The organism is Gordonia sp. NPDC003424 (assembly GCF_053588655.1).
In genome coordinates this window covers 288,358-346,028 of record NZ_JBSFQJ010000002.1, presented here as the reverse complement: position 1 = coordinate 346,028, position 57,671 = coordinate 288,358, and the positions used below count along the sequence as shown (strand labels likewise).

Genomic DNA, 57,671 nt, shown 5'->3' with positions numbered 1-57,671 from the left:
GGCGTCGGCGAGCTTGTCGAGATCCTCGCGTTCGACGTCGAGGTGCGGACTGATCCGCAGGACCGACTGCTCGGTGGCCAGCGGTGCCCGCCAGGAATCGGCGCAGGTCACCAGGATGCCCAGGGACAGCAACTTGGCGCGCGCGGCGGCGACGTCGGCCGGTTGCCAGCCCGGGGGAGGCGCGAGCGTGGTGATCGCCGACGGCTCATCGACCGGTTCGAGCACCTCCCAGCTGCCGATGCCGTCGAGGCGTTCGCGGGTGTGACGGCCGATCGCCGCCAACTCGCGGAACACCCGCTGCTGACCGATCGCCAGCACTTCGGACACGGCCATCCCGAGGCCAAGGCGTCCGGCGACGAATGCCTCCGAGCTCTCGATCTGCACTGGGCGCAGGGCGTCCTTGCGGACCGCGACGAAGCCGACGCCGCGGGGTCCGGTCAGCCACTTGCGGCTGGTGCCGTAGACGACGTCGGCGCCGGTGACGGTGGGTACGTGACCGGCGGACTGCGCCATGTCGACGACGACGGGCACGCCGGCGGCGTGCGCGATCTCGACGATGCGGGTCACCGGCTGCACCGCTCCCGACGCGGAACCCACCTGACAGATGTGGATGAAGTCCGGCTGCTCGAACTGCAGCATGTTCTCCAGCGCGTCGGTGTCGACGTGGCCGATGAGGTCGACGTCGGGCAGCGCGCGCACCGCGTAACCGCGCCGTTCGAACTCGACGAGGTTGGGGCCGAACTCGTTCTTGGCCACCCACACCGTCGACGAGATCGGCAGATTCCAGTAGGTGAGAAGTGCCCGGAGCGCGGCCCGAGCGCTCTCGCGGAACGCCAACTCGTCCGGGGTGTGACCAATCAGTGAGGCTAGATCGCGGGTGTCGCGGGCGATCTCGTCGGCCCGGTCGTCTGCGGCGATGTAGGAGCCGCGTTCGGTCTCGCGCCAGAGATGGGCGGAGATGGTGCCGATCACGGCGTTCGAAGACCGTCCCGCGGACGCGGAATCAAGGTGGACGAGCTCCGGACTGAGGCGAGCGCGATGCCATTGTTCACCCAGATCGCTCACATACACAGCCCTGAACCTACCGTCTGCCGAAGGGAACCGGACGGTCGGGTCGTGCGTCGAATCAAGTGTGGATTCCTCCATCGAGTACCTGTTCGGCACGGGTGACGGGCACACCACATCGTGGGTGTCGGCTGCCGACGCCGATCTCGACGGGGATGGGCACCACGACGCGGTCAGGCTCGATTTCGACGGGGACGGGCGGCGCGATGACGCCATGTGGGACAGCGATTCCGACGGCGTCGCGGACGTCGCGGCCCTCGACACCGACGACGACGCACGGCCCGATGCGTTCTTTTCCGACACGGGGACCGGCGTCTGGGGCGAGGTCACCACCGGCCCCGAATCGCGCCGGTCGGCTACCGGGCCTGCACCTCCGCCCGCCGAGACGCCACCGCCCGCGGGTCGGGTCGGGGCCGTCGTACGGTCGGAGGATCTCGACGGCGACGGCACACCCGACGTCGAGCTGCAGGGCACCCGACGGGCCGGTGTCCCGGTGGCCCAACGCCTGTACATCGACGAGGACGGTGACGGTCGCTACGACCGGGTTCTCGTCGACGAGGACGGTGACGGCCGCGCCGACGTCAGTTATGACGATCGTTCGCCGAAATTCGGTCCTCGTCGGCCGTGAAATGAAAGGGGTGGTGGGGTGTGTGGACGAGCCGGACGACGATCGCTCCGATGACGTAGAGCACCGTGCCGACGATCGGCAGACCGATGGACCGGCCGTCGGCCGGGATGACGTACGCGGCCACGGTGACCGCTCCGACGTAGGCGATGTTGAACACGGCATCCTGCACGGAGAACACCTGCCCGCGGACCGCATCGCCGATGTCGACCTGCATCGCGACGTCGCCGCACAGCTTCGCGATCTGCCCGATGAGGCCGAGCACGAACGCCGCCAGACAGACCACGACGGGTTCGAACGTCAGCAGCGTGAGTTCGGCGAGCGCGCCGACGATCAGGGCGATGACGAGAACGGCCCGACGACCGAAACGTCCCACCGAATACGGCGTCACCACCGCCGCCAGCAGGGCGCCGCCGGCGGTGAACCCGGCGACCACGCCGATCCCGGCGAGGCCGTCGCCGACCCCGGCCTGCTTGCTGATCACCAGCAGCATCAGCGTGTTCATACCGAAGACCAGTCGGTGGGCGCCGATCGCCGACAGCGCCGCCGACACCGTGCGGGACCCGGCCACCGCGCGCACCCCGTGCAGCAGGCCGACAGCGACCGCGTGCACCGCCGACCGACCCGGATCGTCGGGTTCGTCGGGGCCGAGTTCCAGCCGGGCAAACCCGTGTGCGATACCGGCGGCGACGAGGGCGATCACCACGCCGCCGACGGTGGTGAGCGCACTGCCGACGTTGTCGGGTCCGAACAGCGCTCGCAGCAGGGCGGCGATGCCCGCACCGACCGCGAGCATGCCCGCGCCGAGGGTGGTGAACAGCGCGTTGGTGGCGACTATGACGTCGCGGTGCGCGACGTGCGGCAGACCGGCCGACAGACCCGACGCCACGAATCGGCTGGCCCCGGTCACGGCGAGGGCACCGATCAGTACGACGGTGTCGACAGCACCGGTCGCGATGGACACCGCGACCAACCCGATCATCACCGCCCGCAGGATGTTGGCGTACATCAGCACCGCGCGCCGATCCCAGTGATCGAGCAACGCACCGGCGAACGGACCGATGACGGAGTACGGCAGGAGCAGCACCGCGAGACCGCCGGCGATGGCCAGCGGATCGGAGTGCCGCTCGGGGTTGAACAGGATCGCGCCGAACAGCGATGCCTGGAACACGCCGTCGGTGATCTGACTCGTGAGCCGCACCGCGAGCAGCCGACCGAGTCCGGGGGAGTGATTGAGGGACCGGGCGAATTCGCGGAGTCCGGAACGGTGATGCGCGGACTCGGATGTCACCGACCCAGACTACCGACCGAGCGGGCCCCGCCATGCGATGATGGGGAGGTGGCCGGCGGCGACGAACCAGACGAACCCACACCCGAGGCGTACTCGCGGGAGGCGTCCCCCGTCGGTCGCGTGCGGCCGGGGACTCTGCTCCTCGCGTCGACCAACCTGCTCGAGCCGACGTTCGCCCGGACGGTCATCTACATCATGGAGCACAACGACGGCGGCAGCCTCGGCGTGGTCATCAACCGCATGAGCCAGACCGCTGTGCACAATCTCTTGCCGCAGTGGACCGACATCGCCGCGTCGCCGCGGGCGTTGTTCATCGGTGGCCCGGTCAAGCAGGACTCCGCCCTGTGCCTCGGTGTGGTCAAGCCGGGTACCGACATCGACGCCTTCGCCGCGCTGCGGCCGGTCGACGGGCGCGTCGTGATGGTCGATCTCGACGGCGACGCCGAGGAGCTGGCGGAGGTGCTCGAGGGGGTACGGATCTTCGCCGGCTATGCCGGGTGGGGGATCGGTCAGCTCGAGGGCGAGCTCGAAGAGGACAGCTGGATGCTCGCGTCGGCGATGCCGCGGGATCTGCTCGCACCGCCCACCGCCGATCTCTGGTCGGCGGTCCTGCGCCGCCAACCGTGGCCGATGCCGCTGCTGTCGACGCATCCGATCGACGTGAGCCGGAACTGAGGATCGCCACGTCGATCGTGTGATCTGCGCCACGTGATCTGTTACCGTATGGACGCTCGGTCCACTGCGGACCGGGCACACGAACGGGGGTTCGGGCGTGCGGGTGGGGACCATTTCCGGGATCTTCGGTGTCCTGGTGTCGCTGATCGTGTCGGTGTCGCTGGCGATCGGGGCGGCGTCGGCCGGCGCCACAACCCTCGGCGTCACCGGAGGTGCCCCGGCGAAAATCTGGGCGGCCACGCACGACGGCCCGCACCCGTACCCGGGCGTCGCCGTCACCTGGGACGTGCCGATCCGGATGAGCGACGGAACGGTCTTGCGCGCCAACGTGTATCGGCCCGCCGACCGCAGCGGTCGCGCGGTGAGCACCAAGACGCCGACCGTGGTGAACATGATGCCGTACACCAAGCTGATCACCGCGGTGGCGGCCGAGGTCACCCAGCATCCGGTGCTCGGACCGTTCTTGATGCAACTGGTCACCGCGATCGGTCAGGTCGCGACGCCCATCCGCAGCCTCGCCGACATCACCACGCTGACCGAGTCCCTCCGCGCCGGCGGCGTCCGCAACTTCGCCGTGGACTATGACCTCGTGCGCAGCGGCTACACCCAGGTCGTGGCGGATGTCCGCGGCACGGGCTTCTCGGAGGGCACCTGGAACGTCTTCCAGAGTCGTGAACAGGCCGACAGCGTCGAGGTCATCAATTGGGCTGCGCGCCAACGATGGTCCACCGGCAAGGTCGGCATGTCCGGGGTGTCGTATTCGGCGATCAACCAGATCCAGGCGGCCAACAAGAACCCTGCGGCGCTGAAGGCGATCTTCCCGGTCGAGGCCGGCGGTGACCTGATCCGCGACATCGTCGCGCCCGGCGGCGCGCTGGGCATCGGATTCCTGCCGATGTGGCTGACGCTCGTCAACACCACCAAGATGGTGCCGAACGTGGCGTCGATGCTCAACGGCACCTTCGACTGGAAATGGCTGGCCGACCGTATCGCCGACCCGTTCACCTTTTATCCGCAACTGTTCGCAGCTCTGCTCACCCCGGACGTCGCATCGGTTCCACCGAATCTGAAAGCGTTGCTGGAGAACAACTCCGAGCCGAGGCGATCGTGGCAGGACAACGCCGAGAAGATCACCACCCCGACCTTCCTCTACGGGGGCTGGTTCGATCTCTTCACCAACAGCGAAGTGCGGATGTACAACAAGATCCCACTGCCGCCCGGTCGCAAACAGCTCATCATGGGCGACGGCTATCACCTCACCATGGGCGGCGGCCAGCAGGGACGGGGTGGCACCCCGCCGCGCCTGGACGTGCTGCAGAAGGCGTGGTTCGACAAGTGGCTCAAGGGAATCGACAACGGCATCGACCGCTACGGGCCCGCCACCCTCAAGCAGGTCGGCGACGACTGGATCTCCGCGCAGCAGTTCCCGCGGGCCGGGATGGTTCGGCAACGCCTCTATCTCGGTGATCGCCGCAGCGGTACCGCACCGCACGCGGTCGCCGACGGCGGCCTGACCTCGCGGATGCCGGCATCGCGCGGCCGGATGACGATCTCGCCCGGTGTGCTCACACTCTGCTCACGCGATTCCGCACAGCAGATGGCGGGGATCACCGCGCTGTTCCCGTGGTGCGCGCAGGACGCGCGGATCTCCGAACGCAACGCGCTCACGTTCACGTCCGCACCGATCACAACCACCCGCAGCCTGTCCGGATACAGCAATGTCCGGCTCAACACGGTGCTCGACGCCACCGACGGATACTGGACCGCGACGCTGAACGACGTTGCGCCGGACGGCACCTCGAAGGTCCTCACGTCCGGCCAGGTGATGGTGTCGCTGCGCAACTACGACAAGACCCGGTCGCAGTTCGCGGCCAACGGCGACGTCGTCGACCCGTTCTACACACTGACCCTGTCCACCCGGCAGCCCGCGATGCCGGGACGCCCCGTCGGCGTCGACGTCGGTCTGCTGCCCACCGAAGCCCTGATCGCACCGGGCCATCGGTTCCGGGTCGACGTGTTCGCGATGAACGTGCCGCGCGGCCTTCCGTTGCGTCCGTTGCTCAACGAGTCCGGGCTGAAGCCGCAGCACATCCAGCTGGATCCGTCGGCACCGAGCTTCGTGAACCTGCCGGTGTCGTCGCCTGTCAGGTAGCCGAGCGCAGACCGGAAGTGGAGACGGCGGGCGTGACGTCGACGTGAGTCGCGACGAACCCGGGACCCCACTCGTCGATCCCGGGCATGTGCAGCGTCAGGGCGAATGGGGGTCTGATCTCTTCGCCGCGCCGGATCGCGTCGAGGCGTCGCTGCCAACGGGTGTGCGGGCCAGCACTCACGGCGCGAGTCTACCCAGCGGTCTGGTCGGCGTGGGCGCTGTAGCGCGTGGCCAGCCAGGAGCAGAGGATGAGCTGGATCTGGTGGAAGATCATCAGCGGCAGCACGATGAGCCCCACCGTCGACCCGGCGAACAGCACCGTCGCCATCGGCAGCCCGGTCGCGAGGCTTTTCTTGGTGCCGCAGAACTGGATCGCGATGACGTCGGCACGGTCGAAACCGAGCCGACGGGGCACCCAGCGGGTGATCACCAGCATCAGCACGACGATGACCAGCGCGATCACCGCGACCGCGATGATCTGACCGACACTGACCAGCGACCAGATGCCCTCCCGGACACCTTCGCTGAATGCGGAGTAGACGACCAGGACGATGGACCCGCGGTCGGCCAGCTTCGTCGGTTTGGCGTGCCGGGTGAAGAACCCGCCGACCCACGGGCGCGCGAGCTGCCCGACGATGAAGGGCACGAGGATCTGCGCCACGATCTTGAGCACCGACGAGGCGTCTATCGCGACCCCGCTTGTCGTGGTCATCAGCGCGACCACGAGCAGCGGCGTCACGAACACGCCCAGGATATTCGATGCCGACGCGCTCACGATGGCGCCGGGCACGTTGCCGCGCGCGATCGAGGTGAAGGCGATCGATGACTGCACCGTCGACGGCACCAGACACAGGAACAGCAGTCCGTTGTACAGGTCGTCGCCGACGATCGGTTCCGTGAGCGGCTTGATCGCCAGGCCGACGATCGGGAACACGACGAAGGTGAACGCCAGGATGAGCAGGTGCAGCCGCCAGTGCTTGAGCCCTTCGAGGGCCTCCCGGGGATGCAGCCGGGTGCCGTACAGGAAGAACAGCAGGGCGATCGCGACGATGACGACCCAGCTGAGGATGTCCGCGGCGACACCGCGGGCCGGGAAGATCGACGCGAGGACGACAGCACCCAGGATCGCGACGATGAACCCGTCGATCGGAGAACGGTTCAGGAGGTCGCGCGCGGTCGACAGCGGTCCGGCCACCGGCGGTCAGGCCTGCGCGGACTCGTTCGAGCAGACTCCGCGCAGCGTGCACGAGCCGCAGCTGCTGGTACCGCAGTCGGCGGCGTGCGCGGCCGAATCGGCGTCAGCATGTGCGGGGGCCCCGTCCGCTTCGCCCGAGCAGCAATCACAGCCCGCGTCGTCGGCGGGGACGGTCGCCGCGGCGCGCACACCATAAGCACTGACCACGCCGACGAGGAACAACGCCGCGACCAGCCCGACAACCGGGAACAGGATCGACCAGAACCCGCCGATGCCGAGCGCCACCAGGCCGCTCAACACCAAGATGCCCGCGGCGGCCAGCATGCCCGGAGCGGCCACCCGATTGGCCGCCCGGAACGCCTCGTCGGACCGCATCGACTCGTCGGCGCGCACCCCGACCCAGCGGTTGCGCGGCAGGCGGCGGGCAAGGCTCAGTCCGCCGACCACCGTCCACACGGCAGCCAGTGCGAACACGATCACCGCGGCGACGACTGGCACAACACTCACGCGACCACCATACGACCGTCCGTCGTAGGAGACCGAATTGGATCGGCACTTCGCCGACGATTTACGCTGGTCGGGTGACTTCAGCTGATTCCGACCGCAGTGCCACCGCCACGGACCCCGGTGTGCCCGGGCATCGGTACACCGCGGAGCTCGCCGGCGAGATCGAGGCGCGATGGCAGCGGAACTGGGACATCCAGCACGCCTACGAGGCACCCAACCCGGTGGGTCCGCTTGCCGGTGATCTGAGCGCGATGGGTGGCGCCGGCCCGGACGCCGCGGACAAGCTGTTCATCCAGGACATGTTCCCGTATCCATCCGGCGCCGGCCTGCACGTCGGGCACCCGTTGGGGTTCATCGCCAGCGATGTCTTCGCCCGCTATCAGCGCATGACGGGCCGCAACGTGCTGCACACGATGGGCTTCGATTCCTTCGGGCTGCCGGCCGAGCAGTATGCGGTGCAGACCGGGACACATCCCCGCACCACCACCGAGGCCAACATCGAGCGCTATCTGGGTCAGATCCGCCGGCTGGGTCTGGGCCACGACGAGCGCCGACGGGTGGCGACCACCGACGTCGACTTCTACCGCTGGACGCAGTGGATCTTCCTGCAGATCTACAACGCCTGGTACGACGCCGATGCGTCCAAGGCTCGGCCGATCGACGAACTCGTCGCGGAATTCGATTCCGGCACCAGGGATCTCGGCGACGGACGGGACTGGCGCGCGCTCTCGGCGACCGATCGGGCTGCCGTCGTCGACTCGTATCGCCTTGTCTACCAGAGTGATTCACTCGTCAACTGGTGCCCCGGTCTGGGGACCGTGCTGGCCAACGAAGAGGTCACCGCAGACGGCCGCAGCGACCGCGGCAACTTCCCGGTGTTCCGCAAGCATCTGCGTCAGTGGATGATGCGGATCACCGCCTACTCCGACCGGCTGCTCGACGACCTGGACCTGCTGGACTGGCCGGACAAGGTCAAGACCATGCAGCGCAACTGGATCGGCCGATCCCGGGGTGCGCAGGTTGCTTTCGGGGTGCACGACGCGGACGTCACCATCGAGGTGTTCACCACCCGACCGGACACGCTGTTCGGTGCCACCTACATGGTGCTGGCCCCCGAGCACGAACTCGTCGACGTGCTCACCGCCGACGTCTGGCCGGACGGCACCGACGAGCGCTGGACCGGCGGTGCGGCCACCCCGGCCGATGCGATCACGGACTACCGGGCGTCGATCGCCGCGAAATCGGATCTGGAGCGACAGGAGAACAAGGACAAGACCGGTGTGTTCACCGGGTCGTTCGCCACGAATCCGGTGAACGGAGAACAGATCCCGGTCTTCATCGCCGACTACGTGCTGATGGGCTACGGCACCGGAGCGATCATGGCGGTGCCCGCCCATGACACCCGTGACTACGAGTTCGCGACCGTGTTCGGTCTGCCGATCCGCGAGGTCATCGGCTCCGAGCAGGGGATCGAGACCGAGGCCTACCTCGGCGACGGTCCCGCGGTGAACTCCGACTTCCTCGACGGACTGCCGGTCGACGATGCCAAGGCGGCCATCGTCGAGTGGCTCGAAGAACAGGGCAAGGGCACGGGCACCATCCAATACAAGTTGCGCGACTGGCTGTTCGCGCGCCAGCGCTACTGGGGCGAACCGTTCCCGATTGTCTACGACGCCGACGGCGTCGCGCATGCGCTGCCGGAATCGATGCTGCCGGTGGAGCTTCCGGAGGTGGAGGATTACGCGCCGGTCTCCTTCGACCCCGAGGACGCGGACAGTGAGCCGTCACCGCCGTTGGCCAAGGCCACCGACTGGATGACCGTCGAACTCGACCTCGGTGACGGCCCGCAGACCTACACCCGCGACGCGAACGTGATGCCGCAGTGGGCGGGTAGCTCGTGGTACCAGCTGCGCTACATCGATCCCACCAACGAGGACACCTTCTGCGCCAAGGAGAACGAGGCCTACTGGATGGGGCCGCGGCCGGCGCTGCACGGTCCCGACGACCCGGGTGGGCTCGACCTCTACATCGGCGGTGTCGAACATGCGGTGCTGCATCTGCTGTACTCGCGATTCTGGCACAAGGTGCTCTTCGACCTGGGCTACGTCTCGAGTCGGGAGCCGTATCGAAAGCTGTTCAACCAGGGCATGATCCAGGCCTACGCGTACACCGACGCCCGTGGCGTCTACGTGCCCGCCGAAGAGGTCACCGAGCGCGGTGGCGAGTTCTTCTACAACGGCGAGAAGGTCAATCAGGAGTACGGAAAGATGGGCAAGTCGCTCAAGAATTCCGTTGCGCCCGACGACATCTGCCGCGACTACGGGGCCGACACACTCCGGGTCTACGAGATGTTCATGGGTCCGCTCGACCAGTCGCGGCCATGGGCGACCAAGGATGTGGTTGGCGCACAACGCTTCCTGCAGCGTGTGTGGCGACTCGTCGTCGACGAGGAGTCCGGTGCGGTCCGCGTCACCGACGAAACCCCGTCCGATGACACGCTCAAGCTGTTGAACAAGACCATTGCCGGTGTGCGCGAGGACTTCTCGGCGCTGCGTGACAACACTTCGGTGGCCAAGCTGACCGAGCTGACCAACCACCTGACCAAGAGCTACCCCGGTGGCGCCCCACGGTCGGTGGTCGAGCCGCTGGTCACCATGCTCGCGCCGCTGGCGCCGCACATCGCCGAGGAACTATGGCATCGCCTCGGCAAGCAGGCGCTGTTGGCGCGCGGACCGTTCCCCGTCGCCGACGAACGGTGGCTGGTGGAGGACACCGTCGAGATCCCGATCCAGGTCAAGGGGAAGGTGCGCAGCCGCATCACCGTCGCCGCCGACGCCGACGAGGCGACCGTGCGCGCGGCCGCCCTGGCCGACGAGAAGATCGCCCCGCTGCTCGACGGCGAGCCCCGCAAGGTCATCGTCGTGCCGGGTCGCATGGTCAACGTGGTGCCGTAGGGCCGGGGCTGGCAGGCAGACCCTTCGAGACGCTCGCTCGCTGCGCTTCGCGGGCTCCTCAGGGACCGGGTGAGGTCGCCGCTGGGCGAGTGGTCAGAGCTTCCCGCTGATCGAGTAGGCGCCGAGCCGCTAGGCGAGGCGCCGTATCGAGATCACTTCGGCGGCAGTTTGCGCGCGTAATCCGAGCCCAGCGTCACCCAGCGCTGCAATTGACGATCGGTGCGGACACCGTCGTCGGAGACGCGCAGCCAGCCACGGGTTTCGCGTCCGGACATCAGCATCGGCGTGGTGTGCGCGAATTCGAGGAGAACGTCGGTTTCCTCGGGCGGGACGCGCACCATGAGCCCGCCCTGCCCGCTGGCGGCGATCGCCATGTTGCCGTTGATCAGGAACGCCAGACCACCGAACATCGACCGCTCGTCCACACCGCTCTCAGCGGCCAGCATGCCGCGAATCCGGTAGGCGAGGTCGTCGTCGTAAGTCACGCGTTCGAGGGTAAGCCCACGGCGCGTTTGTTTTCCAGACCCCTCCCAGTGGTTACTCGGGCGTGAGCAGGTGTGTTCGAGTCACCTTGTCAGATGACAAAAAACCCTTTCCGATTTCGGCAGAGAGACCCCTCTGCCGGACCCTTCGGGAGCCCCTTGCGCCGACCTTACCGCTGAGTAAGATAAGTTCATGGCGATCAACCTGGAGCTCCCGAAGAAGTTCGATTCGACGGTCGAGCGCACCCACCTCGCGGCCGAGCACATCTTCCGGCCGATCTCGCGGAAGTACGACAAGGCCGAACACGAGTACCCGACCGAACTCGACGAGCTGGGCAGGCTCGCCACGCAGTCGCGCAAGCAGGAGAGGAACACCGACGCGAGTACGCCGACGCAGGACGGCCCGTCGACCAACGGCGCGAACATGCGGTCCCTGATCTCGGCACGCGAGATGAGCTGGGGTGACGTCGGTCTGCTGCTGTCCATCCCGGGGCAGGGGCTGGGTAACGCCGCGATCGCGGCGGTCGCCACTGACGAGCAGCTCGAGCGGTTCGCCGGGGTGTGGGCGGCCATGGCCATCACCGAGCCCGGCTTCGGGTCGGACTCGGCGGCGGTGTCCACGACGGCCACCCGCGACGGCGAGGACTACCTGATCAACGGCGAGAAGATCTTCGTGACCTCGGGCTCCCGCGCCGATCACGTCGTCGTCTGGGCGACCATCGACAAGAGCGCCGGGCGCGCCGCGATCAAGAGCTTTGTCGTGCCGATGAGCACCGACGGCGTCAGTGTCGCGCGGCTCGAGCACAAGCTCGGCATCAAGGCTTCCGATACCGCAGTCGTCCGGTTCGAGAACGCACGCGTCCCTGCGGAGAATCTGCTCGGTTCGCCGGAGATCGACACCAAGAAGGCTTTCGGCGGCGTCATGCAGACCTTCGACAACACCCGCCCGGTCGTCGCGGCGATGGCGATCGGTCTCGGCCGTGCGGCACTCGAGGAGTTGCGTCGGATGCTCGAAGAGGCTGGGCATCCCATCGACTACGACACACCGGCCGCGGCTCAGCACGCGTCGGTGTGCGAGTTCATTCGGCTCGAATCCGATTGGGAGGCATCGTGGTTGCACACGGTGCGCGCGGCGTGGATGGCCGACAACAAGGAGCCGAACTCTGCCGAGGCGTCGATGTCGAAGGCGAAGGCCGGTCGCACGGTCACCGACATCACCAACAAGGCCGTGGAAGTCGGCGCCACCGCCGGCTTCTCGGAGAGAATGCTGCTCGAGAAGTGGGCGCGCGACGCCAAGATCCTCGACATCTTCGAGGGCACTCAGCAGATCCAGCAGCTGATCATCGCGCGGCGGGTGCTGGGGAAGTCCAGCACCGATCTCACCTGACGCTGCGGCGGACCTGCTAACGTCCGAAGTAGAACACGTTCTACTTCGACGAAAGGCAGAGGCATGACGGTGGATCAGGGAACCCTGAGCGAGAAGATCAACTCGACGGTGGAGGCGTACGTCGAGTTGCTTACCTCGGGAACGGCCGAGCAGATCGCCGATCTGTACGCACCCGATGCCACGGTCGAGGATCCGATCGGCGCCGACCTGCGCACCACCCGCGAGCAGCTCATCGAGTTCTATTCGGTGATCACCGGGATGGACGAGCGGCAGGCGACGCTGAAATGGCGCAAGGTTGCCGGCGACACAGCGGTGTTCGAGTTCACGCTGGTCACCGGCACCGCTGGCATGAAATTCGAGATCACGCCGATCGACATCATGGTCTTCGACGCCGACGGCAAGGTCGCCTCGATGCGGGCTGTGTGGGAGCAGTCGGACCTGAAGCAGCTGTAGCCCTTCGCAGGATCAGGCTGAGATCCCGGGATCAGGCCGGACAGATCACCGTCGCCCCGTCGGCCGCAGCACGATCTCCTCGGGATGCGCCTCGGCGGGCGTGGTGACCGCATGCACCACGGCCCGGGCGACCGACTCGACCGTGAGGAATCTGGTGGGGTCGTACTCGCCGCCCTCGAGCGCCACGATGTCGCGCTGCATGTCGGTGTCGATCCGCCCCGGATACACCGACGTCACCCGCAGGCCGGGTTCCTCGGCGCGCAGGCCGTCGGCGAGCGCCCGTAGCGCGAATTTGCTTGCCGCATAGGGTGTCCAGCGAGCGTTGACCCGACGCCCGGCGCCGGAGTTGATGAACACCACGTGGCCGCCGGCGGCGCGCAGGGCGGGCAGCAGCTGCCGCGTCAGCTCCGCGGGCGCGACGACGTTGACCTCGAGCAGCGCGCGCCACTCGTCGGCCGGGGTGTCCTCGACCGATTCCAGACTGCTCGCGATGCCGGCGTTGTGGACGAGGACGTCGAGTTCGGCGATCGCCTCGGTCGCGGCGGCCATCTCGTCGTGGTCGGTGAGGTCGACGGCAAAGGTGGTCGCGCCGTCGAGGGCCATCGCCAGCTCGTCGAGTTCGGCCGACGGGCGACCGCCGAGCAGCAGATCGTGGGTGGGGGCGAGTTGCCGGGCGATCTCGGCGCCGAGGCCGCGGCTCGCTCCGGTGATCAAGGCGGTGGGCACGTGGTCGACGTTACTGGGCCGGGTCCCCTGCTCAGTGCGCGAGGCGGCGCTTCGCAAGGCAGAATCGACGGGTGGCACGGTATGGATTCACCTCGACTCAGCTGTCCGCGCGAGCGGCCTACCTGCTTCGCGGCAACGATCTCGGCACCATGACCAGCGCCGCACCCAAGCTGTACCCGCACATGTGGAGTTGGGACGCCGCCTTCGTCACGGTCGGCCTGGCACCGCTGTCGGTCGAGCGGGCGGTCATCGAGATGGACACGCTGCTCTCGGCGCAGTGGCGCAACGGGATGATCCCGCACATCGTGTTCGCCAACGGTCGCGACGGCTACTTCCCGGGACCGGCCCGGTGGGAGTGCGCCCGGCTCGCGGACTGCTCGCCGGATTACCCCGACACCTCCGGCATCACCCAGCCGCCGGTGCACGCGATCGCCGTGCAGCGCATCCTCGACCATTCCCGGCGACACGGCCGTACCACGCGTGCGGCCGCGAACGAGTTCATCGACCGGCGGTGGGGTGCGCTCATGCGCTGGCATCGGTGGCTCGCCCATGCGCGTGATCCACACGGAACCGGGCGCGTCACGCTCTTCCACGGGTGGGAGTCCGGCATGGACAACTCGCCCCGGTGGGACAAGCCGTACTCGAATGTGGTCCCGGGGCATGATCTTCCGCCGTTCAAGCGCGCCGACCTGGACCACGTCGAGGATCTGTCGATGCGCCCGACCAACCTCGAATACGATCGCTACATCTGGCTCGTCGAGCAGATGAAACGCGCGAACTACGACGACGAACTCCTGCCCAAGGTGATGGATTTCGCCGTCGAGGACGTCTTCGTCAGTGCCATCTTCTCCGTCGCGTGCGACGTACTCGCGACCATCGGGGAGGACTACTCGAAGCCCCGGTCCGACGTCCGCGACCTGCGGGCGTGGTCCGACCGGTTCCGCAACGGCGTGGTCGCGGCCACCAACGACCGCAACGGCGCCGCCCGGGACTTCGATCTGCGGGCCAACGCATGGATCACCACCGAGACCATCGCGCAGTTCGCCCCATTGATCTGCGGCGGCCTCTCCCGCGAGCGGGAACGCGCCCTGCTGAGACTGTTCGACGGTCCACGATTCTGCGGCCACCCCGACCTGCGGTACGCGGTGCCGCCGTCGACGTCGCCGATCTCGGCGGACTTCAAACCACGGGAGTACTGGCGCGGGCCGGTGTGGCCGGTGATGACCTGGCTGTTCAGCTGGGCGTTCGCACGTCGTGGCTGGCCGGAACGTTCGGCCCGGCTGCGGGAAGAGGGATTGCGGCAGGCCACCGACGGCGCGTTTGCCGAGTACTACGAACCGTTCACCGGGGAGCCGCTGGGCAGCATGCAGCAGAGCTGGACGGCGGCGGCGGTGCTGGACTGGCTGGACTGAGGGGAAGCACCCTCACCTCGCCTCGGCCCGCCGCCATTCACTCGGACTCTGGTCGAACCGTTGTCGGAACCACCGCGAGAAGTTCCCGGGCGAGCCGAAGCCGAGCAACTCGGCGACCTCGATCAGTGGGTAGCGCGGGTTGGCCACCAGGTGCCGGGCCAGATCCATCCGGGTGGCGTCGAGCACGTCGGAGAAGGTCAGCCCTTCGGCGCTGAGTCGCCGGTGCACGGTGCGCCGGTCCACGCCCAGGCTGCGCGCCACCTGATCCACCGAGCAGCGACCGGTCGGCAACAGGAGCTCGATCAACTGTCGGACCCGAAACTCCGCGGTGGGGTCGGGGGAGTCGTCGATGTCGTCGAGCAACTGCTTGGCGTAGCGCCGCAGCTCCGGGTCCGACATCGCATTGGGTGTGTCGAGTTCCTTGGCGTACAACGAGATTCCGTTGTACTCCTGGTCGAACCGGACCACGTCGCCGAACATCGCCACATGCGTCGCCGCATTCTGGGGTGGCGCGTGTGTGAACGACACGGCGAGTGGATGCCAGTCGGGCGCGATGAACCCCCGCAGGAGCTGGCAGACAACCGCCATGGCGAGTTCGACCGATTGGCGGAACTCCCCGGGCCGGCCGACGTCGACGGTGACGCGTAAGGTCGCCACGCCACTGAGTTCCGAAAGTCGAAGGCGCAGAGCCTCGTTGTACATGTGCTGGTGGCGGATCAGCACACCCAGCGCGCTGCGCACGTCGGGTTCCTCGCGGATGACCAGACTCAACGGCCCGAGGTTGGCCAGGCGCCGATACCCCGCGAGCCGGAGCCCGAAGTCCTCGCGGCCGCTCGCCGCGGCTGATCGCTCGAGCAGCTCCGCGACCGCCTCTGCGGGAATCCACCTGTCCTGCAGGCTGAATCCCGCCGGGTCCAGCCCGACCTCGCGGGCCAGGCCGGCCGGATCCAGTCCGAGCGAGTGCCCGAGCTCCACATAGTTGTTGAGCGCTGCGTAGCGGGCGAGGGGTTTCACGCCCCCAGCATATGTCCCGAAATGCACACTTGCATGTCCCTTCAAGAAAAGAAAACCCGCCGCGACCCTCGTACCGTTAGGTACATCACAAATCCGGCCCGATGAAGTGGCCATCACCGAGGAGAAGAGTGACTGTGGCGAAAGCGATTCGCTTCCATCAGACCGGCGGACCCGAAGTCCTGCAATGGGAATCAGTGCCCGTCGGCGCACCGGGACCCGGCGAGGTGCGCATCACCCACCACGCCGTCGGTCTGAACTTCGCCGACACCTACTTCCGCACCGGCCTGTACCCGGCCCCGCTGCCCAACGGCATGGGCGTCGAGGCGGCCGGCGTGGTCGAGGAGGTCGGGGCCGGCGTGACCGAGGTGTCCGTCGGCGACCGTGTCACCTACACCGGCAGCCCCCTCGGGGCCTACAGCACCGAACGGGTGATGCCGGCCGAACATCTGATCGCCCTGCCCGACAACGTCGACTTCGACACCGCCGCGGCCATGACGATGCGCGGCCTGACCACCGGCTACCTCCTCCGACGGATCTGGCCGTTGGCCCCGGGCGACACCGTGCTGCTCCACGCGGCCGCCGGCGGCGTCGGCATGATCTTCTGCCAGTGGGCAAAACTGTTGGGGCTGAGGGTGATCGGCACCGTCTCGACGGACGAGAAGGCGCAGATCGCGCGGAGCCACGGCTGCGACGAGGTCATCATCTACACCCGCGAGGACGTGCCCACCCGCGTCCGCGAACTCACCGACGGCGCCGGGGTGCCGGTGGTCTACGACAGCATCGGCGCGACGACCTTCGAGTCCTCGCTGAAATCGGTGGCGCGTCGCGGATTGCTGGTCTGCTTCGGCACCGCGTCCGGGCCGATCCCGCCGATCGACGCGATGCAACTGGCCATTCACGGTTCGGTGTACGTCACCCGGCCGGCCCTGGCCGACTACATCGCCGACCGCGACGAGCGGGACGCGCTGGCCGCCGAGCTGTTCGATCATGTTGCCGCCGGACGCATCTCGATCGACATCAACCAACGATACGACCTGGCCGACGCCGTGCGAGCCCACCGCGATCTGGAATCCGGAGCCAGCACCGGCGCATCGGTCTTCACCCTGTAAGCCACCACACGACCGACCAAAGGACAGACAGTTCATGACCATCACCACCCACCGGCCGGCCGCGACCGCATTCCGCGTCGAGCCGCTCACCTGCTCCATCGGCGCCGAGGTGTTCGACGTCGACCTCGGCGAGGTATCCCGCGACGACGCCCAATTCGACCGTCTGCGTTCACTTCTGCTCGACCACAAGGTGCTCTTCTTCCGCGACCAGGACATCACCCGCGCCGAGCACGTCGCACTCGCCGAGCGCTTCGGCGATCTGGAGGACCATCCGGTCGCCGGCAGCGATCCCGACCATCCGGGACTCGTCCGGATCTACAAGGAACTCGACAGCCCCCCAGAGCATTTCGAGAACGCGTACCACTGCGACGCGACCTGGCGGGAGATCCCGCCGATGGGCTGCGTGCTGCGGTGCGTCGAGACCCCGGCGGTCGGCGGCGACACCATCTGGATCAACATGGCCGAGGCGTATCGTCGTCTGCCCGAGCACATCAAGTCGCAGATCGCCGACCTGCGTGCCCGCCACAGCATCGAGGCCAGCTTCGGTGCACGGATGCCGATCGAGCTGCGCCACGCACTGCATGAGCGGTTCCCCGACGCCGAGCATCCGGTGGTCCGCACCCACCCGGAGACCGGCGAGAAGATCCTGTTCGTCAACTCGTTCACCACCCACCTGGTCAACTATCACACTGCCGAAAACGTCCGTTTCGGAGCGGATTACGCCCCCGGCGCCGGAGAACTCCTGCGGTACCTGACCAGCCAGGCCGCCATCCCGGAGTACCAGGTGCGGTGGCGGTGGACGCGCAACAGCATCGCCATCTGGGACAACCGATCCACGCAACACTATGCGGTACAGGACTATTGGCCCGCAGTCCGCAAGATGGAACGCGCCGGCATCATCGGCGACCGACCCTTCTGACCTCGTCACGACCCACAAACAATCTCGACCACAACACAATTCACAAGGAGAACACCCATGCATTTCCACGACGACGCCCTCTTCCCGGAGACCCAGGAGAAGCTGGTCATCACTGTCGCACCGTACGGCCCCGAGTGGGAGCTCGACGACTTCCGCGAGGACCTGCCACTGACCATGGAGGAGCACATCCAGAAGGCGGTCGACTGCTACGAGGCCGGCGCCACCGTCCTGCACATCCACGTCCGCGAACTCGACGGCAAGGGCAGCAAGCGACTCTCGAAGTTCAACGAACTGCTCGCCGGACTGCGCGAGGCGGTGCCGGACATGATCCTGCAGGTCGGCGGTTCGATCTCGTTCGCGCCGGAAGGTGAAGGCGCCGACGCGAAGTGGCTCTCCGACGACACCCGTCACATGCTCGCCGAGCTCGACCCGGCACCCGACCAGGTCACCATCGCGATCAACACCAGCCAGATGAACATCATGGAACTCATGACCGCCGACGACATCGCCGGCACCTCGATGATGCGCCCGGAACTGGCCGCCACCTACCGCGAGATGACCGTCCCGGCCGGCCCCGAATGGGTCGAGGAGCACCTGCGCCGCCTGCAGGCCAAGGGAATCCAGCCGCACTTCCAGCTCTCCAGCATCCCGCAGCTCGAAACCGTCGAGCGACTGATCCGCCGCGGCGTCTACACCGGCCCGCTGAACCTGACCTGGGTCGGCATCGGCGGCGGCTTCGACGGCCCCAACCCGTACAACATCATGAACTTCATCCAGCGCGTGCCCGACGGCGCCTGCCTCACCCTGGAAACGCTGATGCGTTCGGTGCTGCCGGTCAACACCATGGCGATCGCCATGGGTCTGCATGCGCGCTGCGGCAACGAGGACACCATCTGGGGACGCCCCGGCGAGAAGATGACCTCGGTGCAGCAGATCCAGCAGCTTGTGCGTATCGCCGACGAACTCGGCCGCGAGGTCGCCAGCGGCAAGGAGGCCCGCGAGATCTATCGGATCGGTGACACCTTCGCCGACGCCGACGAGACCCTCGCCAAGCTGGGCTACGCCCCCAACCGTCGTCCCGGCCAGGTCGGCTTCACCCACCACGCGTGACCAGCGCCCACATCACGATCAGGAATCCCATGACCACAGAGATGATCGCCGCCGTCGACCAGACCGGTGTCGCCCCGTCCCCCGTCAAACCCCGATCCCGGTATTACCCGTGGATCGTGTTCGCCCTCGCCTTCGGGCTGTTGCTGTCGGACTACATGTCCCGGCAGGTGCTGAGTGCGGTGTTCCCCCTCCTGAAACAGGATTGGGCGCTTGCCGATTCGCAACTCGCGTCACTGACGAGCATCGTCGCCCTGATGGTCGGCCTGCTGACCTTCCCGCTTTCGCTGGTCGCCGACCGCTGGGGTCGTGTCCGCAGCCTCGTCGTCATGGCGGTGCTGTGGTCGGTGGCCACCCTGGTCTGCGCTGTGGCCCAGAACTACGAGCAGATGCTCGGCGCCCGGTTCCTCGTCGGAGTGGGTGAGGCCGCCTATGGCAGCGTCGGAATCGCTCTGGTGCTCAGCGTTTTCGCGCCACGCCGACATGCCACGCTCAGTGGCGCGTTCATGGCCGGCGGTTCCTTCGGATCGGTGTTCGGCGTCATGCTCGGCGGGATCATCGCGGTGCACCTGGGCTGGCGCTGGTCGTTCGCGGCGATGGCCGTGCTCGGCCTGCTGCTGGTGGCGGCGTTCCGGGCGCTGGTCACCGAGGATCGGATCGCTCGCCACACCGTCGACGACGTGGCAGCGGCCACCCGCCCGGCGGGCAAGGGGATGCGTGCCCCGGTGTCGAGCCTGTTCACGAATCCTGCGGTGGTGTGCGCCTACATCGGCGGCGGGCTCCAGATGTTCACGGCAGCAATCCTTCTCGCGTGGACACCCAGCTTCTTCTACCGCTACTACGGACTGGCCACCGACAAGGCGGCCATCGCCGCTGCGGCAATCGTCCTCCTCGTGGGTGCGGGCATGGTGGTGTGCGGGATCGTGACCGACCGCGTCGGCCGCAACGATGTCACCCGTAAGTGGCTGGCGGGCATCGGATTCTGCTCGATCTCGTTGATCAGCCTGACCATCGGATTCAGCATGGGCACCGGCACCGCGCAGCTCGTCGCCATCGGCATCGGCGCGTTCTTCGCCGCCGGCTCGTCCGGCCCGACCGCGGCGATGGTCGCCAACCTGACGCACTCGTCGATCCGCGCATCGGCGATGGGCACCCTCACCGTCGCGAACAACCTGCTGGGACTGGCGCTGGGCCCGTTCGTCGTCGGACTGCTGGCCGACCACATCGGACTGAAAGCGGCACTGCAGCTGTCGCCGCTGGTCTACGTCGCCGCCATCGCCGCGATGCTGGCCGGTCGTCGTCTCCACCCCCTCGGCATGCGCAAGCTGGCCCAGCTCAACGGCGCGACCGCATGACCGCGGACCCGACCGTCGTGATCGTGCCCGGGCTGCGCGGCTACGTCGCGGATCACTGGCAGACGCACCTCGCGGCCGAACTGCTCGCCGACGGCATCCAGGTACGCACGGTCCGGCCACTCGAGCACGACAAGCTGAGCCGGCAGGCGCGGGTCGCCGCACTCGACACGGTCGTCGGATCGATCGACGGCCCGGTGGTCCTCGTCGCCCACAGCGCCGGAGTGCTGACCACCGTCCACTGGGCCCAGCGCACCACCCACGATGTCCAGGGAGCGCTGCTGGTCACCCCGGCCGACGTCGAACTGCCACTGCCCGACGGCTATCCGAGCGCCGAGGAACTCGAGTACCGGGGGTGGATGCCCATCCCGCGCCGGCGGTTGCCGTTCCCGAGCATCGTCGCGGCCAGCCGGACCGATCTGCTCGGCGGGTACCGGCGGATCAGCGGGATGGCCGAGGTGTGGGGTTCTCGCCTGGTTGATCTCGGGGATGTCGGCCACCTGAATGCGGCGTCCGGCTTCGGTCGCTGGGCCGGCGCCCGCGAGTTGGTGGAGGACCTGATCGCGCACACCGCCGAAGTGGTCGCGGTGTCGTGAGGCGCCGGTACGGTGGGAGCATGGCCGAACGCAAGCGTTTCAACCAGCTCCCACCGCGCTCCCGCGCCCTCATCATCGTCGGCGCGATCATCCAGTTCGCGCTCCAGGCGGTGGCCCTGCGAGACCTCAAGAAGCGTCCGGCCGATCAGGTGAAGGGCCCGAAGAAGCTCTGGGTGGCAGCCAGTTTCATCAACTACTTCGGGCCGATCGCTTACCTCGTCGTCGGACGTAAGAAGAGCTGACGCGGGCACGGTCAGACGCGGGCGGAGCTGACCAGAGCTAGAACCGTCCGCCCGTCCCGATCCGGCCGGAACTGCCCGAGCCGCCGAAGGATCCGGGACTGCGGCCGCCGCTGGAGTAGCCGCCGCCCCAGCCACCGCCACGACCACCACCCCAGCCGCCCCCGCGCATCGAGCCGCGCAGGAAGCTGTCGACCAGAATCCCCGTGAGCACCGCACCGCCGACACCCGACGTCTGGCGGTGCGGTTGCTGCGTCTGCTGCCATTGCACGACGTCGCCCTGCGCGGCCATCAGCGCCTCGTCGGCCAGGACTCCGGCCCGTCGTGCGACATCGGCGGCGCGTGCCGGATCATCGGCCGCCGTCGCTTGCGCCTCCTGCAGCAGGCGCTGAGACTCGGCCAGCCGGGTCCGGGCGGTCGAGGCTATCGCTCCGCGGCGGGTCGCGATGAAGTCGGCGGCGGCGGTGACCTTCGCCTGCGCCGACGTCATGGCCGACGTCAACAACTCGGAACGTCGCCGGCGTTCGGCGGACGCGGACCGCGCCGCATCGAGAGCCTTGTCGAGCTCAGCGTCCGCGTCGACGAGTGCGGTGAAGGTGCCGAGCGGGTCGCCGACGAATCCGGTGCGGGCGTTGCCCACCGCGGTGGTCGCCGTCGCCACCGCGGTCGCCAGCGCCGGGCCGCCGTCGGTGGCCAGTTCGGCCGCTTCGCGTAGTTCGCCGTCGACCTCGTCGATGAGCGCCGGCATCCGGGTGTGTGCGGCGGCGATGTTCTCGTCGGCGTGGTCGATCCCGTCGAGCAGCGTCGTCGCCTGTCGGATGGCGCCTTCCGCAGAACGGATGGCCGCGACCGCGGGCCCCTGTTTACCGGCCGGTGCGGCCGCGGCCTCGCGGCCCTGGTCGGCGCTGCGCTCGGCGAAATCGATCTGTTCGCGGGCCAACTCGACGTTGTCGGCCACGGACGCGAGCACGCCCGCCCCATGCCTGGCGATCAATGCGTCGAGCCGCGCCCGGGAGCCGTCGAGTCGCGCGCGCAGGGCCACCAGCGCCTGGGTCAGTTCGGCGAACCGACTGTCGGCGTTGATGAGCAGATTGCGCATCTGGTCGAAGTTGTCGACCTGGGCGTCGAGCGCGCGATCCGCGTCGGTGCACGTGGCGATGATCTGCACCAGCATGGTGCGCCGCTGGTCGGGTGTCTCCGGGATGTTGTCGTCGAGTCGCTGGCGCAGGGTGAACGAGTCGGCGAGCGCCCGTTTGGCGCCGCCGAGTGCCGCCGAGAACGGTGCCGTCTCGGCCTCGCCGAACTCGCCGATCGCCAGCGACAGTTCCTCCTCGCTGGTGCGGATCGCATTGTCGGTGTCCGTCAACACCTCTCGCGACCACGGGTCGAGCACGTCGAGCGGCTGGGCGGCGAGCTGATCGCCGGTCAGTTCCTGCTCGCGCATCGACTCGACCCCGGCCTCGACCTGGCGCCGCTTGCGCCGCCGCGAATACAGGAACGCGCCCGCACCACCGACGACGGCGATGCCGCCCACGCCCGCCGCGATGTAGGCGCCGGTATGCGAGGGCGTCATCGCATCCGAGATGCCGTCGACGGCAGCCTGTCCCGCACCTGCCCAATTGCCCGCCTTCAATTGGGGCACGATGTCGCCGCGCGCGATGTCGTCGATGTCGCTCTGGCTGAGCCCGTCGATGCTGTCCGGGGCGCTGAAGTAGTAGCCGCGGTCATCGGTGGCGACGGCCAGCAGGATGTCCCGGTCGCCGAGGTCGCTGGCGGTGACTGTCTCCGATGCCCACTGCTCGGCCGGCATCCCGTCGAACGTCTTGACGTAGACCACCCACAGTTGGACCTCGTGGTCGCTGTAGAGCTGATCGATCGACGACTGGAGCTGACCGCGCTGCGCGGCCGTGAGCACGTTCGCCGAATCGACCACCTGCGTCGGCAGACGGGTCGGCGGCTCGGCGTTCGCCGCACCGGTCGAGAGCAATCCGGGGACGGCCAGGACAGCGAACACCGCCACGATGACGAGGCGGGTGAGTCGGAGGACGGTGGCTGCGGCACGCGGGGCGCTGGAAACCATGCGCTCCAATCTAGCTGGGCGGCCTACCCGTTCTGCTTGTCGCGCCAGCGGCACAGCGCCTCGAGCTTCGCGAGATCGTAATCGGGACCCGACGCGCCGACGGTGATCAGCGAGATCCCCGCCTCGACCAGACCTTCGGCCTTCCGGACCGCGTCCTCGGGGGTCTTGGCGTCCAGGCCCGCGGAGTGCTCGATCGTCGCGGGGTCACGTCCGACCGTCGCGCAGTGCTGGTCGAGGATGGCCGCCTTGCGCTGGTAGGTCTCGACGTTGACGAAGTAGTGCCAGATGTCGGCGTGCTCGGCGACGTGCCGCAGCGTCTTCTTCTCACCGCCACCACCGATCAGCACCGGGATGTCGCGGGTGGGCGGCGGGTTGAGCTTGCCGAGACGGTCGGCGATGCGCGGCAGCGCGGCACCCAGGTCGTCGAGGCGGCTGCCGGCGGTGCCGAACTCGTAGCCGTATTCGTCGTAGTCCTTCTCGAACCAGCCGGACCCGATGCCCAGGATGAGCCGGCCACCGGACATGTGGTCGACGGTGCGGGCCATGTCGGCGAGCAGTTCCGGATTGCGATACGAGTTGCATGTCACCAGCGCGCCGATCTCGACGCGGGTGGTCTGCTCGGCCCACGCGCCGAGCATCGTCCAGCACTCGAAATGCTCGCCGTCGGGATTGCCGTACAGCGGATAGAAGTGATCCCAGTTGAAGGCGACGTCGACGCCCATGTCCTCGGCGCGGCGCACCGCGTCGCGGATCATCGAGTACTCGGGCGCGTGCTGCGGCTGGAGCTGGACGCCGATGCGGACGGGAAAGTCGCGTGCGGTGAAGGTCATGGAATTTAGTCTGCCGAAGGATCGCGGCTGCGTCACTGTCCGATTCGGGCGAGGCGAGCGCGTTCGCTGCCAACTTCCGCGCCGTGGCGAGGCTCCGAGGGGATATGCCCCTCGGAATGCGCGGAGCGGGCCGATCTTGGTCACGCCGACTGGTAACCCTGGAACCGTGACGAGCTCACCCATCCCCGGCCTCGCCGAACTGCGCCGACGCACCAGCGCGAAATGGACCACCTACCCCGACGACGTGCTGCCGCTGTTCGTCGCGGAGATGGACTACCCTCTGGCCCCGGTGGTCGCGGACGCGATGATCGCGCAGGTCAACGCGTCGGACCTCGGCTATTGTGGCGGGCCCGGCCGGGTCGGCACCGCCTTCGGCGGCTTCGCCGAGCGCCGCTGGGGTTGGCAGGTGGACCCCGACGATGTCCGGTTGACCACCGACGTCAGCGTCGTGATCGTGGAGACGCTGCGGGTGGCGATCTCACCGGGCGACCCGGTGATCATCACCCCGCCGGTGTATCCGCCGTTCTTCGAGCTCATCCCGGAGGCCGGCGGGCGGGTGTGCGAGGTGCCGCTGTTGTGCGATGCCGACACCGGGTGGTCGCTGGACCTGCCGGGCATCGAGCGGGAGTTGCGGGCGGGCGCCCGCGCGATGCTGTTGTGCCACCCGCACAATCCGCTCGGCCTGGTGCATCCGCCGGCGGACCTCGCCCGTCTGGCCGATCTTGCGGCGGAGCACGGCGCGACGGTGGTCAGCGACGAGATCCACGCGCCGCTCGTCCACCCGGGTGTGGGATTCACGCCATTCCTGTCGGTGAGCGACACTGCGCGCGAGGTCGGGGTCGCGGCGCATTCGGCGAGCAAGGGCTTCAACCTGGCCGGCGCGAAATGCGCACTGATGGTGGCGGCGTCCGAGCGGGCCCGCGGCCTTCTCGACCGTCAGCCCGAGGAGGTGGGCTTCCGGACCAGCATCCTCGGTCGCGCCGCGGCCGAAGCCGCGTTCGAGCACGGCGAGGCGTGGCTCGACGACACGATCGCCACCATCGTCGGCAATCTCGACCTGCTCGAGCGTCGGCTGCCCGAGCTCGGCGGCGTCCGAATGTACCGGCCGGCCGCGTCGTACCTGGCCTGGCTCGACTTCCGCGAGACCGGCCTCGGCGACGACCCGGCGGCCGTCATCCTCGACCGCGGCCGGGTGGCCCTGCACTCGGGTCCGGCGTTCGGCGTCCCGGGCAACGGCTTCGCGCGGCTCAACGTCGGATGCTCACCAGAGTTGCTCAACGTTGCACTCGACCGGATCGCCGGCTTGACCGACTGCGCCGGCAACTAGCTGACCTGCGATTTCGCGACGTTGCAACGTTGGGTACCCGGCTGCAACGTGTGTGCAACGCCACACCTCATACGGTGTGCAGCAGATCACAAGCCGTGCCCCTCCGTGGCACATGTGACAACTGGAAATCCCTCACTCGAATCAACCTGAGGAGCACAAATGGCCGTCTATGCGAAGCCGGGAACCGACGGATCGGTGATGAGCTTTGAGTCCCGCTACGACAACTTCATCGGCGGTCAGTGGACCGCGCCGGTGAAGGGACAGTACTTCGAGAACCCGTCGCCGGTGGACGGCAAGACGTTCTGCGAGGTCGCCCGGTCGACCGCCGAGGACATCGAGCTCGCCCTCGACGCCGCCCACAAGGCCGCTCCGCAGTGGGGCAAGGTGCCCGTCGCCGACCGCGCCCTGGTGCTGCTGCGGATCGCCGATCGCATGGAGGAGAACCTCGAGAAGCTGGCCGTCGCCGAGACCTGGGATAACGGCAAGGCCATCCGCGAGACGCTGGCCGCCGACATCCCGCTGGCCATCGACCACTTCCGTTACTTCGCCGGCGCGCTGCGTGCCCAGGAGGGCTCGATCTCCGAGGTCGACGAGGACACCGTGGCCTACCACTTCCACGAGCCCCTCGGCGTCGTCGGACAGATCATCCCGTGGAACTTCCCGATCCTGATGGCCGTCTGGAAGCTCGCCCCGGCACTGGCCGCCGGCAACGCCGTCGTCCTGAAGCCCGCCGAGCAGACCCCGGCGTCGATCCTGTTCCTGATGAGCCTCATCGGTGACCTGCTGCCGGCCGGCACGATCAACGTCGTCAACGGCTTCGGCGTCGAGGCGGGCAAGCCGCTGGCATCGAGCAACCGCATCCGCAAGATCGCGTTCACCGGTGAGACCACCACCGGCCGCCTGATCATGCAGTACGCGTCGGAAAACCTGATCCCGGTCACCCTCGAGCTCGGCGGCAAGAGCCCGAACATCTTCTTCAACGACGTCATGTCGGCCGACGACGGCTTCCTCGACCGTGCGCTGGAGGGCTTCTCGATGTTCGCGCTCAACCAGGGCGAGGTCTGCACCTGCCCGAGCCGCGCGCTCATCCAGGAAGGCATCTACGACGACTTCATCGCCAAGGCCGTGGAGCGCGTCAGCAAGATCAAGCAGGGTGACCCGCTCGACACCGAGACCATGATGGGTGCGCAGGCGTCCAACGACCAGTTCGAGAAGATCAGCTCGTATCTGGCCATCGGCAAGGAAGAGGGCGCCGACGTCCTCATCGGCGGCGAGCCGGCCGAACTCGGCGGCGACCTCGCGGGCGGCTACTACATCAAGCCGACCGTGTTCGCGGGCAACAACAAGATGCGCATCTTCCAGGAGGAGATCTTCGGCCCGGTGCTGGCCGTCACCACCTTCAAGGACTATTCGGACGCCATCCACATCGCCAACGACACCCTCTACGGACTCGGTGCCGGCGTGTGGAGCCGCGACGGCGCTACCGCCTACCGTGCAGGCCGCGAGATCCAGGCCGGCCGTGTGTGGACCAACACCTACCACGACTACCCGGCACACGCCGCGTTCGGTGGCTACAAGCAGTCCGGCATCGGCCGCGAGACCCACCTGATGATGCTCGAGCACTACCAGCAGACCAAGAACCTGTTGGTCGGCTACGCGCAGAATGCGAAGGGCTTCTTCTGATCGGTCGGTCAGACCAGGCCCGGTGAACAGCCCCGCCCCGCACTCTTCGAACAGAGTGCGGGGCGGTGTCTTGTCCGGGGCCGGTCGTCCCCCGCTCGGGTGGCCAATCCCCGACACCGGCGTCGTGGCTTCGGCGGTGATGCTGGCTTCGGTCATCCCGATGTGATCGCGGCGCGGCGACCAGCCGGCCGCACCATCTAACCGCCCACCGCCGCCACCGTCGGGGTCACCCGCCCGTCATGAACCGAGACGACCTGATCGGCGGTGGCCAGATGGGTGCGGTCGTGGGTCACGAGTACGGTCGCCGTCGATCGCTGGTGGGTGAGACGGGTGATCAGGTCGATGATCGCGGCGCCGCGTTCGTGATCGAGCGCGCTCGTGGGCTCGTCCACAAGCAGGACAGCGGGATCGTTCATCAGTGCCCGAGCGATGTTGACTCGCTGGCGTTGTCCGCCGGAGAGCTGATGCGGGCGACGTTCGGACTCGGCGGCCATCCCGACCAGATCGAGGAGGTCCAGGGCGCGGGGCCGGGCGTCTCGGACCCTGCGCCCGCGAATCTGTGCCATGACCTGGAGTTGTTCGACGGCGGTCAGCGACGGAAGCAGGTTGGGTTGCTGGAAGACGATGCCGATCGTGTCGCGGCGGAGTCGGGCGAGTTCGCCGCGCGACATGCCGGTTGCCGAGGTGCCGGCCACGGCGACGGTCCCGGAGTCGGGGGCGATCAGGGTGGCGGCCACCGCCAGCAGACTCGATTTCCCCGAACCCGACGGTCCGACCACTGCGGTCAGGCTGCCCCTCGGCACCTCGAGGGAGACGTGGTCGAGGGCGGTCAGCCGGGTCTCGCCGTCGGGGTAGGTCAGGGTGACATCGTCGAGAGTCAAACCGTTGAGCTGCTGGTTCATCGTGTGCTCCCCAGTGCGGTCAGCGGGTCGACGGAGGTGATCCGGCGAATGGACAGGGCGGCTCCGAGAGCGCCGAGGGTGATCATCACGGCGGCGGGCAGCAGGATGCTGGTCGCGGTCAGCGCGAACGGCACGGCCGAGGTCATGCCGGCGAGCGCCCCGAGGCCGGCGGCGAGTACCGTGCCGGTCGCGGTACCAGCGACGAGCAACAACATCGCCTGTCCGAGTGCGTCTTTGAGCAGACCGGCGGTGGATGCGCCGAGCGCCTTGAGGACGGCGACGTCGCCACTGCGTTGGATCGTCCAGACGGTGAAGAAGGCGCCGACGACCAGTGCGGAGATGACGAACAAGAAGGCCCGCATCACTTGCAGCGACCCGTTCTCCGACGTATAGGAACCGATCGCCGACAGCGACTGCTTCGGTGCAACGGTGGTGGTGCCGATGCGCGAGTCGGCCGTGCCGAGGTCGACGCCGGGTGCTGTGGTCAGGGCGATGACGGTAGCGGTGCGTCCATTTCCGCCCGACGGCGGTGCGATCTGCTGCCACATGTTGAGGCTCGACCAGATGACCGGGGTATGGCTGTAGTAGGCGCTGCCCTCGACGCCGGCGACGCGCACACGCTGTCCCGCGACGGTCACGTCGTCGCCGGTGCGTGCCGCCAGGCCGTCGGCCGCAGCGGTGGACAGCACGACGGTGTCGTCGGCGATACGGTCACCCTCGGGTGCGAGCGTCGACCCCGGCTCCACCCCGAATACCGACACCGCGGTGCTCCGGTCACCGGCGACCGCCCTGGTGGTGGTGATACCCAGCGGCTCGGCGCGTTCCACACCGGGGACCGCCGCCCAGTCACGCCATTGATCTTCGGAGACGGTGGAGTTGGCGTAGGAGATCGGCTGGCCACCGACCGGTTTCTGAAATGCGATCTGGTCTGTGGGCAGTCCGGTGATGGCCGAGATACTCTGCTGTCCCAGCCCGCCGGTCAGTCCCGACAGCAGACCGACCAGCAGGGTGATCAGTACGATGACGGCACCCATCAGGGCGAAGCGTCCTTTGGCGAACCTCAGGTCTCTCCAGGCGACAAACACGGCGCGAGCCAGTCCTTTCCGGGGTTCGATTGCTACCGCTCCACTGTCATCGACGCGCGGGTCCCGCGCGTCGCCCGCAAGACGTCATATCGCCGGTCGAACGTTGGCGGCAGATTTGTATCTTTTGATGGAGGTCAGCTGTCGCCGCCCTCCGTAGGCTGAATGCATTGTGAGCACCCATCCGCCGACACCGACACCGACACCGCGGGTGCTCGAGTGGTGCATGCATCTGTTGGTCGTGGGGCTGCTGGGCCTCGCCGCCGACCGTGCAGCGATCGACCACCGCCCTCATGCCGGAGCCGTGGTGGTCGCGGCGGTCGCGTGTGGTGCGATCTACGGGATCGGTGCGTCGATGCCGTATGTGCGCCGCTCGCGCACGGCCGCCGCCGTGTGGCTGGCAGCGGTGGGCGCCGCATGGCTGGTCCTGCTGATCCTCACCCCGGACGCGGTCTGGGTGGCGTTCCCGATGTACTTCCTGCAACTCCATCTGCTGCCTCGCCGCACCGGACTCGCCGTCGTTGTCGTCACCACCGTCGCCGCGATCGTGGGTTTCGCCCTCCATCAGGGCTCTTTCAGTCCGGCGATGGCGATCGGGCCGGCGCTGGGAGCCGCCGTCGCGGTAGCCGTCGTCTGGGGATACCAGGCGCTCTACCGTGAGAGTGACCGTCGCCGCCAACTCATCGACGAACTCACCGCCACCAGAGCCGATCTCGCGGCCGCGCAACACACCGCCGGTGTCCTCGCCGAGCGCGACCGATTGGCCCGTGAGATCCATGACACACTGGCGCAAGGACTTTCGAGCATCCAGCTGCTACTGCACGCCGCCGAGCGATCGGTGCCCACCGCGCCGGACACCGCAATCGACTACATCGTCCAAGCCCGGCGCGCCGCAAGTGACGATCTGGCGGAGGCGCGGCGTTTCGTGGCGGCGTTGGCACCGCCCTCCCTCGACGACGTCACCCTTTCCGAGGCGCTGAAGCGTTTGTGCGCGAACACAACTCAACGCGACCGGATCGCTGTGCGGTTCCATCTCGTCGGCGTGCAGCCGCCGCTGACGACAGCACAGGAGGTCGGCATCCTCCGAATCGCCCAGTCGGCACTGTCGAACGCCGTCCGGCATGCCGACGCCACCGCGGTCGACGTCACACTCCGGGGTCTCGACGATCACGTCGTCCTCGAGGTCATCGACGACGGAAAGGGTTTCGACACCACGAATCCACCCACCCCAGACCCCGGCACCGGCGGATTCGGCCTGCCCGCCATGCGGGCCCGCGCACGTGACCTCGAAGGTGTGCTCACCGTCGAATCCGGTGCCGGACAGGGCACCAGGCTCACCGTACGGATACCCACCCCGGTCCCGGCCGACGACGGGACGGCAGCTCATGACTGAAGAACCCATCCGGCTGCTCATCGCCGACGACCATCCGATCGTCCGCGCCGGACTGCGTGCCGTCCTGCAGACCGAACCAGGGATCGTCGTCGTCGCCGAATCCGCCACCGCTGAAGACGCGGTCACGCGCGCGGCCGCCGGCGACATCGACGTCGTGTTGATGGACCTGCAATTCGGTTCCGGGATGGGCGGAGCCGACGCCACCGCACTGATCACCGCCCGACCAGATGCACCACGCGTGCTCATCGTGACAACGTACGACTCCGACGCCGACACCCTGCCCGCGATCGAAGCGGGTGCCACCGGTTATCTCCTCAAGGACGCACCGCCGGAAGACCTCGCCACAGCGGTACGGACCGCAGCGACGGGGCGCACCACACTCGCACCCGCGGTCGCCGATCGTCTGGTGAACCGACTCCGAATACCGGGTGCCGCCCTGACCCGCCGCGAGACCGAGGTACTCAGCCTGGTCGGCGAGGGCCTGTCCAACCACGGCGTCGCCGCCCGCCTGCACCTCACCGAGGGCACTGTGAAATCCCACCTGGCCCGCATCTACGCCAAGCTCAACGTGGATTCGCGGACGGCTGCCGTCGCCGCCGCAACCGATCTCGGCATCATTCGCCGATAACCGACGGTCGGGACGACGGCACCATTCTTGCGGCGCGGTGTCTTGTCCGGGGCCGGCCGTCCCCCGATCGGGGGAGGTCACGATCCACCGGCCAATCCACCGTGCGGTGGATCTGCGAGCGGCCCTCCGGCGACGAAACTCGAAGGTGTTCAAGGAAACAACACCGCCCGGGAGACCGGAGAATCGAGGCAGCCGCCATGTCCACCATCACCCAGAACCACCGCGATGACGTCATCGACCACGAGGCCGCGGCACGCGCTCCGAAGCGTCGCCGGACCATGGTCATCACCACGATCGCCGGATGTGCACTGATCGCCGCCGCGGCGGTCGGAATCACGGCGCTCGACCACGGTGGTGCGACGGCGGCGGCCACCAGCTCCTACAGCACGTTGGCGACCGGTGGTGGTGGCGCCTCGGCCGGGACCGTCTCGCCTGCGCAACCGTCCTTGCCGGTGGTGAATCCCGCCGTTCCGTCGGTGCCAACCGGCACCGTCTCGCCGGCACATCCGGCGCTGCCGATAGTGAATCCGGCGGTGCCGTCGACTCCCTCCGGTCCCATCTCGCCGGCCCAGCCGTCGACTCCGTCGGGGACGGGCAATGTCTCGCCGGCCCAGCCGTCGACCCCGTCCGGGACCGTCACGCCCGCCCAGCCCTCGGCGCCGACCGGGAGTGTCGCGCCGACCGACACCGCCGCGTGACGCCGCGCTGCAACTCCACTGCAACAACGGCCGTACTACGCTGTGCTTCAGATCACAGCGAGAGGTGAGCCATGACCAACGCACATCCCGACACCATCCCCGACCGGGTGGTCGCCACTGACGCCGCCGTGCAGCTCCTGACGAAACTCTCGGAGCTGCACGGCGGTCTCATGATCCACCAGTCCGGCGGATGCTGTGACGGCTCGGCCCCCATGTGCTACCCCGTCGGGGAATACCGTGTCGCCCAACGAGATGTGTTGGTCGGTGAGATCGAGCTCCCCGAACCCCTCCCGGACGTACGCGTCTGGATCAACGGCGACCAGTTCGAGCTGTGGAAGCACACCCAACTGATCCTCGACGTGGTCAAGGGACGCGGTGCGGGGTTCAGCCTGGAAGCGCCTGAGGGGGTTAGATTCCTTTCTCGTGCGAGGGCTTTCAGTGAGGATGAGAACACGTCGTTGGCGGCGAGTCCGCCGTTGACAGGGGCGACGGCCGGGATCTGAACCCGACGACGTCAGAACGGTGGTGGTGGTCCCTCCCGGCGGCGTCTGTGGTTGCGGTTCCTCTCTGCCCGCCTGCGGGCGTGTTTGTTTTCCGTCCGAGTGCGTGCGCGCATCGGCCGTTGTGGATCGGGCGGCGAATTCGGTGGTGGTGCTTGAGGTCTGGCGGTGAACCGGACCCGGCGTAGTCCGGGGAAGAGGTCCTCGGTGGTCTCTGCCTCGCCGGGGATGGTCAGGCCTTCCGGGGTGATGGTTTCGGTGCGCAGCCGACCGTCCTCATCGCGCCACTGATCGTCGAGCCAGCCCGAGAAGGTCTTGAGCAGGTGCCACGGACGGCACTTCGGGTTGATGTTCTCCGAGGTGGTCTGCCCACCCGCGGTGGGGTCGTCGTGATCGTATTCTTCGACGTGTTCGGCGTCGGCCTCCCAGGCACTCGTGGTGCAGCCGGGTTCGGAGCATTGGCCGTGGCGAATCCGGATGTAGTCGTCGAGGGCGGTGGTGGGCCGGTACGAATCGGATGCGATCGGACCGGGCAGGGTGAACCCGCCGTCGGGACCCATCGGAGTGCCGGGTGGGACCAGATACGAAATACGCGCGTCCGGGCGGGCGACGAGTTCCCGGACGTGTTCGTCGTCGATGACGCCGTGCCCGTCGAGGTAGCCGGGATTGTTCGCCCGGCCGTCGAGAGTTGCTTCATCGCACACGACGTGGATGACGAACCTCGGCGCGACGGGGGCCTGTGCGGTTGAGGCCGGTGAGCCGTCGGTCGGGGTGCCGGCGCCGGTGGTGAGGTCGAGGGCAGGTGCGGCGACCGCACAGTCGTCTCGGCCGCACTCACACCCGAACTCCGAGCCGGACAGCAGCGCGAACTCGGCATCCGAGCGGCGTTGGCCGGCGGTCCGGGTGTCGTGCTCACACACGCGGGCAGCGAGGGCATCGATGTTCTTGTACGCGATGCGCGCGTTCTCGGCCGACATGACCGCGGTCAGCTCCGCGGTCCCGTCGCCCCGGTTCTCCACCCAGACGCCGCGCTTGTCCATGGCGTCCTTGCGGCGTTCGCGCACGGCGTCGGGGTCCTGGCGGAAGACGATGCGGTCGATCATGTCGCGCAACCGTTGCTGTGAGTAGGACCCGGCACGCAGGCGTTCGGCGATCTGTGCGTCGACGAGCGGGGCGTAGTCCTTGCCGTCGATGAGGTCGGTGCCGGTCAGGATGGTGCGGACTTGGCGTTGGCTGATCGCCCCGTCACCGAGGCATTCCAGGACCTTCGGGAGCCGGTCGCGGAGGGCGATGGCTTCGCCGAGCAGGATCTCGGCGTGGCGGCGGGTCAGGGTCCGAAGTTGGGAGATGCGGGTGGCCGCATCGGCAAAGCCGTCGACCACAAAGCCGTCGGTGTCTTCGCGGGACTCCACAAGTTTGGTGTGTAGGGCAGAAGCGAACCGGTAGTCGCAGTAGGCCAGATACGACTGCCCGCGGTCGAGATCCTTCATCCCCAGCAGCAGGTCGTTGACCGCTGCGTCGTCGGTGCGCTTGAGGTCGATGCCGCCGATGAACCGTGCCGGCAGTTCACGCCACAGCGGCGTGGGAGCTGACGCGGCCGGGGTCGACACGAGCGGGACCTTTCAGAGATGCGGGCATGACTGCAGGACAACCACATTCATCTCTGACCTGTGCACCACCGTGGTGTTCGGTGGTGCGGCCCCTCATTCACTCTTTCCTGCTGAGAACAACGTACAACAGGGGTACGACAGACTTGTGCGCGTCGCGGAGGGTTACTCGGCGGGGGGAGAGGGGCGCTCGGTTCGGCGATGCCACTTGGGGGCGCCGACCAACGACGTGCCGAAGCCTTGTGCGGCACGCACGAGCGTCCGGCACAGACCGAGTTCTAAGGTTCGACCATGACAACAACAGCAGTCGTCACCGGAGCCGGCCGTGGAATCGGTCTTGCCCTTGCCCGACGTCTCGCCGACGCAGGCCACCGGGTCGTCGTCACCGATATCGACGGGGATGCCGCCGAGCGTGCGGCAGCCGAGATCGGGCGCGGCGCGGTCGGATTCGCCCAGGATGTCAGGGATATCGCGTCGCACCGCAAGATTGCCGACGAGGCCTCCACACTCGGGCAGCTCACGGTGTGGGTGAACAACGCCGGGGTGCTCTTCGCCGGCGACGCCTGGGATCATCCGGACGACGAGATCAGCACCATCCTCGACGTCAACGTCCGGGGCGTCATGGCGGGGTCGGCGGCCGCGGTCCCGCAGATGGGCGGCGGCGGCGTCATCCTCAACATCTCGTCGATCTCGGCACTCACCCCCTGTTCCGGGCCTCGCGTTGTACGCCGCGACCAAGGCGGCGGTGTTGTCCTACACCACCTCGCTGCAGGGCGACCTCAAGCATGCGGGCCTGCCGATCCGCGCCCGCGCGCTGTGCCCGGATGTGGTCGGCACGCAGATGGTGACCTCACACGCCTCGGATCCCGGCGCCGCGATGTTGTTCTCCGGGCCGAAGCCGCTCGATGAGGATGCGGTTGCGCGCGCCGGGATGGAACTCATCGACAGTCGCCAGGTCTTCCGGGTACTCCCGCGCTGGCGTGGTGCCCTGGTCCGGGCTGTGGACCTCGCACCGAGCGTCGGACTGCCGCTGCTCGGCGTGATGCGAGCACTGGGTGATCGACGTCAGGCGCGTTCCTGAGGTGTCGGCAGAACGGCCGAGCCCAGCCGCCGGCAGGCCGTCAGGGCCACTTCCAGATTGAGCCGATCCTCGGAAAGGGGGCGGCCGCGGACCTCGAGGGCCTTGTCGACCCGATACTTCACCGTGTTCTTGTGCAGGTGAACGACTTCGGCGGCCGCGACGTAACTGCTACCGGCTTCGAGAAAGGCGAGCAGCGTCGACCGTAGCTGCGCCTTGTTCTCGTCGTCGACGGCCAATCCACCGAGAGCCGTGACGACGAGACTCCGCGTGGCGTCGAGGTCGCGCGCCAGGATCGAGCACAGCTGGACGCCGGGCTCGTCGAAGGTCGTGACGGCGACGTTGCCGGCGATCGACGCCACGGCGTGCGCCCGTTGTGCCTCCTGGTGAGTGCTGCGGAACCCGTGGGTCGCAGACTGCGGGCGGCCGAGTGCGACCCGGACGCCGGGGCCGGCATCGGAGACCAGGCGCCCGATCGCATCGAGATCGATCCGGTGACCATCGAGATTGCGTCCCAACGGGATCCAGCACCAAGCGAGGCTGCGGTCCTGCGGCAGAAACAACGCCGGTCCGTCCGCGTGCACGGCGTCGCCGATGGCGGCGACCAGCGACTCCATCCGCCGGAGGCCACTCGGCATGCCGTCCTCCTCGATGGTCCACACCACGACACCGAGATGATGTTGGCGTAACCGGTAGCCGAGGGCCGACTCGGCGGTGCCGAGGTCGTGGTCTCGGCCGGACAAGATGGTGGCGAGCATCGCGGTCCGCACGGTGTTGCGATCGGCGAGCCACCGTTCGCGCTCCGACTCGTACTCCGCGACAACCTGTTCGGCTATCCGATCCACGTAGGCGAAGGTCGTGGTCCGGAAGATCTGGGCGGCGGCGAACTCCACGTCGCGGTCGGGTTCGGTGGCCGCGACCTCGGTGACCGCCCATTCGAGCACCCGATTGTGTCCGATGCGGTACGCGCGCAGCAGGGCGTTCGCCGAGATCGCGCGTTGCGCCAGACGGTGTGCGTATTCGATGGCGGCGGGCGGCGGCCGCACGTCGTCGACGTTGATGTCGTGCTGGACAACGTGGAGGAACGTCTCCACGTTGCTCTCCGAACTCGCCCGGAGCAGCTCGAGGATGACGTCGTCGCCGCGCAACTCGGGGATCGAGTTCGCGATCTCCTCGTGCAGCGTGGTGCCGAGCCGAGGGAGTTCGGCGCCCATCGTCTTGGCGATCTCGGCGACCCGCAGTCCCACCTTGCGCTGTTGGTCGGCGCTGAGGTGCGCACCCATCGAAGAGTCCTCTCGTCGGCCTGCACTGTACTCCGGAACCAAACGCTCGGCGGACTACTTGTGCTGATGCACCGCAAACAGAGTCGCCATATGACCCCCATCACAAACCCTGTCCGAAACTTCGTGTCCTCGACACAATCGCGCGCTCGTCCTTGCTCACTACTCTCATCGCAGTTCACAACGCCCCGACCTGAAGGAAGTCCTATGTCACCCGATCTCACCGGCAGAACCGCGATCGTGACCGGAGCGGCGCACGGCATCGGCCTGGAGATTGCCCACCAGCTCTGCCAGGCAGGCGCCAACGTCGTCGTCTCGGACGTCGACGAAGGCGCGGCAAAGGAGGCCGCCGCACGAATGCCGAACGCGACCGCCGTCGCCTGCGACGTGCGCGACGAAGATCAGGTCAAGAACCTCATCGATGCCACGGTCGCGACCTATGGCGGGCTGCACGTGATGATCCCCAACGCGGGCATCGCGGCGGTGGCCCCGATCGTCGAGATGGACCTGGCGGCGTGGCGGTCGGTCACCTCCGTCAACCTCGACGGTGTCTTCCTTGCCATCCGCTATGCCACGCCGGCCATCATCGCGAGCGGCGGCGGCAGCATCGTCACCCTCGGCTCGGTGACCGCCCTGAGCGGAACCCCGCTGGTCTCCTCGTACGCCGCGACCAAGGCCGCGGTCGTCAACCTCACCAAGACGGCGGCAACAGAACTCCGTGCCCACGGGGTACGGGTGAACGCCGTCCTGCCGGGCTTCGTGGGCACGCACCTGGTCACCGACCAAGTCGAGGCCTTCGAGACCGCGCTCGGCCTGCCCTCGGGCGGTTTCGATGCGCTCATCGCGCAGAAGCAGGGGCGCTACGGCACCGTCGAGGAGATCGCCAAGGCGGTGCTGTTCCTCGCCGGCGACGAATCGTCGTTCTGCTCGGGTTCGGGCCTCGTTCTCGACGGTGGCTTCGACGCCGGATTGTTCTGAGGTGCCGACGATGAATCTCACCTACCTGCCCTGGAATCAGCCGGCCGACCGCGCCGACCGCCCGTGTGTCCGCGACGAGCGGATCACCCTGACCTATCGCGAGTTCGCCGATCGAGTGGAGGCTGCCGCCGAACAGTTCGCCGATCACGGCGTCGGAGCCGGATCGGTTGTCGCCGTGATGCTCCCGAACCGAGTCGAACTTCTGGTGTGCCTCGCCGCGGCATGGCGACTCGGCGCGGCGGCGACCCCGATCAATCCCGTCTTTACCGCATCGGAGGCCGACTACCAGATCACCGACTCCGACGCGCAACTCGTGGTGCGTGCCAGCACGTCGGCTCCAGACGGCGGCCGCCGCAGCCTGCTCGTCGACGACCTGCGGATCGCCCCCGTGCACGAGCAGCTGTCCGCCCCGACCACGTCGGCCAACGATCTGGCACTGCTCGTCTACACCAGCGGTTCGACAGGTCGCCCCAAGGGAGTTGAACTCAACCACAGCAACATCCATGCGATGGCGAGCTCGATGGTCGAGGCCCTGCGCCTCACCGCAGACGATCACTGTCTGCTGGTGCTGCCGCTCTTCCATGTCAACGCGATCTGCGTCAGCTATCTGGCCACGATGATCGCCGGCGGCCGACTCTCGATCCTCGCGCGGTTCGCACCGGTTGAATTCCTCACGGCGATCGAACGATTGCGGCCGACCTACTTTTCCGCGGTGCCCACCATCTACAGCCACTTGGTGGCACTCCCGGCGGAGATGTCCGCCGACACCTCCTCGGTGCGGTTCGCGATCTGCGGTGCCGCACCGGCTTCCGCGCAGCTCCTGCGAAATACCGAGGAGCGCTTCGGCTTTCCGCTGATCGAGGGTTACGGACTGACCGAGGGCACCTGCGCCTCGACGGCCAATCCCGTCGACGGCCCACGCAAGATCGGCACCGTCGGTATCGCACTGCCAGGACAGGTGGTCGCCATCATGGGTGGCGACGGAGCCCTGCTGCCGGCCGGCGAACGTGGTGAGGTGGTCATCAAGGGCCCCACCGTGATGCAGGGCTACCGTCACCGACCCGAGGCCACAGCCGACGCACTCGGCGACGGATGGCTGCACACCGGCGACGTCGGGATCCTCGACGAGGACGGTTACCTCCGTCTGGTCGACCGGATCAAGGACATGATCATCCGCGGTGGAGAGAACATCTACCCCAAGGAGATCGAGACCGTTCTGCACGGGCACCCAGCCGTCCTGGAGGCGGCCGTCGTCGGTGCCCCCCACCCGGCATACGGGGAGGTTCCGGTCGCCTACGTCACGCTCCATCCGGAGCGAACGGTCACGGAATCAGAACTCCGTGACGTATGTGCACAGCATCTGACCAAGATCAAGATCCCGGTCTCGATCACCATCACGGGCGCCCTGCCCAAGAACCCGGTCGGCAAGATCGACAAGCCCGCGCTCCGTGCGCAACTCGTCGCCGACCCTGCACCACAAGGAGTTTGAGATGGGATTCATCTCTCCATCACCACAGCCCGTCGAACCCTCGGAGTTCGTGCGACTCCCGCTGCGCGAGCGCATGCGCATCCTCAGCACCCACTGGGTCGACGACGGATTCGGCACACCCCGCATGCTGCACGTCGTCTACATCCTCAAGATGCTCGGACTGTACTTCGGTGTCGGACTGGCGATCACGGCATGGACCTCGCAACACGTGTACTTCACCGACCCGAGCAGCTGGTTCGACAACATCGTCGTCTACCAGAAGCTCGCCGTCTGGCTGATGCTGCTCGAGGTCCTCGGTCTCGCAGGGGCATTCGGCCCGCTGTGCGGGCACTTCACCCCGATGCTCGGCAACGTGCGCTACTGGATTCGGACCGGCACCATCCGGATGGCTCCGTGGGGCCGGCATGTGCCGGGCACCGGCGGGGACACCCGCACGATCGTCGATGTCGTGCTGTATCTGGGCGTGCTGGCGAGTCTGGTGTATCCGCTGGTGATCTCCGCCGTGCCGGTGCACGCCGTGCCCGCCGGCACCGGTCCGCAGGAGCTGATCCCGGCGTATGCGTTCATCCCGATCCTGATCACCATGCCGCTGATGGGCTTGCGCGACAAGGTCATCTTCCTCGCGGCACGCAGCGAACAGTACGGGCCGATCATGCTGTTCTCGGCGATCTTCGGTGCGATGGCGCTCGGTGACGGGGCGACCGCGGCGAACTTCGTGAATCTTGTCGTCGTGTTCAAGATCATCATCTGTGTCGTCTGGATCTGTGCGGGCTGGTCCAAGGTCGGCGAGCACTTCCTCAACGTCATCCCGCCGATGGTGTCCAACAGCCCGGGCCAGCCCCGATTCGTCAAGCGGCTCTGCTATCGCAATGCCCCGGACGACATCCGGCCCAGCAAGGTCGCCTGGTTCCTGGCCCACATCGCCGGCACCACAGTCGAGATCGCGATCCCGCTGGTGCTCCTGTTCACTGCGAACACCACCGTCGCCGTGATCGCCGCCGTGGTGATCGTGGCGCTGCACATCTACATCACCTCGACGTTCCCGCTCGCGGTGCCGCTGGAATGGAATGTCTACTTCGGGTACATCGCCATCGTCCTGTGGGTCGGATTCGACGCCTCGGTCTACAACATCTGGAACTTCTCGCAGCCGTGGCTGCTGATCCCGGTGTTCGCGATCCTGTGCTTCGGCCCGGTGGTCGGCAACCTGCGTCCCGACCTGATCTCGTTCCTGCCGTCGATGCGGCAGTACGCCGGCAACTGGGCCTCGGCCGTCTGGTCGATGAAGCCGGGGATCGAGGAACGGCTCAACGAACTCCCGCTGGTGGAGAACCAGGTCGATCAGCTGCAGCGCATGCTGCCCACACCGTACGAGCGCGACGATGCGGACATGACCATCCAGAAGGCGCTCGCCTGGCGGTCGATGCACAGCCAGGGCCGCGGGTTGTTCTCGGTCCTCTACGAGCACCTCGACGACATCGACTCGCGCTCCACCCGTGAAGGCGAGTTCATCTGCAACACCATCCTGGGCTGGAACTTCGGTGACGGACACCTGCACGACGAGCGGCTGGTCGCCGCGGTCCAGAAGCGACTCGACCTGAAGCCCGGTGACCTCGTCGTCGCGTACTGCGAATCGCAGCCGACCCCGTTCCGGAAGAGCCGGCCCCAGGAGTACCGCGTCATCGACGCCGCCCTCGGTGTCGTCGAGCGCGGGACGTGGAGTGTCAGCGACTGCGTCAAGGAGCAGCCGTGGCTGCCCAATGGCCCGGTGCCACTGCAGGTGTCGTGGACCGCGGATGGTTACCGCCGCCAGGAGACCTTGACGACCGGCAAGGGTGCGCTCGCATGACGACCGCAGTGGTGGTCGGCAGCGGGCCCAACGGGCTCGCCGCCGCCATCCGGCTGGCCCAGGCCGGCCTCGATGTCACCGTGTTCGAGGCGCACGAGAAGCCCGGCGGCGGCACGCGCACCAGCGAGCTCACGGTTCCCGGTGTGTTGCACGATGATTGCGCGGCATTCCATCCGACCGGCGTCGCCTCACCGTTCTTCGCGTCGCTGCGACTCGAACGCCACGGGCTGCGCTGGCGGTGGCCGGAGATCGACCTGGCCCATCCGCTCGACGACGGCCGGGCCGGGCTGGCCGCCCGGGATCGGTCCCACACCGCGCAGTCCCTCGGGTTCGACGCGCGGGCGTGGGAGCGTCTCTTCGCCAGTCCCACAGCGAATTTCGATGATCTCATCGGGGAGGTGTTCCGGCCACTGGCACATCTGCCCCGCCATCCGGTGGTGCTCGGACGATTCGGCGTGAATGCGCTCGCCCCGGCCACCTGGACGGTTCGACGGTTTTCCGACGATCCGGCACGCGCGCTCTTCATGGGCGTCGCCGCCCATGCGTTCGGACGGCTCGACACCCCGCTGTCCGGTTCGGTCGGCATGATGCTGACCGCGGCGGCGCACGCCGTCGGCTGGCCCGTCGCCGCGGGCGGGTCGCAGAGCATCACGAAAGCGCTTCTCGCCGAACTGGCTTCGATGGGCGGCAAGGTGATCACCGGCACACCGATCACCTCGCTGGAGCAACTGCGCGACCTCACCGGCCGCCGGCCCGACACCGTTGTCCTCGACACGGCCCCAGATGCCGCGATGCGCATCGTCGGCGACGCGATGCCCGGCCGCGTGCGTCGCGCGCTGCGTCGATACCGTTTCGGCCCAGCCGCATTCAAGGTCGACTTCGCGATCGACGGTGACATCCCGTGGACGAACGAGGACTGCGCGCGTGCCGGTACATTGCACCTCGGCGGAACCGCGGCGGAGATGGTCGCCGCCGAGCGGGACACGACCCGTGGCCGAATGCCGGAGCGTCCCTTTGTGCTTCTCGGTCAGCAGTATCTCGCGGACCCGGGCCGATCGAACGGCTCGGTCAACCCGATCTATGCGTATGCGCATGTGCCGCACGGCTACTCGGGAGACGCGACCGACGCGATCATCGGACAGATCGAACGGTTTGCACCCGGGTTCCGCGACCGGATCCTGGCGACCTCCACCCGGAGTCCGGCCGCCCTCGAGGAGTACAACGCCAACTACGCCGGGGGCGACATCAGTGCCGGGGCGAACACCGCACGACAGATCGTGTTTCGCCCCAGGGCCACCCGCAATCCCTACTCGCTCGGCGTTCCGGGCATGGTCATCTGCTCGTCGGCGACCCCGCCGGGAGCGGGTGTCCACGGGATGGGCGGCTTCCACGCCGCCGGGGCCGCCCTGGCGCAGATCTGATCCGTGCGACGACTGCCAGGCCCAGCCCCGACAGCGTCGCCACGTACCCCGCGACCCCCACCCAGCCGGCCGCGGAAAAGGCCAGTCCACCAAGGGCTCCCACGACCGAGCTGCCCAGGTAGTAGTGGAACAGGTACAGCGACGACGCCTCCGCGCGATGCTCGGTGGCCTGCGCCGAAACCCCGGCGCCGGCCACCGAGTGCGCGCCGAAGAATCCGCCGGTGAACAGCAGCATCCCGAACAGGATGAGCCACAGGGTGTCCGGCACCGTGAGCGCCAGACCGGCGAGCATCGTGGTGATCGAGACGATCAGGACCGGCCGACGCCCGATCCGATCGGCGAGCCGTCCCGCGAGCGCGGAGGTGACGGTGCCGGCCAGGTACATCACGAACACCAGCGCCACCACCGCCTCACTCAGGCCGAACGGCGCGCGCAGCAATCGGTAACCGAGGAAGTTGTAGACGGTCACGAAGCCGCCCATCAGCACGAAGCCCAGCAGGAACAGTGGACGCAACCGCGGATCCCGCAGGTGCGCAAGTAGATTGCGTAGCGTGGCGCTCGGCGACACGGGTTGTGGCGCGAAGAACCGGGAGGTCGGCACGGTGCGGGCGAAGACCAGGGCGAAACCCAGCGACACGAGACAGGCGATCTCCAGCGCCCATTGCCACGACACGACGTCGACGGCGAATCCGGGGATCAGGCGTCCGGTCAACCCGCCGATCGTGGTGCCCGCGACGTAGCGGCCCATCGCGGTCCCCAGGGATCGGCCGTCGACCTCCTCGGCGAGATAGGCCATCGCCACTGCGGGCACCCCGGCGCACAGCACACCCTGCACGGCACGGCCGGCGAGCAGGATCTCCACCGTCGGCGACCACGGCAGTGCCACGCCGATCACCGACGCCGCGACCGCCGAGATCACCATCACCCGCACGCGACCGAATCGTTCCGACAGCACACTCGCCGGGATGATCGCGAGAGCCAGGAAGCCGGTCGTCAGCGACACCGTGAGTGCCGAGGTGGCCGGGGAGATGCCGAAGTGTTCCGACAACTGCGGGAGCAGTGCCTGCACGTAGTAGAGCGCCATGAAGGTGGTCATGCCGGCGGCGAAGAGCGCGAGGGTGGTGCGTCGGTAGCCCGGCGAGCCGAGCGTGTGCCGGTCGGGTAGGGCGATTCGTGCGGTGTCGGTGGTCATCACCGTCCAGAGTCGTCGCGCACGTGCTGATAGAGAAATGAAGTCTTGTGTGCAGATCGATTCATCCCTGTATGACCGCAGGTAGTATCGATCTTCGTGCACGACGAGGTGAGGTGGTTCATAGCGATCGCCGAGACCGAGAACCTGACGGTCGCGGCAGCCCGGTGCCACGTCTCCCAGCCCACGCTCTCCCGATTCCTCGCGCGGCTCGAGCGGGAGATGGGTGTCGCACTGTTCGATCGCCACGGCCGCAGCATCGTGCTCAACCGGTTCGGGCAGATCTATCTCGACCGGTCGCGGCGGGCGGTTGCGCAGCTCGATGCGGCCGGGCGCGAGATCGACGAGCTGCGGATGCCGGCGCACGGTGCGGTGCATCTGGCGTTCCTGCACTCCTTCGGGGTGCGGCTGGTCCCGGATCTGATCCGCCGTTTCCGCCTGGAGAACCCCGGCGCCCGGTTCACCCTCACGCAGGATGCGGCGGCCACCGTGGTCGGGCACGTCGTGGAGGGCCATGCCGATCTCGCGATCGTGTCACCCCGACCGATGCGCACCGACATGGCGTGGGTGCCGATCACCGAGCAACGCCTCGCTCTGGCCGTACCTCGTGACCATCGCTTCGCCGGACGCTCGTCGATCGGGTTGGCCGAGGCGGCCGACGAGGAATTCATCGCCATGGCACCGGGATTCGGCATGCGACGGATCTTCGACGAACTGTGCGCCGCCGCCGAGATCACCCCGGCGATCACCTTCGAATCGAGCGAACTCACGACCATCACGGGCCTCGCCGGGGCGGGCCTCGGCGTCGGTGTGGTGCCCGTCGAGGACTCCGACCCACACGTCGACGTGGTCCTGGTGCCGCTGGCCGGGGAGTCCCGCGAGATCGGACTGACGTGGTTTCGCCCCCGCCCGTTGCCCGCCGCGGCCGGGCGCTTCCGGGATTTCGTCGGCGGCCCGCGCGAAGTCCGGGGTGACCCGGTGGGCTAGCCGGCGGGTGGGTGATCGAGCCACCAGCCCCGAACCATGCCGGGTGGCCGACCGGGTTCGAGGTAGTGCTCGGTGCCGAACCCGTACGGGAAGATCTCCTCCGGCATCGCCAGGATCTGTCGGACGTCGGTCTGGCTGGCATGACAGGCGAGCGCCGCACGTTTGGTGGTCACGTCGTCACCGAGGTCGACCGCCCAGTGCAACTCCTCCTCGGGAGTGCCGACCGGGTTCCCGTCGTCGCCCCGGATGTCGGGATCGAACCCTTCCATGCCGATCTCGGTGGCAAGCGTGAACATCAGTCGCATGAGGTCCCGGTTCATCGTGACCTCGAGGTAGCGCGGCCGGGTCGCCGCGAGGTCCGCAGCGGCCAGCGTGACCTTGTGCAGCATGATGTGGTCGGGATGGCCGTAATTGCCGTGCCAGTCGTAGCCGACCACGACGGCGGCGCCCTCTTCGTCGAACAGGTCGGCCAGACGACGTGCCGCCTCCCCGAGGTCAGCGCGTACGAACACGCCGTCGGCGTCGTTGCGCGCCCAGCCCGTCATCCCCGAATCGGCATACCCCAGCCAAGCCACCCGGGCGGTACCGGTGATGGCCGCCGACGCCTCGGCCTCACCGCGCCGTCGGCTCGCCACCGTCTCGCCGGGCGCCAGGTCGTCGGGTACGACACCCGGGTCCCCGTCGGTGCAATAGACGACGACCACCCGGTGACCCTCACGGGCCGCCCGGATCATGCTGCCCGCGGTGGCGGTGCCCTCGTCGTCGGGGTGGGCATGGACGAAGACGATGGTGCTCACGGGTTCGATGATGTCACTTCGGGATTCACGTCGTCCGGCACCGGCACCTCGGCCACCGCCGCGGTACCGCCCGTGGGGCGTCGGGTGATGCTCAGCGTTCCGCCCAGCCCCTCGAGCCGCACCCGGCGCGACGCCAGGCCGATGTGGCCGGCGGCCACCCGTTCGCCGAGGACGTCTTCGTCGATGCCGTGTCCGTCGTCGAGGACGACCAGCCGGGCGCGTCCGTCGTCGAACTCCGCGCTCAGGTCCACCGAACGTGCACCGGCGTGTTTGACCACGTTGGTCAGCAGCTCGCGAGCGGTGGCGAACAACAGCGAATCGACCGGCGTCCGCAGATCGGTCGGCCACCCCGCGGTGTCCACCGACACCGATATCGGGCCCCGGCGTTCGACGGCGGCGGCGAGGTCACCGAGGGCCACCGCGAGCCCGGCCTGCTCGAGGACCGCCGGATGCAACTCGCCCAGCGTGGAACGCAGCAGGCGTGCCGACTCCCGCAGGGCCTCGTCGACCCGCGTCAGCGCATCGGGATCGGTACCGTCGCGCACCGCGGCGAGTTCCTGTCGCGCGCCGAGGATGTACTGGAGCGCGCCGTCGTGCAGATGTTCGGCGAGGTCACGGCGCTCGCGCTCCTCGATCCGAGCCGTGTCGTCGAGCAACTGGGCACGTTGCGCGGCGAGCGTCCCGATGGTCGTGACCCGCGACCGCTGGACGCTCGACAGCAGCACACTGCCGAGCGCGAGCGTCGCGATCACCAGGGTGCGCAACACGATCAGCGACCACGGTTCCCCGTTCGGAACCCGCGCCACCGCGCTGCTCACGAAGTAGACCACCACGGTCGGGATCACCACGGCGGCGCAGACCCGTGGACGCAGCTGGGTTGCCGCAATCATCGGCACGATGGCGAATCCGTTCACCAGAACGTCCGAGGTCCAGCTGATCTGATCCGACGCACTCGCCACGATCGCCAGGACCGTCAGCACGGCGAGGTCGACGAACAGCGCCAGCCAGGCGTAGCGGATCACCACGATCCCGCCGCGCGGGCCGAGCACCAGCCCGACGATGCACCACGCGAGGTACACCGCGGCCAGAACGACACAGAACGCCGCACCGTGCGCCGGTGGATCGAGCACGACGGTGAAGATCGTGAACACACCCAGCAGCAACCGCAGCAGCACCTGAACACGGATGCCGCGCAGGGCGTGGTCGACGAGGATCGACGAGATACGCGGCTCGGCGGCCAGGTCGATCAGCCCGCGCGCGGGGGACGGCCCGCTCGACGTGAGGCTATTCGAGGAGACCACGGCGCATCGCCTCGGCGACCGCGGCGGCGCGATCGGAGACCCCCAACTTCTCGTACAGGCGCTGGGTGTGCGTCTTGACGGTCGCGGCACCGATGTACAGCTCGGCGGCCACCTGCGGAATCGACAGGCCGCGCGCAAAGCCGTTGAGCACCTGCCGTTCCCGCTCGCTGAGGACCGGGGCGTCCGACTGCGACCGTGTCCGGATCTCGCCGACCAGTCCGGCCGCGAGTTCGGCAGGCACCACGGTCTCGCCCTTGGCCACCCGCGTCACCGCACCCACGATGTCGTCGCGGTCGGCATCCTTGGACAGATAGCCCGCGGCGCCCTTCTCCAGCGCCGCGAAGACGATCGGGCCGTCGGTCACCGCCGACAGCAACAGCACCTTGGTACGCAGGCCGTCCCGGGTCACCGCGTGCGCGACGTCGACACCGGTCATGCCCGGCATCTGGTAGTCGACGACGGCGACGTCCGGGTCCTCCCGTCGGATGACCTCCAGCCCCGAGGTGCCGTCGCCGGCCTCGCCGACCACCCGGATCCGGCCGCTCTGGGTGAGCCCTCGCGCCACCCCGTCACGGAAGAACGGATGATCGTCGACCACCACCACGGTGACCAGAGAGTCCATCGGCCCAGGATAGGCGACGCGCCTGCATATTTCGGCCACGCCCGCGCAGTAGGGTCGTGCTCATGATGGGGTGGTTCGATCAGACAATCGTCGACACCGGGCGGCTGCCGCTGTTCATCATGCTCGTCGCGTTCATCGTCACCTTCCTGTTCATCCGCCTCAGCGTGCGCATGATCCGGGCGCAGGTGAAGTGGTGGCCCGGCAACGTCACCCCGGCCGGCATCCACATGCACCACGAGTTCTTCGGCGTCATCCTGATGCTGCTGTCCGGGTTCGGCCTCGTCGCGCTGTCCAGCTTCGACACACCGATCGCCGACTGCCTGCTCGCCGGGGTGTTCGGCATCGGATGCGCGCTGGTCCTCGACGAGTTCGCTCTGCTCCTGCACCTGCGCGACGTGTACTGGGAGGAAGAAGGCCGGTCATCGATCGACGCGGTCTTCGTCGCGATCGCCATCGGCGTGTTCTTCATGGTCGGATTCCGACCGCTGGGTCTGTCCGACACGATCTCCGGGTTCGAGGAATCGTCGGATGCCGGCACCCGGATCGGACTCGTCATCGCGCTCGCCATCAATCTGCTCCTCGCGGTCATCACCCTGCTGAAGGGCAAACTGTGGACCGGTTTGGTGGGCTTGTTCATCCCGCCGCTGCTGATGGTCGGCGCCATCCGGATCGCCCGCCCCCGCTCGCCGTGGGCCCGGTGGCGTTACGTCGAGAAGCCCCGGAAGCAGGAGAAATCGGTGGATCGTGAGCGTCGCTACCGGCGGCCGGTCATGCGGTGGAAGGTCGTCGTGCAGGAGGTCCTGGCCGGGCGATTCGGCTTGCCCGAAGCGCCGGCCAGTTTCCCGGTGGCCCCGGAGTCGGCGGCGCAGCGGCACCGGGCACCCGCCCGGGTCGCCTCCTGGATTCGCTGGCGCCGCACCCGGCGGCTGTTGTCCCGCAAGCCCCCGTGGCGTCTGCCGGTGATCTGCGTGACCGTGGCGATCGTCGCCGGCCTCATCGCGTCCGTCACGGACACGAGTGTGCAGTTCAACGGGCTGGACTCGGGGGTGACCGCGACGTTGCTCGGTGTGATCGCCGGCGCGATGGCAACCCTCACGGGCCTGGTGTTCACCGCCGTCACCCTGGCCATGCAGTTCGGTGCCGCGCAGATCTCGGTGCGGGTGATCCCGATGTTCCAGCAGGATCGGATTCTGCGGTGGTCGATCGGCATCTTCCTCGCCACGTTCGCCTTCACGCTGATCATCGCGCTGGATCTCGCGACGACGTCGAAGTCCGGCACCGTTCCCGGCATCTCCACCGGCATCTCGCTGTTCCTCACCCTGCTGAGCGTCTACATGTTCATCCAGCTGACCGCCAAGGTCGGCAGCATCCTGAACTCCTCCCAGCTGCTGCGCTGGATCGAAGCCGAGGGCCGCGGCGCCATCCGGCGGCTCTACCCGGACGAGATCCCCACCGGCCTGCACGATCACATCACCGCCGACGTCGCCCCCGATCCGCACGCGCAGCGGACCGTCGTCCATTTCCGCGACGTCCCGTCCGAGGGCCGGATCATCCTGGCCATCGACCTGACCCGAATCCAGCGTCTGGCGGTCAAATGGGGGGTGCGCGTCGACCTGTTGGTGGGCACCGGCGACTTCGTACCCCACAACGTCGGCGTGTTCGAGGTCATCGGCGACGCCCATTTGGTCCACCCGCGCCAACTGCTGTCCTGCGTGTTGTTCGGCGACACGCACCGGCCCGAGGTGAGTCCGGCCGCCGCGCTGCAGGCCATCACCGACGTCGCGCTCAAGGCGCTGTCACCGGCCATCAACGATCCGAGCCGCGCGGTCCAGGCGCTCAACCACATAGAGGATCTCCTCCTGATGCTCTCGCCGCGTCTGCTGGCCGACGAGAGTTCCGAATCGCTGTCGATGATCCGGGGGTATCGACGTAGCTGGTCCGACTATGTCGCCATCGGCACCGACCAGATCCGGCACTACGGCATGGACTCGGTACAGGTTCAGCGGCGGTTGCGCGCCCTGTTCGAGAACCTGATCGAGCAGTGTCCCGACGTGCACGACGGCCCGCTGCTCGCCCGCCTGCAGGCCCTCGACGAAGCGGTGCCGACACAGTGGACCACCGTCCTGGACCGCCGTCTGGCGCTGGGCGCCGACGTCCAGGGCCTCGGGTCGGAGGAGGGTCACGGGCGCGGCCAGCGGCTCAGTATCAACACCGATGCGCGTGGACCGCGATCAGGGACCGACGGATAGCGTCGCGAGAAACCAGGTCAGGCGTCGTGCACCGCGCGCATGAACGCGGCGGCTTCGTGCAGTGCGTGGCGCGAGTCGGGCGAGAACAGCGGGAACATCTGGAAGACGTGCCCCTGCCCGGGCCACTCCTGCAGTGACGAGTCCGCACCGGCCGCCCGCAGCGCGTGGTGGGTGGCGCGGGCATCGTCGCCCATCACCTCCAGCGCGCCCACCTGGATGAGCGTCGGCGGCAACGACATCTCGGTGTGCAGTTGGACCCGCATGCGGGGGTGGTCGGCGGCGGTGCCCCGGGTGTACAGGCGAAGCAGTCGCTGCCCGGCGAACGCGTCGATCAGCGGATCGCGGACACCACGCATCTGGCTGGCCACCGCCAGATCGAAGGTGGGGTCGTAGAGCGGGGAGAACAGCACCAGTCCGGCGGGTTGACCGACGCCGCGACGGTGATTGTCGGCCAGCAGGTCGAGCGCGAGATGCCCGCCCGCCGAATCGCCCGCGACCACGATCTGTTCGGGCCGGAAACCCTGCGACAGCAACCAGTGGTAGCCGCGGATCGTGTCGTCGCCGGCGGCCGGAAAGGGGTGTTCGGGGCCGAGGCGGTAGTCGAGGCTGAACGCCGACCAACCGGTGCGCTTCGCGAGCCGGCCGACCAGACCGCGGTGCGTGCGGGGCGAGCAGACGAGGTAGCCGCTGCCGTGCAGGTAGTAGATGATGCGCGCCGACGCCGGGTCGTCGGGCCGTGGGGCATGCGGCCCGACGCCCACCCATTCGCCGCGCACGCGTTGGCCGTCGAGCCATTCGTGCACGGGCTGCACGTGGGTTTCCGCCGGGACCGGGGACATCACGGTCAGCGACCGGTTCAGTCCGGGCCGCATGGCGGTGATGAACTGTGCCGACCGCGCTCCCGGCAGGCCGGCCGCGGTCATGAACGGGTGCGAGACGCGGGAGAAATAGCCGTTGATGGTGCGCGAACGCACCGAGCCGGGGCCGGTGGGTCGCCACTGCTGCGTCGAAGTGGTGATGGACACGGCCCCGACGCTAGATCATTCATGCTCTCCGCGAACGGTTCTCCGGCATCTCCGATACCAATCCGATGCCGTTTGGGCCGGTCGGCGCGGTCGTGGCGGTACAGTGCGTACGCTGCGGACTCCCCGGCGATGTGGTAGCCGGATTTCGATACGGGGTACCGCTCGTGAGAAAATGGCCGACAATGCTTGCAGAGCAGGGTGGTGCCGGGCCGGCGAGAACGCGCCCGGGCGTGCCGTCAGCAACGACGCTGGCAAGGACACCGCCGAGCGACCGATGAACCAGCCTAGGTCAGCCCAAGGATTCGGGTGGTTTGCAGGACGCTCGCCGAGGTGTCGACGAGGACACCCGCAATGGTGTCCCCAGGACCGTAACGGTGGATCCGTGCGCAGCGTCGCGCACAAAGTGAGGCAACTTATGAAGCATGCTCCGGGCCCCATCGGGCTCTACGACCCGGTCAACGAGCACGACGCGTGTGGCGTCGCCTTTGTCGTCGACATGTACGGTCGCCGAAGCCGCGACATCGTCGACAAGGCCATCATGGCGCTGGTCAACCTGGAACATCGCGGAGCAGCCGGTGCCGAGCCGAACACCGGTGACGGCGCGGGCATCATGATCCAGGTCCCGGACCGCTTCCTGCGCGAGGTCGTCGACTTCGAGCTGCCCGCCGAGGGCTCGTACGCCACCGGTATCGCCTTTCTGCCGCAGGGCTCCGAGGACGCCCGCCTCGCGTGCGAGGGTGTGGAGAAGATCGTCGAGGCCGAGGGGCTGACGCTGCTCGGCTGGCGCGATGTGCCCACCAACGAGAACTCGCTGGGTGCGCTGGCCCGCGACGCGATGCCGACGTTCCGGCAGGTGTTCTTCTCGCTCGCCGGGAGCGAAGCGAGCGGGAGCGACCAGGACAGCGCCCAAGCCATGGACCTCGAGCGCAAGGCGTTCGTCGTGCGCAAGCGGGTGCAGCACGAGCTCGGCAGCAAGGGCGCCGGCGCCGACGGCCCCGGCCGCGACACCGTCTACTTCCCCAGCCTGTCCGGGCAGACCTTCGTCTACAAGGGCATGCTGACCACCCCGCAGCTGCGTGAGTTCTACCTCGACCTGCAGGATTCGCGGGTGGAGAGCGCGCTCGGGCTGGTTCACTCCCGGTTCTCCACCAACACCTTCCCGTCGTGGCCGCTGGCGCATCCGTTCCGCCGCATCGCGCACAACGGCGAGATCAACACCGTCACCGGCAACGAGAACTGGATGCGGGCGCGCGAGGCGCTCATCGACGCGTCGGTGTTCGGGAACGGCGCGAACGCCGACATCAAGGACAAGATCTTCCCGACCTGCACCCCGGGCGCCTCGGACACCGCGCGGTTCGACGAGGTCCTCGAGTTGCTGCATCTCGGTGGGCGCAGCCTGCCGCACGCCGTGCTGATGATGATTCCCGAGGCTTGGGAACGCCACGAGGCGATGAAGCCCGCCCACCGGGCGTTCTACCAGTACCACTCGGCGCTCATGGAACCGTGGGACGGACCGGCATCGGTGTGCTTCACCGACGGCACCGTCGTCGGCGCCGTCTTGGACCGAAACGGCTTGCGCCCCAGCCGGATCTGGGTCACCAAGGACGGTCTTGTGGTGATGGCGTCGGAGGTCGGCGTGCTGGACATCGACCACGCCGACGTGGTGCAGAAGATGCGCCTGCAGCCCGGCCGGATGTTCCTGGTGGACACCGCCGCCGGCCGCATCGTCGACGACGAACACATCAAGGACGAACTCGCCGCCGAGCACCCCTATCAGGAGTGGCTCGACGCCGGCCTCGTTCCGATCGATCGGGTCGCCGGCCGCCCGCACCAGCACATGGCGCATCATCGGATTGCGTTGCGCCAGCAGGTCTTCGGCTACACCAACGAGGAACTCAACCTACTCGTCGCGCCGATGGCGAAAACCGGGGCCGAGGCCATCGGATCGATGGGCACCGACACACCGATCGCGGTGCTCTCGGCCCGCCCGCGGATGCTCTTCGACTACTTCCAGCAGCTGTTCGCGCAGGTGACCAACCCGCCGCTGGACGCCATCCGTGAGGAGGTCGTCACCAGCCTCGGCGGCAGTATCGGACCCGAGGCCGACCTGCTGCACCCCGGACCCGGATCGTGCCGACAGATCGTGCTGCCCGAACCGGTCCTCGACAACGACACCCTCGCCAAGCTCGTCAACATCAACGACGACGAAGCACTGCCCGACTTCCGCGGGCGCCACATCCACGGCCTCTACCCGGTCGCCGAGGGTGGTGCGGGCCTGCGCGCAGCGCTCGACGAGATCCGCGCGACGGTGTCCGCGGCGATCGACGACGGCGTCAACCTGATCGTGCTGTCGGATCGGGAATCCGACGAGACCCTCGCGCCGATCCCGTCGCTGCTGCTCACCGCCGCCGTCCACCACCACCTGGTGCGGGAACGCAAGCGCACCCGCGTCGGACTGATCGTCGAATCCGGTGACTGCCGCGAGGTGCACCACGTCGCCGCCCTGGTCGGCTTCGGTGCCGCCGCGGTCAACCCGTACATGGCGTTCGAGTCGATCGAGGACATGGCCGAGCGCGGCCTGCTCGGCGACATCGACTTCCCGACGGCCCGCAAGAACTACATCAAGGCGGCCGGCAAGGGTGTGCTGAAGGTGATGTCCAAGATGGGCATCTCCACGCTCGCCTCCTACACCGGCGCGCAACTCTTCCAGGTCATCGGCCTGTCCCAGGACACCGTCGACGAGTTCTTCACCGGCCTGAACAGCCAGCTCGGTGGTATCGGGCTCGACGAGATCGCGGCAGAGGTCGCCGCCCGGCACGCGCTCGCGTTCAGCGACCGCCCGACCGAGCGCGCACACCGTGAACTCGAGGTCGGCGGCGAATACCAGTGGCGCCGTGAGGGCGAGTACCACCTGTTCAACCCGGACACGGTGTTCAAGCTGCAGCACTCGACCCGCACCGGCCAGTACAAGGTGTTCAAGGAATACACCCGGATGGTCGACGACCAGGCGCGCAAGCTGGCGACGCTGCGCGGGTTGTTCGACTTCAATTTCGGTGACCGCGACCCGATCCCGATCGACAAGGTCGAACCGGCCGCCGAGATCGTCAAGCGTTTCTCCACCGGTGCGATGAGCTTCGGCTCGATCTCCGCCGAGGCGCACGAGACCCTCGCCATCGCCATGAACCGGCTCGGTGGCCGGTCGAATTCCGGTGAGGGCGGCGAGGATTCGCGTCGCTACCACCACGACGAGAACGGCGACTGGCGGCGCAGTGCGATCAAGCAGGTCGCGTCGGGCCGCTTCGGCGTCACCTCGCACTACCTGAGCAACTGCACCGACATCCAGATCAAGATGGCGCAGGGCGCGAAACCCGGTGAGGGCGGTCAGCTTCCGGCGCACAAGGTGTACCCGTGGGTGGCCGAGGTGCGTGGATCGACCCCGGGTGTGGGGCTGATCTCGCCGCCGCCGCATCACGACATCTACTCGATCGAGGATCTGGCCCAGCTGATCCACGATCTGAAGAACGCCAACCCGCAGGCCCGGATTCACGTCAAGCTCGTCTCCGAGCTCGGCGTGGGCACCGTCGCCGCCGGTGTGTCCAAGGCGCACGCCGACGTGGTGCTCATCTCCGGACATGACGGCGGTACCGGCGCGGCTCCGCTCACCTCGCTCAAGCACGCGGGCGCACCGTGGGAGATCGGCCTCGCCGAGACCCAGCAGACGTTGCTGCTCAACGGACTTCGCGACCGCATCGTGGTGCAGGTCGACGGTCAGCTGAAGACCGGACGCGACGTGCTGATCGCCGCGCTGCTCGGCGCCGAGGAGTTCGGCTTCGCCACCGCACCGCTGGTGGTGGCCGGCTGCGTGATGATGCGTGTGTGCCACCTCGACACCTGCCCGGTGGGTGTGGCGACCCAGAATCCGCTGCTGCGTGAACGTTTCACCGGCAAGCCGGAGTTCGTGGAGAACTTCTTCCTGTTCATCGCCGAAGAGGTGCGAGAGCTGTTGGCGCGTCTCGGTTTCCGGACATTGCAGGAGGCCGTCGGCCACGTCGAGGCGCTCGACACCGTAAAGGCGCTGGCGCACTGGGGTTCGGCCAAGGCGGGCAAGCTCGACCTGTCCGCGGTGCTGACCATGCCCGATTCGCCGTTCATGAACCAGGACCTGTACTGCTCTGGCGTGCAGGATCATTCGCTGGACAAGGCGCTCGATCAGCAGCTGATCGCACAGAGCCGGGAGGCGATCGACAGCGGCTCGCGGGTGTCCTTCAGTTCGAAGATCACCAACGTGAACCGGACCGTCGGCACCATGCTCGGCCACGAGGTCTCCAAGACCTATGGCGCGCACGGGCTCCCGGACGGCACGATCATGATCGACTTCACCGGATCGGCCGGCAACAGCTTCGGCGCGTTCGTGCCCAAGGGCATCACCCTGCGGCTCGAGGGCGACGCCAACGACTTTGTCGGCAAGGGTCTGTCGGGTGGCCGCATCGTCGTGCGCCCGGCCCGCAATGCCCCGGAAGGCTTTGTCGCCGAGGACAACATCATCGCCGGAAACGTCATCGGGTTCGGCGCGACCGCCGGCAAGATCTTCCTGCGCGGCGTCGTCGGCGAGCGGTTCTGCGTCCGCAACTCGGGCGTGACCGCCGTCGTCGAGGGCGTCGGTGATCACGGATGCGAGTACATGACGGGCGGTCGCGTGGTGGTCCTCGGAGACACCGGCCGCAACTTCGCGGCGGGCATGTCGGGCGGTATCGCCTACGTGTACGACCCGAACGGCACCTTCGCCGACAACCTGAACACCGAACTGGTGGAGATCGAGGAACTCGAGTCCGAGGACGTCGACTTCCTCGCCGCGATCATCGCCGAACACCGTGCGGAGACCGATTCTCCCGTGGCCGCAGCGGTTCTCGCGGACTGGGAGACGACGCGCGGGAAGTTCGCGAAGGTGATGCCCCGCGACTTCAAGCGAGTGCTCCTGGCGATCGAAGCCGCCGAGCGCGATGGACGAGACGTGAACGAAGCGATCATGGAGGCCGCACGTGGCTGACCCCAGAGGATTCCTCAAGCACCCCGAACGGGAACTGCCCGACCGTCGTCCGGTCGAGCTGCGCCTGCTGGACTGGAAAGAGGTCTACACCGACTTCGACCACAAGGACCTGAAGACTCAGGCCAGCCGCTGCATGGACTGCGGAATCCCGTTCTGCCACAACGGTTGCCCCCTCGGGAACCTGATCCCGGAGTGGAATGACCTGGTCTACAAGGGGCAGTGGCGCGACGGTATCGAACGGCTGCACGCGACCAACAACTTCCCGGAGTTCACCGGTCGGCTGTGCCCGGCGCCGTGTGAGGCGTCCTGCGTGCTCGGCATCAACCAGCCGGCGGTGACCATCAAGCAGGTCGAGGTCGAACTCATCGACAACGCCTTCGACAACGGATGGGTCACCCCGGTGCTGCCGGCCGAGAAGACCGGCAAGAAGGTCGCCATCGTCGGTTCGGGGCCGGCCGGCCTCGCGGCCGCCCAGCAGCTGACCCGCGCCGGACACGATGTCACGCTGTTCGAGCGGGCCGACCGCATCGGCGGCCTGCTGCGGTACGGCATCCCCGAGTTCAAGATGGAGAAGCGGCACATCGATCGCCGCCTGGCGCAGATGGAGGCCGAGGGCACCGTCTTCCGTGCCGGTGTGAATGTCGGCGTCGACATCACCGTCGAGCAGTTGCGCGACGAGTTCGACGCCGTGATCCTGGCCAACGGGTCCACCATCGGACGCGATCTGCCGATTCCGGGCCGCGACCTCGACGGCATCCACCAGGCGATGGAGTTCCTGCCGCAGGCCAACCGCGTGCAGCTCGGTGACACCGTCGAGGGCCAGATCACGGCGAAGGGCAAGAAGGTCGTCATCATCGGCGGTGGCGACACCGGCGCCGACTGCCTGGGCACCTCCCTGCGGCAGGGTGCGGAGATCGTGCACCAGTTCGAGATCATGCCCCGCCCGCCGCAGGAGCGCGCGGCCTCCACGCCGTGGCCGACCTACCCGCTGATGTACCGCGTGTCGTCGGCTCACGAAGAGGGCGGCGAACGGGTGTTCTCGGTGAACACCGAGCAGTTCGTCGGCGAGAACGGCACGGTCACCGCGCTCAAGGCGCACGAGGTGGTCATGCGCGACGGCCGGTTCGAGAAGGTCGTGGATTCCGACTTCGAACTCGAATGCGACCTCGTCCTGCTGGCGATGGGCTTCGTCGGCCCCGAGCGCGGCGACTTCCTCGACAAGCTGGGCGTGGAGTACGACCAGCGCGGGAACATCGCCCGGAACCAGGACTTCGGCGCGGTGGGACAGCCCGGCGTGTTCGTCGCCGGCGACGCCGGCCGCGGGCAGTCGCTGATCGTGTGGGCGATCGCCGAAGGTCGGTCGGCCGCGGCGGCAGCGGACAAGTATCTGGCCGGTGTCTCGGAGTTGCCGGCGCCGATCTACCCGTCACAGGTGGCGCAACGCTGAATCGGTATCCGTTCGAGATGCCGATTCAGGGGTGGTCGACGTGCGTTGCCACGTCCGGTTCGGGCACAGTGGACGTAGCGGTCATCCGAATGGATGACCGCTACGAATGATGTGAGACCAGTCCATGACCGACAGGATGTGTATGGTGACGGCCGAGATCGACGCCCAGCCGCGGCGCACACGTCCCCGGGACCGTAAGCAACAGATCCTGGCAACGGCGGCCGAGAAGTTCCGGGTCAACGGCTACGCCGAGGTCGGCATGAGCGACATCGCCTCGGCGGTCGGCATCGTGCCCAGTGCTCTCTACCGCCATTACCGCAGTAAGCAGGATCTGCTGGCGGCGGTGCTCGATGATGCGCTCGACCGATACGACGACGCGCTCAGCGAGTCTCAGACGTGGTCGGAGATCAGCCGCCGGATCGCCGAGGCGACGCTCGAATCGCGGGCCTTCGACCTGATCTGGACACGGGATCGTGGCCACCTGTCGGGCTGCGAATACCAGGCACTGGTGCTGCGGGTGCGGGCGATGTCGACTCGCCTCGCCGATCTCATCAAGGTGCAGACCAGCGAGAACAGCATGCCGGCCGACACCATCGCGTGGGCGGTGATGTCGGTCATGGAGTGGCCCAGCCACCGCGATCTCGAGGTGGTGGGCGGCGAGCAGGTGCCGCTGCTGTCGGCCGTCGCCGACGCGATCGTCCGGGCCGGCTGTGCGGCGGAGGTGACCCGCCGAACGCACCAGAGGATGCCCGCGGGCGCGGGGCCCGGGCCGGCCGAACAGGGTTTGCTGCCCGCCTCCCGCCGGGAGGCGCTGCTGGACTCGGCGATCACGCTCTTCGCGACGCGCGGCTACCCGAACGTCAGCCTCGACGACATCGGTGAGGTCGTCGGCATCGCCGGCCCGAGCGTCTACAACCACTTCTCC

At 67.9% G+C, this 57,671-nt stretch carries 47 protein-coding genes and 1 pseudogene (2 of these 48 only partly in view); 29 read left to right on the top strand and 19 right to left on the bottom strand.

Annotation, left to right across the window (positions count from 1 at the left end; translation table 11 throughout):
* Window positions 1-1,071, bottom strand: partial view of an aminotransferase class V-fold PLP-dependent enzyme gene (locus tag ACWDTI_RS04170; RefSeq protein WP_449736769.1) — the 5' portion only. It extends 21 nt beyond the left edge of the window; 1,071 of the gene's 1,092 nt are visible here — the first part of the coding sequence; its start codon is at window positions 1,069-1,071; its stop codon lies beyond the left edge, outside the window.
* Window positions 1,072-1,132: 61 nt separating this feature from the next.
* Here ACWDTI_RS04170 and ACWDTI_RS04165 point away from each other — a divergent pair, with 61 nt between their 5' ends.
* Complete coding sequence (locus tag ACWDTI_RS04165) at window positions 1,133-1,693, top strand: hypothetical protein (RefSeq protein WP_449736768.1); 561 nt, start codon at window positions 1,133-1,135, stop codon at window positions 1,691-1,693.
* On the opposite strand, the gene ACWDTI_RS04160 is transcribed toward ACWDTI_RS04165, so the two are convergent.
* The gene (locus ACWDTI_RS04160) at window positions 1,647-2,981 is read right to left on the bottom strand and encodes an MFS transporter (protein ID WP_449736767.1); all 1,335 of its coding nucleotides are present in this window, start codon (window positions 2,979-2,981) and stop codon (window positions 1,647-1,649) included. The two genes, ACWDTI_RS04165 and ACWDTI_RS04160, sit on opposite strands and share 47 nt — an antisense overlap.
* A gap of 48 nt (window positions 2,982-3,029) precedes the next feature.
* On the opposite strand from ACWDTI_RS04160, the gene ACWDTI_RS04155 reads away from it, so the two are divergent.
* Both ACWDTI_RS04155 and ACWDTI_RS04150 read left to right on the top strand, forming a co-directional pair.
* The gene (locus ACWDTI_RS04155; RefSeq protein ID WP_449736766.1) at window positions 3,030-3,656 is read left to right on the top strand and encodes a YqgE/AlgH family protein; all 627 of its coding nucleotides are present in this window, start codon (window positions 3,030-3,032) and stop codon (window positions 3,654-3,656) included.
* A gap of 142 nt (window positions 3,657-3,798) precedes the next feature.
* A complete protein-coding gene (locus ACWDTI_RS04150) occupies window positions 3,799-5,808 on the top strand; it encodes a CocE/NonD family hydrolase (RefSeq protein WP_449736957.1) in 2,010 nt (669 codons plus the stop codon).
* On the opposite strand, the gene ACWDTI_RS04145 is transcribed toward ACWDTI_RS04150, so the two are convergent.
* Genes ACWDTI_RS04145 through ACWDTI_RS04135 form a run of 3 tightly spaced genes read right to left on the bottom strand, consistent with a single transcriptional unit; the run spans window position 5,801 to window position 7,510 of the window.
* Window positions 5,801-5,989 (bottom strand): hypothetical protein, encoded by a 189-nt coding sequence (locus tag ACWDTI_RS04145; protein ID WP_449736765.1) that lies wholly within the window; start codon window positions 5,987-5,989, stop codon window positions 5,801-5,803. The genes ACWDTI_RS04150 and ACWDTI_RS04145 overlap by 8 nt on opposite strands.
* 9 nt (window positions 5,990-5,998) lie before the next feature.
* Window positions 5,999-7,003 (bottom strand): bile acid:sodium symporter family protein, encoded by a 1,005-nt coding sequence (locus tag ACWDTI_RS04140; protein ID WP_449736764.1) that lies wholly within the window; start codon window positions 7,001-7,003, stop codon window positions 5,999-6,001.
* 6 nt (window positions 7,004-7,009) lie between these two features.
* A complete protein-coding gene (locus tag ACWDTI_RS04135) occupies window positions 7,010-7,510 on the bottom strand; it encodes an SdpI family protein (protein ID WP_449736763.1) in 501 nt (166 codons plus the stop codon).
* A 74-nt stretch (window positions 7,511-7,584) separates the two neighbouring features.
* Here ACWDTI_RS04135 and leuS point away from each other — a divergent pair, with 74 nt between their 5' ends.
* Window positions 7,585-10,464, top strand: a complete 2,880-nt coding sequence (gene leuS, locus ACWDTI_RS04130) for a leucine--tRNA ligase (RefSeq protein ID WP_449736762.1) — start codon at window positions 7,585-7,587, stop codon at window positions 10,462-10,464.
* A gap of 152 nt (window positions 10,465-10,616) precedes the next feature.
* Here leuS and ACWDTI_RS04125 read toward each other — a convergent pair whose 3' ends face one another.
* Entirely contained in the window at window positions 10,617-10,949 is a 333-nt protein-coding gene (locus tag ACWDTI_RS04125; protein WP_449736761.1) for a TfoX/Sxy family protein, read from the bottom strand.
* Window positions 10,950-11,139: 190 nt separating this feature from the next.
* On the opposite strand from ACWDTI_RS04125, the gene ACWDTI_RS04120 reads away from it, so the two are divergent.
* Window positions 11,140-12,333 (top strand): acyl-CoA dehydrogenase family protein, encoded by a 1,194-nt coding sequence (locus ACWDTI_RS04120; protein ID WP_449736760.1) that lies wholly within the window; start codon window positions 11,140-11,142, stop codon window positions 12,331-12,333.
* Between the two features lie 63 nt (window positions 12,334-12,396).
* Window positions 12,397-12,786 (top strand): nuclear transport factor 2 family protein, encoded by a 390-nt coding sequence (locus ACWDTI_RS04115; protein ID WP_449736759.1) that lies wholly within the window; start codon window positions 12,397-12,399, stop codon window positions 12,784-12,786.
* Between the two features lie 45 nt (window positions 12,787-12,831).
* On the opposite strand, the gene ACWDTI_RS04110 is transcribed toward ACWDTI_RS04115, so the two are convergent.
* The gene (locus tag ACWDTI_RS04110) at window positions 12,832-13,512 is read right to left on the bottom strand and encodes an SDR family oxidoreductase (RefSeq protein WP_449736758.1); all 681 of its coding nucleotides are present in this window, start codon (window positions 13,510-13,512) and stop codon (window positions 12,832-12,834) included.
* A 71-nt stretch (window positions 13,513-13,583) separates the two neighbouring features.
* Between ACWDTI_RS04110 and ggh the strand changes: the two genes are divergently transcribed.
* On the top strand, window positions 13,584-14,924 hold the full coding sequence (gene ggh / locus ACWDTI_RS04105; RefSeq protein ID WP_449736757.1) for a glucosylglycerate hydrolase: 1,341 nt from the start codon (window positions 13,584-13,586) through the stop codon (window positions 14,922-14,924).
* A 12-nt stretch (window positions 14,925-14,936) separates the two neighbouring features.
* Here ggh and ACWDTI_RS04100 read toward each other — a convergent pair whose 3' ends face one another.
* Window positions 14,937-15,938 (bottom strand): AraC family transcriptional regulator, encoded by a 1,002-nt coding sequence (locus ACWDTI_RS04100; RefSeq protein WP_449736756.1) that lies wholly within the window; start codon window positions 15,936-15,938, stop codon window positions 14,937-14,939.
* Between the two features lie 134 nt (window positions 15,939-16,072).
* Here ACWDTI_RS04100 and ACWDTI_RS04095 point away from each other — a divergent pair, with 134 nt between their 5' ends.
* The 6 genes from ACWDTI_RS04095 to ACWDTI_RS04070 are packed head-to-tail and all read left to right on the top strand — an operon-like array spanning window position 16,073 to window position 21,263.
* On the top strand, window positions 16,073-17,047 hold the full coding sequence (locus ACWDTI_RS04095; protein ID WP_449736956.1) for a quinone oxidoreductase family protein: 975 nt from the start codon (window positions 16,073-16,075) through the stop codon (window positions 17,045-17,047).
* A 34-nt stretch (window positions 17,048-17,081) separates the two neighbouring features.
* The gene (locus tag ACWDTI_RS04090) at window positions 17,082-17,966 is read left to right on the top strand and encodes a TauD/TfdA dioxygenase family protein (RefSeq protein ID WP_449736755.1); all 885 of its coding nucleotides are present in this window, start codon (window positions 17,082-17,084) and stop codon (window positions 17,964-17,966) included.
* A 57-nt stretch (window positions 17,967-18,023) separates the two neighbouring features.
* Window positions 18,024-19,076 (top strand): 3-keto-5-aminohexanoate cleavage protein, encoded by a 1,053-nt coding sequence (locus tag ACWDTI_RS04085; RefSeq protein WP_449736754.1) that lies wholly within the window; start codon window positions 18,024-18,026, stop codon window positions 19,074-19,076.
* A gap of 41 nt (window positions 19,077-19,117) precedes the next feature.
* Complete coding sequence (locus ACWDTI_RS04080; RefSeq protein WP_449736955.1) at window positions 19,118-20,428, top strand: MFS transporter; 1,311 nt, start codon at window positions 19,118-19,120, stop codon at window positions 20,426-20,428.
* Window positions 20,425-21,021, top strand: a complete 597-nt coding sequence (locus ACWDTI_RS04075; RefSeq protein ID WP_449736753.1) for an RBBP9/YdeN family alpha/beta hydrolase — start codon at window positions 20,425-20,427, stop codon at window positions 21,019-21,021. The genes ACWDTI_RS04080 and ACWDTI_RS04075 overlap by 4 nt, the downstream gene beginning before the upstream one ends.
* Window positions 21,022-21,041: 20 nt before the next feature.
* Complete coding sequence (locus ACWDTI_RS04070; protein ID WP_449736752.1) at window positions 21,042-21,263, top strand: hypothetical protein; 222 nt, start codon at window positions 21,042-21,044, stop codon at window positions 21,261-21,263.
* A 37-nt stretch (window positions 21,264-21,300) separates the two neighbouring features.
* On the opposite strand, the gene ACWDTI_RS04065 is transcribed toward ACWDTI_RS04070, so the two are convergent.
* Window positions 21,301-23,340 (bottom strand): TPM domain-containing protein, encoded by a 2,040-nt coding sequence (locus ACWDTI_RS04065; RefSeq protein ID WP_449736751.1) that lies wholly within the window; start codon window positions 23,338-23,340, stop codon window positions 21,301-21,303.
* A gap of 23 nt (window positions 23,341-23,363) precedes the next feature.
* The gene (locus ACWDTI_RS04060) at window positions 23,364-24,170 is read right to left on the bottom strand and encodes an LLM class F420-dependent oxidoreductase (RefSeq protein WP_449736750.1); all 807 of its coding nucleotides are present in this window, start codon (window positions 24,168-24,170) and stop codon (window positions 23,364-23,366) included.
* A gap of 166 nt (window positions 24,171-24,336) precedes the next feature.
* Here ACWDTI_RS04060 and ACWDTI_RS04055 point away from each other — a divergent pair, with 166 nt between their 5' ends.
* Window positions 24,337-25,497 carry a MalY/PatB family protein gene (locus ACWDTI_RS04055; RefSeq protein ID WP_449736749.1) on the top strand — a complete coding sequence of 387 codons (1,161 nt, stop codon included), beginning with the start codon at window positions 24,337-24,339 and terminating at the stop codon, window positions 25,495-25,497.
* A 159-nt stretch (window positions 25,498-25,656) separates the two neighbouring features.
* Complete coding sequence (gene adh / locus ACWDTI_RS04050; protein WP_449736748.1) at window positions 25,657-27,180, top strand: aldehyde dehydrogenase; 1,524 nt, start codon at window positions 25,657-25,659, stop codon at window positions 27,178-27,180.
* A 197-nt stretch (window positions 27,181-27,377) separates the two neighbouring features.
* Here the strand turns inward: adh and ACWDTI_RS04045 are convergent, their stop codons facing one another.
* Both ACWDTI_RS04045 and ACWDTI_RS04040 read right to left on the bottom strand, forming a co-directional pair.
* Window positions 27,378-28,082: an ABC transporter ATP-binding protein gene (locus tag ACWDTI_RS04045; protein ID WP_449736747.1), complete on the bottom strand. Its 705-nt coding sequence runs from the start codon at window positions 28,080-28,082 to the stop codon at window positions 27,378-27,380.
* Window positions 28,079-29,116, bottom strand: a complete 1,038-nt coding sequence (locus ACWDTI_RS04040; RefSeq protein WP_449736746.1) for an ABC transporter permease — start codon at window positions 29,114-29,116, stop codon at window positions 28,079-28,081. The genes ACWDTI_RS04045 and ACWDTI_RS04040 overlap by 4 nt, the downstream gene beginning before the upstream one ends.
* Window positions 29,117-29,336: 220 nt before the next feature.
* Between ACWDTI_RS04040 and ACWDTI_RS04035 the strand changes: the two genes are divergently transcribed.
* From ACWDTI_RS04035 to ACWDTI_RS04020, 4 genes are all read left to right on the top strand, one after another.
* On the top strand, window positions 29,337-30,557 hold the full coding sequence (locus ACWDTI_RS04035) for a sensor histidine kinase (RefSeq protein ID WP_449736745.1): 1,221 nt from the start codon (window positions 29,337-29,339) through the stop codon (window positions 30,555-30,557).
* Window positions 30,550-31,185, top strand: coding sequence for a response regulator (locus tag ACWDTI_RS04030; RefSeq protein ID WP_449736744.1), 636 nt, complete (start codon window positions 30,550-30,552; stop codon window positions 31,183-31,185). Before ACWDTI_RS04035 ends, ACWDTI_RS04030 begins: the two co-directional genes overlap by 8 nt.
* A 197-nt stretch (window positions 31,186-31,382) precedes the next feature.
* Window positions 31,383-31,883 carry a hypothetical protein gene (locus ACWDTI_RS04025; RefSeq protein WP_449736743.1) on the top strand — a complete coding sequence of 167 codons (501 nt, stop codon included), beginning with the start codon at window positions 31,383-31,385 and terminating at the stop codon, window positions 31,881-31,883.
* Between the two features lie 71 nt (window positions 31,884-31,954).
* A complete protein-coding gene (locus tag ACWDTI_RS04020; RefSeq protein ID WP_449736742.1) occupies window positions 31,955-32,386 on the top strand; it encodes a DUF779 domain-containing protein in 432 nt (143 codons plus the stop codon).
* Between the two features lie 11 nt (window positions 32,387-32,397).
* Here ACWDTI_RS04020 and ACWDTI_RS04015 read toward each other — a convergent pair whose 3' ends face one another.
* Entirely contained in the window at window positions 32,398-33,993 is a 1,596-nt protein-coding gene (locus ACWDTI_RS04015; protein ID WP_449736741.1) for a DUF222 domain-containing protein, read from the bottom strand.
* Between the two features lie 288 nt (window positions 33,994-34,281).
* On the opposite strand from ACWDTI_RS04015, the pseudogene ACWDTI_RS04010 reads away from it, so the two are divergent.
* Window positions 34,282-35,071 (top strand): annotated as a pseudogene (locus ACWDTI_RS04010) (SDR family NAD(P)-dependent oxidoreductase).
* Here ACWDTI_RS04010 and ACWDTI_RS04005 read toward each other — a convergent pair.
* Entirely contained in the window at window positions 35,056-36,351 is a 1,296-nt protein-coding gene (locus ACWDTI_RS04005; RefSeq protein WP_449736740.1) for a PucR family transcriptional regulator, read from the bottom strand. The pseudogene ACWDTI_RS04010 and the gene ACWDTI_RS04005 sit on opposite strands and share 16 nt — an antisense overlap.
* A gap of 204 nt (window positions 36,352-36,555) precedes the next feature.
* On the opposite strand from ACWDTI_RS04005, the gene ACWDTI_RS04000 reads away from it, so the two are divergent.
* The 4 genes from ACWDTI_RS04000 to ACWDTI_RS03985 are packed head-to-tail and all read left to right on the top strand — an operon-like array spanning window position 36,556 to window position 42,082.
* The gene (locus ACWDTI_RS04000) at window positions 36,556-37,326 is read left to right on the top strand and encodes an SDR family NAD(P)-dependent oxidoreductase (RefSeq protein WP_449736739.1); all 771 of its coding nucleotides are present in this window, start codon (window positions 36,556-36,558) and stop codon (window positions 37,324-37,326) included.
* 10 nt (window positions 37,327-37,336) lie between these two features.
* The gene (locus tag ACWDTI_RS03995; protein ID WP_449736738.1) at window positions 37,337-38,815 is read left to right on the top strand and encodes a class I adenylate-forming enzyme family protein; all 1,479 of its coding nucleotides are present in this window, start codon (window positions 37,337-37,339) and stop codon (window positions 38,813-38,815) included.
* A 1-nt stretch (window position 38,816) separates the two neighbouring features.
* Window positions 38,817-40,661: a DUF3556 domain-containing protein gene (locus ACWDTI_RS03990; protein WP_449736737.1), complete on the top strand. Its 1,845-nt coding sequence runs from the start codon at window positions 38,817-38,819 to the stop codon at window positions 40,659-40,661.
* Entirely contained in the window at window positions 40,658-42,082 is a 1,425-nt protein-coding gene (locus tag ACWDTI_RS03985; protein ID WP_449736736.1) for a phytoene desaturase family protein, read from the top strand. Before ACWDTI_RS03990 ends, ACWDTI_RS03985 begins: the two co-directional genes overlap by 4 nt.
* Here the strand turns inward: ACWDTI_RS03985 and ACWDTI_RS03980 are convergent.
* Window positions 41,994-43,274, bottom strand: a complete 1,281-nt coding sequence (locus ACWDTI_RS03980) for an MFS transporter (protein WP_449736735.1) — start codon at window positions 43,272-43,274, stop codon at window positions 41,994-41,996. The two genes, ACWDTI_RS03985 and ACWDTI_RS03980, sit on opposite strands and share 89 nt — an antisense overlap.
* A 96-nt stretch (window positions 43,275-43,370) precedes the next feature.
* Here ACWDTI_RS03980 and ACWDTI_RS03975 point away from each other — a divergent pair, with 96 nt between their 5' ends.
* Window positions 43,371-44,258 carry a LysR family transcriptional regulator gene (locus ACWDTI_RS03975; protein ID WP_449736734.1) on the top strand — a complete coding sequence of 296 codons (888 nt, stop codon included), beginning with the start codon at window positions 43,371-43,373 and terminating at the stop codon, window positions 44,256-44,258.
* On the opposite strand, the gene ACWDTI_RS03970 is transcribed toward ACWDTI_RS03975, so the two are convergent.
* From ACWDTI_RS03970 to ACWDTI_RS03960, 3 genes are read right to left on the bottom strand one after another with little or no spacing between them, the layout of a single operon-like run.
* Window positions 44,255-45,055, bottom strand: a complete 801-nt coding sequence (locus ACWDTI_RS03970; protein ID WP_449736733.1) for a PIG-L deacetylase family protein — start codon at window positions 45,053-45,055, stop codon at window positions 44,255-44,257. The two genes, ACWDTI_RS03975 and ACWDTI_RS03970, sit on opposite strands and share 4 nt — an antisense overlap.
* Window positions 45,052-46,356 carry a sensor histidine kinase gene (locus ACWDTI_RS03965; RefSeq protein WP_449736732.1) on the bottom strand — a complete coding sequence of 435 codons (1,305 nt, stop codon included), beginning with the start codon at window positions 46,354-46,356 and terminating at the stop codon, window positions 45,052-45,054. The genes ACWDTI_RS03970 and ACWDTI_RS03965 overlap by 4 nt, the downstream gene beginning before the upstream one ends.
* Entirely contained in the window at window positions 46,340-46,978 is a 639-nt protein-coding gene (locus tag ACWDTI_RS03960; protein ID WP_449736731.1) for a response regulator, read from the bottom strand. The genes ACWDTI_RS03965 and ACWDTI_RS03960 overlap by 17 nt, the downstream gene beginning before the upstream one ends.
* Window positions 46,979-47,040: 62 nt before the next feature.
* Here ACWDTI_RS03960 and ACWDTI_RS03955 point away from each other — a divergent pair, with 62 nt between their 5' ends.
* Window positions 47,041-49,227, top strand: a complete 2,187-nt coding sequence (locus ACWDTI_RS03955; protein ID WP_449736730.1) for a DUF2254 domain-containing protein — start codon at window positions 47,041-47,043, stop codon at window positions 49,225-49,227.
* A 17-nt stretch (window positions 49,228-49,244) separates the two neighbouring features.
* On the opposite strand, the gene ACWDTI_RS03950 is transcribed toward ACWDTI_RS03955, so the two are convergent.
* Window positions 49,245-50,252: an alpha/beta hydrolase gene (locus ACWDTI_RS03950; protein WP_449736729.1), complete on the bottom strand. Its 1,008-nt coding sequence runs from the start codon at window positions 50,250-50,252 to the stop codon at window positions 49,245-49,247.
* A gap of 415 nt (window positions 50,253-50,667) precedes the next feature.
* On the opposite strand from ACWDTI_RS03950, the gene gltB reads away from it, so the two are divergent.
* The 3 genes from gltB to ACWDTI_RS03935 form a co-directional block, all read left to right on the top strand.
* Window positions 50,668-55,299, top strand: a complete 4,632-nt coding sequence (gltB, locus tag ACWDTI_RS03945) for a glutamate synthase large subunit (RefSeq protein ID WP_449736728.1) — start codon at window positions 50,668-50,670, stop codon at window positions 55,297-55,299.
* Window positions 55,292-56,746, top strand: coding sequence for a glutamate synthase subunit beta (locus ACWDTI_RS03940; protein ID WP_449736727.1), 1,455 nt, complete (start codon window positions 55,292-55,294; stop codon window positions 56,744-56,746). Before gltB ends, ACWDTI_RS03940 begins: the two co-directional genes overlap by 8 nt.
* A 124-nt stretch (window positions 56,747-56,870) precedes the next feature.
* Window positions 56,871-57,671, top strand: the 5' portion of a protein-coding gene (locus ACWDTI_RS03935) for a TetR/AcrR family transcriptional regulator (RefSeq protein WP_449736726.1). Its footprint extends 432 nt past the window's final position; the window shows 801 of its 1,233 coding nt (coding positions 1-801); it begins with the start codon at window positions 56,871-56,873; its stop codon lies off the right edge, out of view.

What these genes read in the sequence shown, in the direction of transcription:
- ACWDTI_RS04120 (WP_449736760.1), top strand. Translation starts at nt 11,140, where the DNA reads ATGGCGATCAACCTGGAGCTCCCGAAGAAGTTCGATTCGACGGTCGAG.
- ACWDTI_RS04115 (WP_449736759.1), top strand. Translation starts at nt 12,397, where the DNA reads ATGACGGTGGATCAGGGAACCCTGAGCGAGAAGATCAACTCGACGGTG.
- ACWDTI_RS04090 (WP_449736755.1), top strand. Translation starts at nt 17,082, where the DNA reads ATGACCATCACCACCCACCGGCCGGCCGCGACCGCATTCCGCGTCGAG.
- ACWDTI_RS04085 (WP_449736754.1), top strand. Translation starts at nt 18,024, where the DNA reads ATGCATTTCCACGACGACGCCCTCTTCCCGGAGACCCAGGAGAAGCTG.
- ACWDTI_RS04080 (WP_449736955.1), top strand. Translation starts at nt 19,118, where the DNA reads ATGATCGCCGCCGTCGACCAGACCGGTGTCGCCCCGTCCCCCGTCAAA.
- ACWDTI_RS04075 (WP_449736753.1), top strand. Translation starts at nt 20,425, where the DNA reads ATGACCGCGGACCCGACCGTCGTGATCGTGCCCGGGCTGCGCGGCTAC.
- ACWDTI_RS04070 (WP_449736752.1), top strand. Translation starts at nt 21,042, where the DNA reads ATGGCCGAACGCAAGCGTTTCAACCAGCTCCCACCGCGCTCCCGCGCC.
- ACWDTI_RS04065 (WP_449736751.1), bottom strand. Translation starts at nt 23,340, where the DNA reads ATGGTTTCCAGCGCCCCGCGTGCCGCAGCCACCGTCCTCCGACTCACC.
- ACWDTI_RS04060 (WP_449736750.1), bottom strand. Translation starts at nt 24,170, where the DNA reads ATGACCTTCACCGCACGCGACTTTCCCGTCCGCATCGGCGTCCAGCTC.
- adh (WP_449736748.1), top strand. Translation starts at nt 25,657, where the DNA reads ATGGCCGTCTATGCGAAGCCGGGAACCGACGGATCGGTGATGAGCTTT.
- ACWDTI_RS04045 (WP_449736747.1), bottom strand. Translation starts at nt 28,082, where the DNA reads ATGAACCAGCAGCTCAACGGTTTGACTCTCGACGATGTCACCCTGACC.
- ACWDTI_RS04040 (WP_449736746.1), bottom strand. Translation starts at nt 29,116, where the DNA reads ATGGGTGCCGTCATCGTACTGATCACCCTGCTGGTCGGTCTGCTGTCG.
- ACWDTI_RS04030 (WP_449736744.1), top strand. Translation starts at nt 30,550, where the DNA reads ATGACTGAAGAACCCATCCGGCTGCTCATCGCCGACGACCATCCGATC.
- ACWDTI_RS04025 (WP_449736743.1), top strand. Translation starts at nt 31,383, where the DNA reads ATGTCCACCATCACCCAGAACCACCGCGATGACGTCATCGACCACGAG.
- ACWDTI_RS04020 (WP_449736742.1), top strand. Translation starts at nt 31,955, where the DNA reads ATGACCAACGCACATCCCGACACCATCCCCGACCGGGTGGTCGCCACT.
- ACWDTI_RS04005 (WP_449736740.1), bottom strand. Translation starts at nt 36,351, where the DNA reads ATGGGTGCGCACCTCAGCGCCGACCAACAGCGCAAGGTGGGACTGCGG.
- ACWDTI_RS04000 (WP_449736739.1), top strand. Translation starts at nt 36,556, where the DNA reads ATGTCACCCGATCTCACCGGCAGAACCGCGATCGTGACCGGAGCGGCG.
- ACWDTI_RS03995 (WP_449736738.1), top strand. Translation starts at nt 37,337, where the DNA reads ATGAATCTCACCTACCTGCCCTGGAATCAGCCGGCCGACCGCGCCGAC.
- ACWDTI_RS03990 (WP_449736737.1), top strand. Translation starts at nt 38,817, where the DNA reads ATGGGATTCATCTCTCCATCACCACAGCCCGTCGAACCCTCGGAGTTC.
- ACWDTI_RS03985 (WP_449736736.1), top strand. Translation starts at nt 40,658, where the DNA reads ATGACGACCGCAGTGGTGGTCGGCAGCGGGCCCAACGGGCTCGCCGCC.
- ACWDTI_RS03980 (WP_449736735.1), bottom strand. Translation starts at nt 43,274, where the DNA reads ATGACCACCGACACCGCACGAATCGCCCTACCCGACCGGCACACGCTC.
- ACWDTI_RS03960 (WP_449736731.1), bottom strand. Translation starts at nt 46,978, where the DNA reads ATGGACTCTCTGGTCACCGTGGTGGTGGTCGACGATCATCCGTTCTTC.
- ACWDTI_RS03955 (WP_449736730.1), top strand. Translation starts at nt 47,041, where the DNA reads ATGATGGGGTGGTTCGATCAGACAATCGTCGACACCGGGCGGCTGCCG.
- gltB (WP_449736728.1), top strand. Translation starts at nt 50,668, where the DNA reads ATGAAGCATGCTCCGGGCCCCATCGGGCTCTACGACCCGGTCAACGAG.